Origin of the sequence: Pseudomonas sp. FP2294, from assembly GCF_030687625.1 — a bacterium.
Classification (GTDB): Bacteria; Pseudomonadota; Gammaproteobacteria; order Pseudomonadales; family Pseudomonadaceae; genus Aquipseudomonas; species Aquipseudomonas shahriarae.
This window is the reverse complement of record NZ_CP117441.1, coordinates 1,713,656-1,769,783: the sequence shown is the minus strand read 5'-3', so window position 1 is coordinate 1,769,783 and position 56,128 is coordinate 1,713,656. Positions and strand designations below refer to the sequence as shown.

51 protein-coding genes, 8 tRNA genes and 4 pseudogenes (2 of these 63 cut by a window edge) are annotated in these 56,128 nt (G+C 60.9%); 21 read left to right on the top strand and 42 right to left on the bottom strand.

The window, feature by feature from the left end:
• Together PSH73_RS07985 and PSH73_RS26990 are read left to right on the top strand one after the other, a co-directional pair.
• Positions 1-41: the 3' portion of a hypothetical protein gene (locus PSH73_RS07985; RefSeq protein ID WP_198800033.1), read on the top strand. The gene continues 154 nt to the left of window position 1, outside the view; 41 of the gene's 195 nt are visible here — the last part of the coding sequence; the start codon falls outside the window, past its left edge; the stop codon is at positions 39-41.
• 219 nt (positions 42-260) lie between these two features.
• Positions 261-359: pseudogene (locus PSH73_RS26990) on the top strand (DNA-binding response regulator); the annotation flags it as partial.
• A gap of 87 nt (positions 360-446) precedes the next feature.
• Here PSH73_RS26990 and PSH73_RS07975 read toward each other — a convergent pair.
• From PSH73_RS07975 to PSH73_RS07960, 4 genes are all read right to left on the bottom strand, one after another.
• A tRNA-Asp gene (locus PSH73_RS07975) sits at positions 447-523 on the bottom strand.
• 18 nt (positions 524-541) lie between these two features.
• Positions 542-617: transfer RNA gene (locus PSH73_RS07970), tRNA-Val, on the bottom strand.
• Between the two features lie 301 nt (positions 618-918).
• A tRNA-Asp gene (locus PSH73_RS07965) sits at positions 919-995 on the bottom strand.
• Positions 996-1,014: 19 nt separating this feature from the next.
• A tRNA-Val gene (locus PSH73_RS07960) sits at positions 1,015-1,090 on the bottom strand.
• Between the two features lie 159 nt (positions 1,091-1,249).
• Here PSH73_RS07960 and rdgC point away from each other — a divergent pair.
• The 3 genes from rdgC to sugE all read left to right on the top strand — a co-directional run bounded on the left by rdgC (position 1,250) and on the right by sugE (position 3,694).
• On the top strand, positions 1,250-2,170 hold the full coding sequence (gene rdgC / locus PSH73_RS07955; protein ID WP_057438902.1) for a recombination-associated protein RdgC: 921 nt from the start codon (positions 1,250-1,252) through the stop codon (positions 2,168-2,170).
• A gap of 147 nt (positions 2,171-2,317) precedes the next feature.
• Positions 2,318-3,274 (top strand): bile acid:sodium symporter family protein, encoded by a 957-nt coding sequence (locus tag PSH73_RS07950; RefSeq protein WP_057438901.1) that lies wholly within the window; start codon positions 2,318-2,320, stop codon positions 3,272-3,274.
• 105 nt (positions 3,275-3,379) lie between these two features.
• A complete protein-coding gene (gene sugE, locus PSH73_RS07945; RefSeq protein ID WP_057438900.1) occupies positions 3,380-3,694 on the top strand; it encodes a quaternary ammonium compound efflux SMR transporter SugE in 315 nt (104 codons plus the stop codon).
• A gap of 69 nt (positions 3,695-3,763) precedes the next feature.
• Here the strand turns inward: sugE and PSH73_RS07940 are convergent, their stop codons facing one another.
• From PSH73_RS07940 to PSH73_RS07930, 3 genes are all read right to left on the bottom strand, one after another.
• Entirely contained in the window at positions 3,764-5,638 is a 1,875-nt protein-coding gene (locus PSH73_RS07940; RefSeq protein ID WP_128593445.1) for an MFS transporter, read from the bottom strand.
• Between the two features lie 67 nt (positions 5,639-5,705).
• The gene (locus PSH73_RS07935; protein ID WP_057438898.1) at positions 5,706-6,860 is read right to left on the bottom strand and encodes a TDT family transporter; all 1,155 of its coding nucleotides are present in this window, start codon (positions 6,858-6,860) and stop codon (positions 5,706-5,708) included.
• A 92-nt stretch (positions 6,861-6,952) separates the two neighbouring features.
• The gene (locus tag PSH73_RS07930; RefSeq protein WP_186625502.1) at positions 6,953-8,137 is read right to left on the bottom strand and encodes an MFS transporter; all 1,185 of its coding nucleotides are present in this window, start codon (positions 8,135-8,137) and stop codon (positions 6,953-6,955) included.
• A gap of 90 nt (positions 8,138-8,227) precedes the next feature.
• On the opposite strand from PSH73_RS07930, the gene PSH73_RS07925 reads away from it, so the two are divergent.
• Complete coding sequence (locus PSH73_RS07925; protein ID WP_186625500.1) at positions 8,228-8,773, top strand: TetR/AcrR family transcriptional regulator; 546 nt, start codon at positions 8,228-8,230, stop codon at positions 8,771-8,773.
• 139 nt (positions 8,774-8,912) lie between these two features.
• Here PSH73_RS07925 and PSH73_RS07920 read toward each other — a convergent pair whose 3' ends face one another.
• From PSH73_RS07920 to PSH73_RS07905, 4 genes are all read right to left on the bottom strand, one after another.
• Entirely contained in the window at positions 8,913-9,692 is a 780-nt protein-coding gene (locus PSH73_RS07920) for an ABC transporter permease (RefSeq protein ID WP_057438896.1), read from the bottom strand.
• Entirely contained in the window at positions 9,689-10,621 is a 933-nt protein-coding gene (locus PSH73_RS07915) for an ABC transporter ATP-binding protein (RefSeq protein ID WP_200656458.1), read from the bottom strand. Before PSH73_RS07915 ends, PSH73_RS07920 begins: the two co-directional genes overlap by 4 nt.
• 134 nt (positions 10,622-10,755) lie before the next feature.
• Positions 10,756-11,373: a glutathione S-transferase family protein gene (locus tag PSH73_RS07910; RefSeq protein WP_057959011.1), complete on the bottom strand. Its 618-nt coding sequence runs from the start codon at positions 11,371-11,373 to the stop codon at positions 10,756-10,758.
• A 43-nt stretch (positions 11,374-11,416) separates the two neighbouring features.
• Positions 11,417-12,076, bottom strand: a complete 660-nt coding sequence (locus PSH73_RS07905; RefSeq protein WP_057438894.1) for a transglutaminase family protein — start codon at positions 12,074-12,076, stop codon at positions 11,417-11,419.
• 202 nt (positions 12,077-12,278) lie between these two features.
• On the opposite strand from PSH73_RS07905, the gene PSH73_RS07900 reads away from it, so the two are divergent.
• Positions 12,279-14,726 carry an acyl-CoA dehydrogenase gene (locus tag PSH73_RS07900; RefSeq protein WP_305462196.1) on the top strand — a complete coding sequence of 816 codons (2,448 nt, stop codon included), beginning with the start codon at positions 12,279-12,281 and terminating at the stop codon, positions 14,724-14,726.
• A gap of 76 nt (positions 14,727-14,802) precedes the next feature.
• The gene (locus tag PSH73_RS07895) at positions 14,803-15,210 is read left to right on the top strand and encodes a PA2817 family protein (protein ID WP_057438892.1); all 408 of its coding nucleotides are present in this window, start codon (positions 14,803-14,805) and stop codon (positions 15,208-15,210) included.
• A 160-nt stretch (positions 15,211-15,370) separates the two neighbouring features.
• Here PSH73_RS07895 and PSH73_RS07890 read toward each other — a convergent pair whose 3' ends face one another.
• A complete protein-coding gene (locus PSH73_RS07890) occupies positions 15,371-16,303 on the bottom strand; it encodes a LysR family transcriptional regulator (RefSeq protein WP_186625498.1) in 933 nt (310 codons plus the stop codon).
• A 90-nt stretch (positions 16,304-16,393) separates the two neighbouring features.
• Between PSH73_RS07890 and PSH73_RS07885 the strand changes: the two genes are divergently transcribed.
• On the top strand, positions 16,394-17,020 hold the full coding sequence (locus tag PSH73_RS07885) for a hypothetical protein (RefSeq protein WP_057438890.1): 627 nt from the start codon (positions 16,394-16,396) through the stop codon (positions 17,018-17,020).
• 155 nt (positions 17,021-17,175) lie between these two features.
• A complete protein-coding gene (locus PSH73_RS07880; protein WP_057959007.1) occupies positions 17,176-18,915 on the top strand; it encodes a dipeptidase in 1,740 nt (579 codons plus the stop codon).
• A gap of 102 nt (positions 18,916-19,017) precedes the next feature.
• Here PSH73_RS07880 and PSH73_RS07875 read toward each other — a convergent pair.
• The 4 genes from PSH73_RS07875 to PSH73_RS07860 all read right to left on the bottom strand — a co-directional run bounded on the left by PSH73_RS07875 (position 19,018) and on the right by PSH73_RS07860 (position 19,431).
• Positions 19,018-19,093: transfer RNA gene (locus PSH73_RS07875), tRNA-Gly, on the bottom strand.
• Between the two features lie 3 nt (positions 19,094-19,096).
• Positions 19,097-19,172, bottom strand: a tRNA-Glu gene (locus tag PSH73_RS07870).
• Positions 19,173-19,277: 105 nt separating this feature from the next.
• Positions 19,278-19,353: transfer RNA gene (locus tag PSH73_RS07865), tRNA-Gly, on the bottom strand.
• Positions 19,354-19,355: 2 nt separating this feature from the next.
• A tRNA-Glu gene (locus PSH73_RS07860) sits at positions 19,356-19,431 on the bottom strand.
• Positions 19,432-19,787: 356 nt separating this feature from the next.
• Between PSH73_RS07860 and PSH73_RS07855 the strand changes: the two genes are divergently transcribed.
• Both PSH73_RS07855 and PSH73_RS07850 read left to right on the top strand, forming a co-directional pair.
• Positions 19,788-20,558, top strand: a complete 771-nt coding sequence (locus tag PSH73_RS07855; protein WP_057438889.1) for a hypothetical protein — start codon at positions 19,788-19,790, stop codon at positions 20,556-20,558.
• A gap of 124 nt (positions 20,559-20,682) precedes the next feature.
• Positions 20,683-21,495 (top strand): alpha/beta fold hydrolase, encoded by an 813-nt coding sequence (locus PSH73_RS07850; RefSeq protein WP_120732290.1) that lies wholly within the window; start codon positions 20,683-20,685, stop codon positions 21,493-21,495.
• Positions 21,496-21,643: 148 nt separating this feature from the next.
• On the opposite strand, the gene PSH73_RS26985 is transcribed toward PSH73_RS07850, so the two are convergent.
• From PSH73_RS26985 to PSH73_RS07835, 4 genes and pseudogenes are all read right to left on the bottom strand, one after another.
• Positions 21,644-22,348, bottom strand: a complete 705-nt coding sequence (locus PSH73_RS26985) for a methyl-accepting chemotaxis protein (protein ID WP_370694601.1) — start codon at positions 22,346-22,348, stop codon at positions 21,644-21,646.
• Between the two features lie 42 nt (positions 22,349-22,390).
• Positions 22,391-22,624 (bottom strand): annotated as a pseudogene (locus PSH73_RS26980) (HAMP domain-containing protein); the annotation flags it as partial.
• Positions 22,625-23,698: 1,074 nt separating this feature from the next.
• The gene (locus PSH73_RS07840; protein WP_120732285.1) at positions 23,699-25,123 is read right to left on the bottom strand and encodes a PLP-dependent aminotransferase family protein; all 1,425 of its coding nucleotides are present in this window, start codon (positions 25,121-25,123) and stop codon (positions 23,699-23,701) included.
• A 206-nt stretch (positions 25,124-25,329) separates the two neighbouring features.
• Positions 25,330-26,091 carry an SDR family oxidoreductase gene (locus tag PSH73_RS07835; protein WP_120732284.1) on the bottom strand — a complete coding sequence of 254 codons (762 nt, stop codon included), beginning with the start codon at positions 26,089-26,091 and terminating at the stop codon, positions 25,330-25,332.
• Positions 26,092-26,317: 226 nt separating this feature from the next.
• Between PSH73_RS07835 and PSH73_RS07830 the strand changes: the two genes are divergently transcribed.
• Positions 26,318-27,325 (top strand): NADP-dependent oxidoreductase, encoded by a 1,008-nt coding sequence (locus PSH73_RS07830; RefSeq protein WP_120732282.1) that lies wholly within the window; start codon positions 26,318-26,320, stop codon positions 27,323-27,325.
• A gap of 157 nt (positions 27,326-27,482) precedes the next feature.
• On the opposite strand, the gene pyrF is transcribed toward PSH73_RS07830, so the two are convergent.
• From pyrF to PSH73_RS07780, 10 genes are all read right to left on the bottom strand, one after another.
• The gene (gene pyrF, locus PSH73_RS07825) at positions 27,483-28,181 is read right to left on the bottom strand and encodes an orotidine-5'-phosphate decarboxylase (protein ID WP_057438885.1); all 699 of its coding nucleotides are present in this window, start codon (positions 28,179-28,181) and stop codon (positions 27,483-27,485) included.
• A gap of 240 nt (positions 28,182-28,421) precedes the next feature.
• On the bottom strand, positions 28,422-29,483 hold the full coding sequence (locus PSH73_RS07820; protein WP_057959002.1) for an AI-2E family transporter: 1,062 nt from the start codon (positions 29,481-29,483) through the stop codon (positions 28,422-28,424).
• Between the two features lie 72 nt (positions 29,484-29,555).
• Complete coding sequence (locus PSH73_RS07815) at positions 29,556-30,374, bottom strand: DUF4892 domain-containing protein (protein WP_057959001.1); 819 nt, start codon at positions 30,372-30,374, stop codon at positions 29,556-29,558.
• 102 nt (positions 30,375-30,476) lie between these two features.
• A complete protein-coding gene (locus tag PSH73_RS07810; RefSeq protein WP_057438910.1) occupies positions 30,477-31,331 on the bottom strand; it encodes an alpha/beta hydrolase in 855 nt (284 codons plus the stop codon).
• Complete coding sequence (locus PSH73_RS07805; protein ID WP_057438882.1) at positions 31,328-32,131, bottom strand: alpha/beta fold hydrolase; 804 nt, start codon at positions 32,129-32,131, stop codon at positions 31,328-31,330. The genes PSH73_RS07810 and PSH73_RS07805 overlap by 4 nt, the downstream gene beginning before the upstream one ends.
• A 97-nt stretch (positions 32,132-32,228) precedes the next feature.
• Positions 32,229-32,672 carry a hotdog fold thioesterase gene (locus PSH73_RS07800; RefSeq protein WP_057438881.1) on the bottom strand — a complete coding sequence of 148 codons (444 nt, stop codon included), beginning with the start codon at positions 32,670-32,672 and terminating at the stop codon, positions 32,229-32,231.
• 31 nt (positions 32,673-32,703) lie between these two features.
• Entirely contained in the window at positions 32,704-34,371 is a 1,668-nt protein-coding gene (locus tag PSH73_RS07795; RefSeq protein ID WP_057958999.1) for an AMP-binding protein, read from the bottom strand.
• A gap of 240 nt (positions 34,372-34,611) precedes the next feature.
• Entirely contained in the window at positions 34,612-35,061 is a 450-nt protein-coding gene (sixA, locus tag PSH73_RS07790; protein WP_057958998.1) for a phosphohistidine phosphatase SixA, read from the bottom strand.
• Positions 35,058-35,405 (bottom strand): DUF4389 domain-containing protein, encoded by a 348-nt coding sequence (locus tag PSH73_RS07785; RefSeq protein ID WP_057438879.1) that lies wholly within the window; start codon positions 35,403-35,405, stop codon positions 35,058-35,060. The genes sixA and PSH73_RS07785 overlap by 4 nt, the downstream gene beginning before the upstream one ends.
• A 10-nt stretch (positions 35,406-35,415) precedes the next feature.
• Positions 35,416-36,441: an NAD(P)H-dependent glycerol-3-phosphate dehydrogenase gene (locus PSH73_RS07780; RefSeq protein ID WP_120732278.1), complete on the bottom strand. Its 1,026-nt coding sequence runs from the start codon at positions 36,439-36,441 to the stop codon at positions 35,416-35,418.
• Positions 36,442-36,636: 195 nt separating this feature from the next.
• Between PSH73_RS07780 and PSH73_RS07775 the strand changes: the two genes are divergently transcribed.
• From PSH73_RS07775 to fabB, 5 genes are all read left to right on the top strand, one after another.
• Complete coding sequence (locus PSH73_RS07775; RefSeq protein ID WP_120732276.1) at positions 36,637-38,757, top strand: TonB-dependent siderophore receptor; 2,121 nt, start codon at positions 36,637-36,639, stop codon at positions 38,755-38,757.
• Between the two features lie 22 nt (positions 38,758-38,779).
• Entirely contained in the window at positions 38,780-39,691 is a 912-nt protein-coding gene (locus PSH73_RS07770; protein WP_057958995.1) for an ABC transporter substrate-binding protein, read from the top strand.
• Positions 39,688-41,589, top strand: a complete 1,902-nt coding sequence (locus tag PSH73_RS07765; RefSeq protein ID WP_057958994.1) for an ATP-binding protein — start codon at positions 39,688-39,690, stop codon at positions 41,587-41,589. The genes PSH73_RS07770 and PSH73_RS07765 overlap by 4 nt, the downstream gene beginning before the upstream one ends.
• 248 nt (positions 41,590-41,837) lie before the next feature.
• A complete protein-coding gene (gene fabA, locus PSH73_RS07760) occupies positions 41,838-42,353 on the top strand; it encodes a 3-hydroxyacyl-[acyl-carrier-protein] dehydratase FabA (protein ID WP_057958993.1) in 516 nt (171 codons plus the stop codon).
• A gap of 11 nt (positions 42,354-42,364) precedes the next feature.
• Positions 42,365-43,585: a beta-ketoacyl-ACP synthase I gene (fabB, locus tag PSH73_RS07755; RefSeq protein ID WP_057438874.1), complete on the top strand. Its 1,221-nt coding sequence runs from the start codon at positions 42,365-42,367 to the stop codon at positions 43,583-43,585.
• Between the two features lie 169 nt (positions 43,586-43,754).
• Here fabB and PSH73_RS26975 read toward each other — a convergent pair.
• The 4 genes and pseudogenes from PSH73_RS26975 to PSH73_RS07740 all read right to left on the bottom strand — a co-directional run.
• Positions 43,755-44,351, bottom strand: a pseudogene (locus PSH73_RS26975) (methyl-accepting chemotaxis protein); the annotation flags it as partial.
• Positions 44,352-44,657: 306 nt separating this feature from the next.
• Positions 44,658-45,317, bottom strand: a pseudogene (locus PSH73_RS26970) (MCP four helix bundle domain-containing protein); the annotation flags it as partial.
• Positions 45,318-45,519: 202 nt separating this feature from the next.
• Positions 45,520-45,984: a DUF3859 domain-containing protein gene (locus PSH73_RS07745; protein WP_057438872.1), complete on the bottom strand. Its 465-nt coding sequence runs from the start codon at positions 45,982-45,984 to the stop codon at positions 45,520-45,522.
• Positions 45,985-46,051: 67 nt separating this feature from the next.
• Positions 46,052-47,056 (bottom strand): amidohydrolase family protein, encoded by a 1,005-nt coding sequence (locus PSH73_RS07740; RefSeq protein ID WP_057958991.1) that lies wholly within the window; start codon positions 47,054-47,056, stop codon positions 46,052-46,054.
• Between the two features lie 139 nt (positions 47,057-47,195).
• Here PSH73_RS07740 and PSH73_RS07735 point away from each other — a divergent pair, with 139 nt between their 5' ends.
• Both PSH73_RS07735 and PSH73_RS07730 read left to right on the top strand, forming a co-directional pair.
• The gene (locus tag PSH73_RS07735; protein ID WP_057958990.1) at positions 47,196-47,612 is read left to right on the top strand and encodes an OsmC family protein; all 417 of its coding nucleotides are present in this window, start codon (positions 47,196-47,198) and stop codon (positions 47,610-47,612) included.
• Between the two features lie 64 nt (positions 47,613-47,676).
• Entirely contained in the window at positions 47,677-48,543 is an 867-nt protein-coding gene (locus tag PSH73_RS07730; RefSeq protein ID WP_057958989.1) for a pirin family protein, read from the top strand.
• 89 nt (positions 48,544-48,632) lie between these two features.
• On the opposite strand, the gene PSH73_RS07725 is transcribed toward PSH73_RS07730, so the two are convergent.
• The 4 genes from PSH73_RS07725 to PSH73_RS07710 form a co-directional block, all read right to left on the bottom strand.
• A complete protein-coding gene (locus PSH73_RS07725) occupies positions 48,633-49,361 on the bottom strand; it encodes a dienelactone hydrolase family protein (protein WP_057958988.1) in 729 nt (242 codons plus the stop codon).
• Positions 49,362-49,428: 67 nt separating this feature from the next.
• Positions 49,429-51,333, bottom strand: a complete 1,905-nt coding sequence (gene htpG / locus PSH73_RS07720) for a molecular chaperone HtpG (protein WP_057438909.1) — start codon at positions 51,331-51,333, stop codon at positions 49,429-49,431.
• Positions 51,334-51,422: 89 nt separating this feature from the next.
• Entirely contained in the window at positions 51,423-51,887 is a 465-nt protein-coding gene (locus PSH73_RS07715) for a PaaI family thioesterase (RefSeq protein ID WP_057958987.1), read from the bottom strand.
• Positions 51,884-52,360 carry a PaaI family thioesterase gene (locus PSH73_RS07710; RefSeq protein ID WP_057438867.1) on the bottom strand — a complete coding sequence of 159 codons (477 nt, stop codon included), beginning with the start codon at positions 52,358-52,360 and terminating at the stop codon, positions 51,884-51,886. The genes PSH73_RS07715 and PSH73_RS07710 overlap by 4 nt, the downstream gene beginning before the upstream one ends.
• A gap of 158 nt (positions 52,361-52,518) precedes the next feature.
• Here PSH73_RS07710 and PSH73_RS07705 point away from each other — a divergent pair, with 158 nt between their 5' ends.
• A complete protein-coding gene (locus PSH73_RS07705) occupies positions 52,519-52,770 on the top strand; it encodes a hypothetical protein (RefSeq protein WP_029292691.1) in 252 nt (83 codons plus the stop codon).
• Positions 52,771-52,843: 73 nt separating this feature from the next.
• Here the strand turns inward: PSH73_RS07705 and PSH73_RS07700 are convergent, their stop codons facing one another.
• The 4 genes from PSH73_RS07700 to sucD form a co-directional block, all read right to left on the bottom strand.
• Entirely contained in the window at positions 52,844-53,245 is a 402-nt protein-coding gene (locus PSH73_RS07700) for an MAPEG family protein (RefSeq protein ID WP_057438866.1), read from the bottom strand.
• Positions 53,242-53,982, bottom strand: coding sequence for a DUF599 domain-containing protein (locus PSH73_RS07695; RefSeq protein WP_057958986.1), 741 nt, complete (start codon positions 53,980-53,982; stop codon positions 53,242-53,244). The genes PSH73_RS07700 and PSH73_RS07695 overlap by 4 nt, the downstream gene beginning before the upstream one ends.
• Positions 53,983-54,182: 200 nt before the next feature.
• Entirely contained in the window at positions 54,183-55,496 is a 1,314-nt protein-coding gene (gene brnQ, locus PSH73_RS07690; protein ID WP_057444573.1) for a branched-chain amino acid transport system II carrier protein, read from the bottom strand.
• 402 nt (positions 55,497-55,898) lie between these two features.
• On the bottom strand, positions 55,899-56,128 hold the 3' portion of the coding sequence (gene sucD, locus PSH73_RS07685) for a succinate--CoA ligase subunit alpha (RefSeq protein ID WP_057438865.1). The gene runs 652 nt beyond the window's last position; the window shows 230 of its 882 coding nt (coding positions 653-882); its start codon lies beyond the right edge, outside the window; it ends in the stop codon at positions 55,899-55,901.

Sequence of the window (56,128 nt, the reverse complement as noted above, 5' to 3'; positions counted from 1 at the left end):
CGAACGCGGCGTGCTGGAACTGGCCCAGCGCGATCGCCTGAACGACCCACAGGAACACCGCCTGGTGGAAGCCTGCATGAGCCAACTGGCGATTGCCCTGGAGCGTGTGCATTTCGTCGAAGTGGCGCAAAGCAACCTGGTGCAGATGGAAGGCGAAAAAATGCGCAACACCCTGCTCGGTGTCGCCGGGACCGCCTTGCGCCTGAACCGCCAATGGCACTCGCTGGAAGAAATCGTCGGCAGCGCGCCGGCCAATCTGTCATATTGCGCATCTACGGCAAAAGCTGGAGGTGGATCCGGCGCCGCCGCAGTACTTTATTACCGAATTGCAGGTGGGCTACCGGCTGGTGGGGTTGTAGGACAGCAAATCCCAGGCACAAAAAAGCCCGCTCAATGAGCGGGCTTTGCGTGGTGACCTGGCGTTCAGCGTTCCAGGTAACCGAATATGGCGCAGCGGACGGGACTCGAACCCGCGACCCCCGGCGTGACAGGCCGGTATTCTAACCGACTGAACTACCGCTGCGCGTAGCGTTGGACGTAATGGTGGGTGATGACGGGATCGAACCGCCGACCCTCTGCTTGTAAGGCAGATGCTCTCCCAGCTGAGCTAATCACCCTTTACGTTCGGTGCGGGGCGCATCATATACGAAAAATCCGCAATGTGTTGATTTAAATGCAATTTATTTTAAATATCTTTTCGCCGGCAGCCTACACCCCGGAAAACCGGCGCGTGTAGCGGGTAGATGCGAGTCTATTGGTTACCCCGCCCCAACCCCACAAAAGAACGACGCGGCGCTCTCAGGTGCTTCGCGAGCAAGCCCGTCCCCACAGAAAGGCAAACCCCAGACAGCAAAAAGCCCGCTCGATGAGCGGGCTTTCTGTGGTGACCTGGCGTTCAGTGTTCCAGGTTACCGAATATGGCGCAGCGGACGGGACTCGAACCCGCGACCCCCGGCGTGACAGGCCGGTATTCTAACCGACTGAACTACCGCTGCGCGTAACACATGAAGCGAATGGTGGGTGATGACGGGATCGAACCGCCGACCCTCTGCTTGTAAGGCAGATGCTCTCCCAGCTGAGCTAATCACCCTTCGTTTCGGTGTGGCGCGCATTCTACGGAGCGTCCCCTGGTCTGGCAAGCACTTTCTTAAATCTTTTTTTTCAGCCCTTCCAATGGCTTAGGCAGGGTTGGCCTCAGGCCTTATCAAGAGAATAATGCCCCACTTTGTATAAAGGAGAGACTCACCCCATGTGGTTCAAGAACCTGCTTATCTATCGCCTGACCCAAGATCTGCCTGTTGATGCCGAGGCGTTGGAAACTGCAATGGCCACCAAACTGGCGCGCCCTTGTGCAAGCCAGGAGTTGACCACTTACGGTTTCGTCGCGCCTTTTGGCAAAGGCGAAGACGCGCCCCTGGTGCACGTCAGCGGTGACTTCATGCTGATCGCTGCGCGCAAGGAAGAACGTATCCTGCCGGGTAGCGTGGTGCGTGATGCGGTGAAGGAAAAGGTCGAAGAGATCGAAGCCGAGCAAATGCGCAAGGTCTACAAAAAGGAACGCGACCAGATCAAGGATGAAATCATCCAGGCCTTCCTGCCTCGTGCGTTCATCCGTCGCTCGTCGACCTTCGCTGCCATCGCGCCGAAACAGGGCCTGATCCTGGTGAACTCGGCCAGCCCCAAGCGCGCCGAAGACCTGCTGTCGACCCTGCGTGAAGTGATCGGCACCCTGCCGGTACGCCCACTGACCGTGAAAACCGCGCCGACTGCGGTGATGACCGACTGGGTCACCACCCAGAAGCCAGCCGATGACTTCTTCGTGCTCGACGAATGCGAGCTGCGCGACACCCACGAAGACGGCGGCATCGTGCGCTGCAAGCGCCAGGACCTGACCGGCGAAGAAATCCAGCTGCACCTGACCACCGGCAAAGTCGTGACCCAACTGTCCCTGGCCTGGCAGGACAAGCTGTCGTTCATGCTCGACGACAAAATGACCGTCAAGCGCCTGAAGTTTGAAGACCTGCTGCAAGACCAGGCCGAACAGGACGGCGGCGACGAAGCCCTGGGCCAACTGGATGCCAGCTTTACCCTGATGATGCTGACCTTCGGCGACTTCCTGCCGGCGCTGGTGGAAGCATTGGGTGGTGAAGAGACCCCGCAAGGCATCTAAACGCGCACGTTCAATGTAGGAGCTTGGCCTGCGATGGCGGCGTATCAGTTACAGAGTCACTGACTGACACACCGCTATCGCAGGCAAGCCAGCTCCCGCAATTGATGGGGTTACCACTCCCAGTACTCTAATAATAAGGACATCGCCATGCGCGCACTCGCCGCCTTGAGCCGTTTCGCCGGCACTACCTTCGCCTACTGGGTGCTGATTTTTGCTGTGCTCGCCTTCCTTCAGCCCCACTGGTTTATCGACCTGAAAAGCGCCATCGTGCCGCTGCTGGGCCTGGTGATGTTCGGCATGGGCCTGACCCTCAAACTGGAAGATTTCGCCGAAGTCGCGCGCCATCCGTGGCGCGTGGCCCTGGGCGTGATCGCGCAATTTGTGATCATGCCCAGCGTGGCCTGGCTGCTGTGCCAGACCTTCAACCTGCCAGCGGAAATCGCCGTTGGCGTGATTCTGGTCGGTTGCTGCCCTAGTGGCACCTCTTCCAACGTCATGACGTGGCTGGGCCGTGGCGACCTGGCGCTGTCAGTGGCCATCTCTTCCATCACCACCCTCCTCGCCCCGCTGCTGACGCCGGCCTTGATCTGGCTGCTGGCCTCGGCCTGGTTGCCGGTGTCGTTCATGGACCTGCTCTGGTCGATCCTGCAAATGGTGTTGCTGCCTATCGTGCTGGGTGTCTTGGCGCAGCGTCTGCTGGGTGAGCGCGTGCGTCATGCCGTCGAGGTGCTGCCGCTGGTCTCAGTGGTCAGCATCGTGACCATCGTCGCTGCCGTGGTGGCTGCAAGCCAGGCGAAGATTGCCGAGTCGGGCCTGCTGATCATGGCGGTGGTGATGCTGCACAACAGCTTTGGCTACCTGCTGGGTTACCTCACCGCCCGCGTATTCGGGCTGCCACTGGCCCAACGCAAGTCATTGGCGCTGGAAGTCGGCATGCAGAACTCGGGGCTGGGCGCCGCATTGGCCAGTGCGCACTTCTCGCCACTGGCGGCGGTGCCCAGCGCGTTGTTCAGTGTCTGGCACAATATTTCAGGGGCGTTGTTGTCGACGTATTTCCGCCGGATGAGCGAGAAGGAAGATCGCAAGGCCCTCGCCGAAACTTGATCGGCTGCGGGCTTTTCGGCACTCTACGAACCTTCGCGGGGACGACCCCGCGACTCGTTTGAGCACTTACCAGGGGACGACCCCACTTCTAAAAGGAAGGTCTTTATGTCCTGGGTCATTCTGTTTTTCGCCGGGTTGTTTGAAGTTGGCTGGGCCGTCGGCCTGAAATACACCGACGGTTTCAGCAAGCCAATGCCCACCGCCCTGACGATTGCCGCCATGGCCGTCAGCCTCGGCCTGCTGGGGCTGGCCATGAAGGAGCTGCCGCTGGGTACCGCCTATGCCATCTGGACCGGCGTCGGTGCAGTGGGCACGGTGATTGCCGGGATTATCCTGTTTGGGGAGTCCATGGCGCTGTTCCGACTGGCCAGTGTGGCGTTGATCATTGCCGGGTTGATCGGGCTCAAGATTAGCGCGTAAGCCACTAACGCTATCGCAGGCAAGTCGAATCGTCGACTTGCCTGCGATGAGGCCCTTAAATCCGAAAACCTACCTGACACTCCCCCGCAACGCCCCAACCTGTTCCTGCAAGGCCTGTGGCGTCGCCTGCTCCACCGCCAACGGCGGCCCCGCCACCAACGTCACCCGCGACCAGATCCGGTGAAAGATCCCCTTGTTCGGGTCACGGCTGAAAAAGCTCCCCCACAACCCCTGCAACGCCATGGGAATCACGGGTACCGGGGTTTCCTCGAGAATCCGTGTCACACCACTCTTGAACTCGTTCATCTCACCGTCGGCAGTCAACTTGCCTTCGGGGAAAATGCACACCAACTCGCCATCCTTCAGGTACTGGCTGATGCGCTGGAAAGCCTTTTCGTAGATCTGCAGGTCTTCATGGCGTCCGGCAATCGGAATGGTGCCAGCGGTGCGGAAGATAAAGTTGAGCACCGGTAAGCGGTAGATCTTGTAATACATCACAAAGCGAATCGGCCGACGCACCGCGCCGCCAATCAGCAATGCATCGACAAACGACACATGGTTGCACACCAGCAGCGCCGCACCTTCGTCCGGTATATGTTGCAGGTCGCGATGCTGCACGCGGTACATGGAGTGGCCGAGCAGCCAGATCATGAAGCGCATGGTGAACTCGGGAACAATCCTGAAGATGTAGGTGTTGACCGCAATGTTGAGCAGCGACACCACCAGGAACAGCTCGGGGATCGACAGCTTGGCCACACTCAACAGCACGATGGTGACAATCGCCGAGACCACCATGAACAGCGCATTGAGAATATTGTTGGCGGCAATCACCCGCGCCCGCTCGTTTTCAGCGGTACGCGACTGGATCAAGGCATACAGCGGCACGATATAGAACCCGCCAAACACCCCCAGGCCGAGGATGTCAGCCAGCACCCACCAGGCCTGGCCGTACCCCAACACCGCCAGCCAGTCGTTGGCCTGGACGTTTTGCGGGAAGCCACCGGAATGCCACCAGAGCAACAGGCCAAACACCGTCAGGCCGAATGAACCAAAGGGCACCAGACCGATTTCCACCTTACGCCCGGAGAGTTTTTCGCAGAGCATCGAGCCCAACGCGATACCGACCGAGAACACCGTGAGAATCAGGGTCACCACGGTCTCATCGCCATACAGCCACTCTTTGGCGTAGGCCGGGATTTGCGTGAGGTAGATCGCCCCGACAAACCAGAACCACGAGTTGCCGACAATCGAGCGCGACACGGCGGGCGTCTGCCCCAGGCCCAGGCGCAAGGTGGCCCAGGACTGGCTGAAGATGTTCCAGTCCAGGCGCATCTCGGGGCTGGACGCCGCGGCGCGCGGGATACCCCGGCTGGCCAGGTAGCCCAGCACGGCAATCGCGACAATCGCAGTCGACACCACCGGCGCGTACTGCGCAGAGGACATCATGACCCCGGCCCCGATGGTCCCGGCGAGGATCGCCAGGAATGTGCCCATTTCCACCAGGCCATTGCCGCCCACCAACTCCTCTTCGCGCAAGGCTTGCGGCATGATCGAGTACTTCACCGGGCCAAACAGCGCCGAGTGGGTGCCCATGGCAAACAGCGCCAGCAGCATCAGTTCCAGGTGGTTGGTCATAAAGCCGACGGCCCCCACGACCATGATCACGATCTCGCCGAGCTTGATTGCGCGGATCAACGCATCCTTGTTGAATTTCTCGCCAAACTGCCCGGCCAGGGCCGAGAACAGGAAGAACGGCAGGATAAACAGCAAGGCGCACAGGTTGACCCAGATCGAGCGGTCACCTTCGATGGTCAGCTTGTAGAGAATGGCGAGGATCAACGACTGCTTGAAAATATTGTCGTTGAACGCCCCCAGGGACTGGGTAATGAAGAACGGCAGAAAACGCCGTTTGCGCAGCAAAGTAAATTGCGAGGGGTGACTCATCGTCAGTGTTCCTGCGTGGCCTGAAGGCTTTATTGATTTTTCAGGCCACGACTTTACCTAATCCTGCTTACTTATTCCCCAATCCTGCAATGCACGGTGAAACAAACAGCTCACCTTTATAGGCACCCTGCACCGTGCGCTTGCTGACCACCAGCCACATCAGGGCCAGCGCGGCGACCAGCACGCTGCCGGTCACGCTGAAAAATGCCAGGTGCAAAGTACTGCCCAGTTTCAACGTGGTCAGGGCATACACCCCCAGCGGGAAGGTAAACCCCCACCAGCCCAGGTTGAATGGAATCCCGGCACGCAGGTAACGCAGGGTGATCAGCACCGCGATCAACATCCACCACAGGCCCAGGCCCCACAGGGTGATGCCGGCAACCAGCCCCAGGCCGGCGGCAATCTCGCCGATGCCGGCAAAGCCATTGGCGGCGAAGATCGCCGGCGCGTCCTGGCCCAGCAGCAACATGCCCAGGGCGCCGGTGCCGATCGGGCCCAGGGCCAGCCAGCTCGACGCGGCCATGTTGGCGTGGGGCAGTTTATGCAGGGCCATGCGCAGCATCAGGATCGTCAGAATGCTGAACGCAACCGGCAAAGAAAACGCCCAGAGCACGTAGCTGGTCACCAGCATCACCAGTTGCGAATGGGCGTCGACCAGATGCGGCGCCAACAGGCCACCACTGGCGGCGGCGACTTCGGCAGCCACCACCGGCAACAGCCAGACCGCTGTCATCTGGTCGATGCTGTGTTCCTGGCGGGTAAACATCATGAACGGGATCAACACCCCACACGCCAGGGCCATGGCGACGTCCAGCCACCACAGGGCCTCGGCCAGTTGCACCACGCCCTCGCCCCAGCGCGGCAGGCCAAACAGCAGCAGGCCATTGATAATGGTCGCCAGGCCCATGGGGATGGTGCCGAAGAACATCGAGACCGTGGAGTGTCCGAAGATTCGCCGCGCCTCGTGAAAAAACATCACCCAGCGCGCCGCGTATAAACCGCTGAACAACACAAACAAAACGATCGTCAGCAGCCACAGCCCTTCGGCGATGGCATAGACACCCGGCAATTGCACCGGCAATTGCGCCAGGGCCAACGCCAGCACGCCGGTGCCCATGGTGGCGGCGAACCAGTTGGGGGTGAACTGGCGAATCACTTCCCTGGGGGCGGCCAAATGGCTGAAAGGTTTGTAACTGGGGGTGATGCTATTGGGGCAGGTCATGGCTCAATCCTCTTCCTCGTATGAGGTTGAGCCCATGATAGAAGCCTAAGGAATATCTATATAACGGGTAATATCTCTAACTGTTATCTGTTTCACCTATATGCAGACTTGGCCGGCGCTTGCCTCATCAAGCCAATCAAGGCGCCGAGGGCCAATACGATCAACACCCCGCCGTAGCCATAAGTGGTAGCGATCAGGCCAAAACTGCGGGTCAGGTTGCCCGCCAACAGGGTCGGCAGGCAGAACGCCAGGTAACTGAGGACGTAGAACGCCGACATCAACCCGGCCCGCTCATGGGGCAAGGCCAGGGGGACTACGCTGCGCAACGCGCCGAGAAAACCTGCGCCAAATCCGCTGCCAGCCACCAGCGTGGCGAAGAAAAACAAGCTCAGGTTGGCGCTGTGAACCGCACCGAGGATCAGTGCGACGCCCACGGCCAACAGGCCGGCTCCCAGGCGCAGCACCTTGCCCGCCGGGCGATTGCGCAGGCTGAAAATCATCACCGCACCGCTCAAGGTCAACACCGCGACCAGGCCGCCACCGATCAGGTTGGAGGTGGATCCGGTCGCCGCCCTTACCAGCGACGGCGCCAGCGACAAGTAGAAACCGCTCATGGCCCACACCGCGATATCCACCGGCAGCGACAGCCACAAGGCCCGGCGCGCCTGGGCCGGCACATGCAGGGTCGGCCATAGCGAGGCGAGCGCGCCAGGGATGGGGCTGACGCTTTCCGGCAAGCGCCAGACATACAGGCTCTGCAACAGCATCAGCGCGAGCAAGGCCCAATAGATCAACTGGGTCGGCAGCGGCGCGAACTCCACCAGCACACTGCTGCCCATGGCGCCACAGGCCATGCCCAGCAATGGCGCGACACTGTTGACCAGCGGGCCCTGCCGACGGTCAGTGTCGAGCAACGCAGCGCCGAGCACGGCGGTGGCCATGCCTGTGGCAACCCCCTGCAAAGTGCGGGCGGCGATCAGCCAGGCAACACTGTCGGCGTAGATAAACAGCAGCATCGCCAGCATATTCAGCACCAGCGCGGCGAAGATCACTGGCTTGCGCCCCAGGTAATCCGACAGCGAACCGACGGTCAACAACGCAGCCAGCAGGCTCAAGGCATAGACGCCGAAGATCAGCGTCAAGGTGCCAGCAGAAAAGTGCAGGCCCTCCTGGTAAAGGTGATACAACGGCGTCGGCGCGCTGGAGGCGGCGAGAAACGTCAGCATGGTGCTCGCTAGAAACACCAGGCTGGAACGATGAGAAGTGACGCTGGACATGGGCACGCTCCGCTAAAGCTAATATTTTGCTTTTGTGGAGTGTGCTACTGGGTCGCGCTTAAAGCAAATTCTTTGTGTTAAGGTTTTGGCATGGCGATAAAAGAAGGCCTCCGCCCGGGGGGCCGTAGTGCCCGGGTACAAGAATCGGTTCATTCGGCGGTGCGCCAGCTACTGCAAGAGCAAGAGCGCGCCAGCGTGACAGTACCGCAAATTGCCACACGCGCCGGGGTCACGCCGTCGACCATCTACCGGCGCTGGGGCGACCTCGCAGCCCTGCTCGCCGACGTCGCCCTGGCCCGCATGCGCCCCGACAGCGAGCCCGCCAACACCGGCAGCCTGCGCGGCGACCTGCGAGCCTGGGCCGAGCAGTACCTGGACGAGATGAGTTCGGAACCGGGGCGCACGATGATGCGCGATGTGCAGTGCAGCCAGACGCCGGGGTACTGCGTGACGATTCTGGGTGGGCAACTGCAAGTGATCCTGGACCGTTACCAAGGCAGCGGCCAGGCATTGCCCAGCGTGGATCGACTGATCAATCTGCTGGCGGCGCCGACGGTGTTTCGAATTCTGTTTGACGCGGCGCCGATGCGGGTTGAGGAGTTGCATGAGCTGATTGAGATTGCCCTGCACACCTGACCCGACTGTGTGTATGCGGGCTTATGTGGGAGCGGGCTTGCCCGCGATTGCAAGGTGTCAGTCAATACCTCTTTAACTGACCCGCCGCTATCGCGGGCAAGCCCGCTCCCACATATGCCCACACATCTTTAGACCTGGCTTAGGTACGCATCCCACGCCCGCTCACCAGCAGCCGTGCACAGCCCAGATACAACACCACCGTCGCCACGATCATAAAGGTGATCGCCACGCTGATCTTGATATCCGACACGCCCAGGATCCCGTAGCGGAAGGCATTGACCATATGCAGCACCGGGTTGGCCAGCGACACGGTCTGCCAGAACGGCGGCAGCAGGGTAATCGAGTAGAACACACCGCCCAGGTAGGTCAGCGGGGTCAGCACAAAGGTCGGGATGATCGAGATGTCATCGAAGTTGCGCGCAAACACGGCGTTGATAAAGCCCAGCAGCGAGAAGATTGTCGCCGTGAGCACCACCACCAGGATGGTCACCCCCAGGTGATGCACCTGCAGGTCGGTGAAGAACATCGACAGCACCGTCACAATCGCCCCGACCATCAAGCCACGCAGCACGCCGCCCAGGGTGTAGCCGATCAGGATGGTGTGTGGCGACACCGGCGAAACCATCAATTCCTCAATGGAACGCTGGAACTTGCTGCCAAAGAAACTCGACACCACGTTGCCGTAGGAGTTGGTGATCACCGACATCATGATCAGCCCCGGCACGATGTATTCCATATAGGTGAAGCCACCCATATCGCCAATCTGCCGGCCGATCAGGTTCCCGAAGATCACGAAGTACAGAACCATGGTGATCGCTGGCGGTAGCAGAGTCTGCGGCCAGATGCGCATAAAGCGCTTCACTTCGCGGTAGACGATGGTGTTGAGCGCTACCAGATTGGGTTGGAACTCGGAATTCATACCGCCACCTTCGCCAGATTCTTCTCCACCAGGGACACGAACAACTCCTCCAGGCGATTGGTTTTGTTGCGCAGGCTCTGCACTTCAATGTTCTGCAAGGCCAGTTGGCTGAACAGCGCGGTGATGCCCACGGTTTTATCGACCTGCACTTCCAGGGTATGGCTGTCCACCAGGCGGTTGGGGTAGCCGATCAGCGCAGGGGGCGCGGACAGATTGCTTTTCAGGTCGAGCAGGAACGTCTCCACATGCAACTGGCCCAGCAAGTTACGCATGCTGGTGTTCTCGACAATGGTGCCGTGGTCGATGATGCCAATGTTGCGGCACAGCTGTTCAGCCTCTTCCAGGTAATGGGTGGTGAGGATGATGGTGATGCCTTTCTGGTTCAGCTCGGTGAGGAAGGTCCACATTGAGCGGCGCAATTCGATGTCCACGCCGGCCGTCGGTTCGTCGAGGATCAGCAGGCGCGGCTCATGCACCAGGGCGCGGGCGATCATCAGGCGCCGCTTCATGCCGCCGGACAAGGAACGTGATGGCACGTCGCGCTTGTCCCACAACCCCAGCTGGGTCAGGTACTGCTCGGCGCGCTCCTTGGCGATTTTCGGCGGGATGCCGTAGTAACCGGCCTGGGTCACGACGATATCGAAGGTCTTTTCAAACTGGTTGAAATTGAACTCCTGGGGCACCACACCAATGCAGCGCTTGAGCGCGGCCGGGGATTTATCCAGGTCATGGCCAAAGATATTCACCGTGCCACTGGTCTTGTTGACCAGGGTCGACAGAATACCGATGGTGGTGGATTTGCCGGCACCGTTGGGGCCGAGCAATGCGAAGAAATCACCTTCGGCGACATCCAGATCAATACCACTCAGGGCCTGGAAACCGTTGCCGTAGGTTTTGGTTAGCTGCCGGATGGACAGAGCGGAACTCATATCGGATTACGCACCAAGGAAGGGAATAGAAGAAATAGATAAGGGCGCGCCACACCTAATACAACCGCAGCGCACGGCAAGCATGGTGCTTGCCTGCGCCGCACAAGTACAGTCACCTGTATTAATAGTCAGTATTAAGTCAACGCGGTCATTACCGCTTTTTGATAGGCCGGACGTTGCTGCAAACGCCGGTACCACGCCTCCAGATGGGGCATCGCCGGGCGTTCGATCGGCATCTCGAACCAGGCATAAATAAAGCTGCCCAGGGGAATATCACCCATGCCGATCTCGTTGCCGGACAGGTAGGGCTGCTCAGCCAGGGCCTGGTCCACGGTTTTCAACACCTCGATACAGGCATTGCGCCCGGCATGGATGCTGTCCCAGTCCTGCCGCTCGGCCGGCGTGCGCAAAATGCCCCAGAACACCGTCTTGAACGGTTCGGCAAAGGTCGAGGTGGTCCAGTCCATCCACTTCTCGGCATTGGCCCGCGCCTGCAGATCGGCGGGGTACCAGCTCGAAGCCTGTTTGGCGCAGAGGTAACGCACGATGGTGTTGGATTCCCACAACACAAACTCGCCGTCCTCGATCATCGGCACCCGGCCATTGGGATTCAATGCCCGGTACTGCGGTGTATCGACCACACCAAAGGCCCCGCCCGCATCAATTGCCTCATAGTCCAGGCCGAGTTCCTCGGCGCACCACAGTGCTTTCCTGACGTTTGACGAATTTTTACGACCCCAGATCTTCAGCATGACCGCCTCCCAGTGGATGAATGCCGGAGCAGCATACGCCGGTTCAGCCGCGACTCAAATCGCTCTGCATATCACCTAACAATTGCGGCGAATGCTCGCCAAACAGGTGCGGGTAACACTTTTCCAGGTGGGCAAAGAAGAATTCCTCGGGCACCTCGGCAAATTGCCCATGGTCCACCACATACTCCATGGAGCGCTGGCCCTGGCGGTTGAACGGGTGGAAAACGCTGTCGTTGATTCCGTCGAAATCCAAGGGCGGCACATCGAACAATTCGCACAATTGCTGGTTGAACGCCGGGGTCGCCTTGACCCAGCGCCCATCCAGATACAACTCCGTGTAGCCATGCATGGCGAACACATCACTCTTGAGCAACTCGATCAGGCGCGGGGTCGACAGATGGTTGCGCACATCGGCCAGGCCAATGCGCGACGCTATGCCGCAATGCCGGGCGCACGCCGCCAGCAGGGTGGCCTTGGGCACGCAATAGCTCTGCCCGGCAGCCAGGGCGTAGCTACCACGCAGGGTTTGCGGATCGCGGCTGAAGGTGTAAGGGTTGTAGCGTACCGCTTCGCGCACGGCGTAATACAGACTGACTGCCTGGTCACGGGGATCACGGCTCGAACCGCGATGTTTTTCGGCGAACTCCACCACCGTGGGGTGGTCACTATCGATGAAGCGGCTGGGACTCAAGTACGCATTCATGGGGATTTTCTCCGAGGCGAGCCTGGAGTCTAACCACAGGCCCGACCGAAGGTTAACGACGATTCGGCCAAATGTCGGCGCCTGCTGCCTGTGACTGTCGAGCACTTCCCGCCACACCACGTAACACCCTCAGGCACCGCTTTTCCGGATGCCGGCTAAGCTCTGAGGGTGCTTCTGCCCCTGGTTTCACGGAGGATTGAATATGCTGTTGTTGTGGATACTGGTTCTGGTGCTCGGCATTGCCTACCTGGCACACCGTCGTACCGCGCCCCTGCCCGCCCTGGGCGTGGTCGCCGTCTACCTGTTGGCGATGGGCGCCTTCAGCTATGCACCGGGCTGGTTGCTGCTGGTGTTCTGGGTGCTGCTCGCGATAGTCGCCGCCCCCCTGCTGCTGCCCGACCTGCGTCGCCAGTATTTCACCGCACCGCTGTTCAACTGGTTCCAGAAAGTATTGCCGCCGATGTCCGAGACCGAGCGCGATGCCATCGACGCCGGGACCGTGTGGTGGGACGGCGAACTGTTCAGCGGCCGTCCCGACTGGGACAAGCTGCTGGCCTACCCCAAGGTGCAGTTGACCGAAGAGGAACAGGCTTTTATCGACGGCCCCACCGAGGAGCTGTGCGCGATGGTCACCGATTGGGAAATCGGCCAGGCCATGGACCTGCCGGCAGCGGCCTGGGACCATATCAAGCAACACGGTTTCTTCGCCCTGATCATCCCCAAGGAGTTCGGTGGCAAGGGCTTTTCCGCCTACGCCCACTCCCAGGTGGCAATGAAACTGGCGACCCGCAGCGGCGACCTCGCCTCCACCGTCATGGTCCCCAACTCCCTGGGCCCGGCCGAGCTGCTGTTGCACTACGGTACCGACGAGCAACGCAACCACTACCTGCCGCGCCTGGCCCGTGGCGATGACATCCCGTGCTTTGCCCTGACCGGCCCGCTGGCCGGCTCCGATGCCGGCGCGATGCCCGACACCGGGGTGATCTGCAAGGGCGAATGGCAAGGCAAGGAAACCCTTGGCCTGCGCCTGAACTGGGAAAAACGCTATATCACCCTGGGCCCGGTCGCGACCCTGCTGGGCCTGGCCTTCAAGGCCTATGACCCGGACCATCTGCTGGGCGAGGAAGAAGACCTGGGCATCAGCCTGGCGCTGATCCCCACCGACACCCCCGGCGTGGAAATCGGGCGCCGTCATCTGCCCCTCGGCGCGGCATTCATGAACGGCCCCAACTCCGGCAAGGATGTGTTCATTCCCCTGGACTTCCTGATCGGTGGCCAGGAAATGCTCGGCAAGGGCTGGATGATGCTGATGAACTGCCTGTCGGTCGGCCGTTCGATCTCCCTGCCGGCGGTGGGCACCGGTGCAGCCAAGTTCACCAGCCTGGTGACCGGCCAGTACGCCCAGGTGCGCGAGCAGTTCAACGTACCGCTGTCCGCCTTCGAGGGCATCCAGGAAGCCCTGGCCCGTATCGGCGGGAATGCCTGGTTGATGGACAGTGCGCGGATGCTCACCGCCAATGCGGTCGACCTGGGGGAAAAACCTTCGGTGCTCTCGGCGATCCTCAAGTACCACCTGACCGAGCGCGGCCGCGAGTGCATCAGCCACGCCATGGACGTGCACGGCGGCAAGGGCATCATCATGGGCCCCAACAACTACCTGGGCCGCAGCTGGCAGGGGGCGCCGATCTTCATCACCGTGGAAGGGGCGAATATCCTTTCGCGCAACCTGATGATCTTCGGCCAGGGGGCGATTCGCTGCCATCCATTCGTCCTCAAGGAAATGGCCCTCGCCGGTCGTGAAGATCGCGACCAGGCACTCAAGGAGTTCGATGGGCTGTTGCTGCAACATATCGGTTTTGCGGTGAGCAACGCCGCCAGCACCCTGGTGTTGAACCTGGGCCTGGGCCACTTCGAAAAAGCCCCGGGCAACCGCTTGAGCCAGGGTTACTTCCGCGCCCTCAACCGCCAGGCCGCCGCGTTCGCCCTGCTGGCAGACCTGAGCATGATGCTGCTGGGTGGTGAGCTGAAGCGTCGTGAACGCCTGTCGGCACGGCTGGGGGATGTACTCAGCCATATGTACCTGGCCTCGGCGGCGCTCAAGCGCTACCACGACCTCGACTCCCCGGATCATCTGGAGCCGCTGTTTGCCTGGGCCATGGAAGAAAGCCTTGGCCAATCGGAACGCGCGCTGGATGAGTTACTTAGCAACTTCCCCAACAAAGTGCTGGGCTGCCTGATGCGGGTCATCGTGTTCCCATTCGGGCGTCGCCATAAAGGCCCGTCCGATGCACTGGACGCTGAAGTCGCCGCAGTGATTGGCCGAGCCAAGGGCGACCCGACCCTGGAAGAACTGCTGGCTGGCTGCTATCGCCCGCAATCGGCGGAAGATCCGGTCGGCGCGTTGCAACACGCCTATGACCTACTGGGTGCCAGCCACCCGCTGCAAAAGAAACTCCACAGCGCCCTCAAAAGTGGCCAGGTCAAGCCGCGCGCAGGGGAACATGCCATCGACGCCGCACTGGAAGCTGGCGTGCTGCAACCGGCTGAAGCGCAAACCCTGCGCGACGCGGAAGCGGCGCGGCGCAAGGTGATCGACGTGGATGACTTCAGCAAAGAGGAGCTGGCCCAGGCGCCCGGCAGAGTCCGCTGAGACCAACCGTCATATAAAAACGGGCGCGAGGGCTATATACTCTCGCGCCCGTTTTTGCTTTTGAGGACTTACTCTCGTGTCCAACGTCGTTGCCGATCATCTCGTCTTGCTCGACCACCTGCGCAGCATCCTGGTTGCCGTCGGCGAAGCCGAACAGGTTCCCGAGGAAAGTCACGCGCTGTTCCTGGAACGCTTTGATGAACTGCGGGCCCTGCTGCCCATCGACCCGATCGAAAGCCAATACCTGGGCCAGGACATGATGAGCCAGGTCATCCTGCGCTACCCGCAGATTGCCCATCTGGTACCGCGCGACCTGTTGTGGTTCTTCGGCGGTGACTGCCTGCACTTCATGCCCGACGATGAACTGGACCTGTACCAGGCCCTGGAAGAACGTCGTTTCGAAGCCGAACAGAACGACGAACCGTTCGACTGGAACCAGGAAAAGCAATTGCTGGCCATGTCCAACGACCAGCCCAAGCACTGATCTCAAAAGCACCAAAGATCCAAATGTGGGAGCGGGCTTGTGTGGGAGCGGGCTTGCCCGCGATAGCGGTGTATCAGTCAACCAATGTATCGACTGACACTCAGCCATCGCGGGCAAGCCCGCTCCCACACTAACCTGCTCCACATTCTCGATCGCGCGCCTACCGCCGATGCAATGTAGGCTCCTTAGCCATGCACTCCACCAGATAATCAATAAACACCCGCAATTTCGGCGGCAGGTAGCGTGTGGGCGAATGCAGCAACCAGGCATCCCCATGGTACGAGGCAATGAAATCCCATTGCGCCAGGACCTGCACCAACCGCCCCTCCTCCAAGGCATGCCGCGCGGTGAAGTACGGCAAGCTGCCAATCCCTACATCCTGCAACACCGCATCCAGCCGCACCCCCGTGTGATTGGCCGCATACCGCCCGCGTACCCCCACCGTCACTGTTTTGCCCGCCTGGCGGAATTTCCAGCGCGCATCCCCCGGCGTTTCGCCCAGGTAGATGCAACTGTGCCCCAGCAAATCATGGGGATGCAGCGGCGTACCGTGGGCAGCCAGATACTGCGGCGTGGCACACAACAAATGCTCAATCGGTAATAACTGGCGCCCTACCAACCCCGGTGGCGGGCTATCGGTGATGCGGATGCTCAGGTCGACATTGTCATCAATCAAATCCACCTGCCGATCTTCGAGGATCAACTGCACATCGACCTTGGGATAACGCCGCAAGAACTCTGGCATATGCGGATGCACCACAAACCGCCCGACCGCCTTGGGCACACTGACCCGCACCAGTCCTTCGGCTTCGTGGGTGTACTGGCCGCTGATTTCCATCACCGAGCGCGCCGCGCTGACCATTTCCTGGCAGCGTTTGAAAACCTCTTCGCCACCTTCGCTCAAGCGCAATTTGCGTGTGGTGCGCTGCAGCAGCCGCGTGGCCAGGGCCTGTTCCAGGCGCGAGATGCTGCGACTCACCGCCGATGGCGACGCCCCCAGTTGGCGCGCCGCCTCGGAGAAGCTGCCGGTTTCCACCACCTTGACGAAAATCGCCATTTCGCCCAGCAGCGGCAAAGGAAGATTGATGCTCATGACGCACAAGTCCATTGAGATTTCAGCGGATTATCACCCATTGGCGCACTACTTATACTGCTGTTTAGAACCCTGATGCGGATGTAGACGATGACCCAGCGCCTGTTTTTTACCCATGACCACCTGGTTGCCGATGTTGATGTGCTGGAGTGCACGCCGTTTGAGCAGCAGTTTGCGGTGGTGCTGCACTCCACCATTTTCCACCCCCAGGGTGGCGGCCAGCCTTTTGATACGGGGTGGCTGGGAGACAGCAACGTGTTGAAAGTGGTGCAGGAAGCCGAGCGCATCGTGCACTACGTGGACCAGCCCGTCGCACTCGGGCTCCAGCAAGCGCGGGTCGACGGCGAGCGCCGCGCCCTGCATACACGCCTGCATTCGGCAGGGCATCTGATTGGCAACGCCGGTGAGACCCTGGGCTGGATGCCGATCAAGGCCCACCACTGGCCAGGCGAAGGCAAGATCAGTTTTATCCGTGGGGAATTCGCCCAGAACATGGAGGCCGATGCCCTGCAACAACAGGTCAACCAATGGATCGCCGCAGATTTACCGCGCCAAATGACGCTGCAAAGCGGCTCCCGGGAAGTAGGTTTTGGTGATCTGCCGCCCTACGCCTGCGGCGGCACTCACGTACAGGCCCTCGCCCAAGTCGGCCAGGTCACGATCCTCGGCCTGTCGGAGAAGAAGGGCACGTTGTCGGTGCGCTACAGCCTCGACTGACAGATTGATGGCAGGCGGCGTTTTATTATTGAGATAGGACATCACCGCGCAAGGGGCTCCCCTGGAGCTTGTGGGTGATGCTAGTGTGTGAAAATGTTTCCGACATAAAAATCGGAAACCTCCTACTCACCACCTGCAAAGGAATGCCCCCAGCAATGGACTTCTCCCTCAAGCACCTGGCCGCCGCCACCCTGATGGTCGCCAGCCTGTCCGCCGTTACCGCACCAGCGTTCGCCAATATCACCCCGCAACAGAGCGCGACCATCCTCAAGACGTTCAATGACGCCTCGATCAAGGACTTCCGCACCTTCCTCGGCAGCCTGGCCAAAAGTGAACTGGGCAAAACCGCCGACTTGGGCCCGGCAATCAGTGCTTTTCTCGATAACAAACGCCTGTCCGCCGAACAGCAAAACGAAATTCATCGCCTGCTGGGCCTCTACGCCCGGGTGAAATACGGCGCGGCGGCTACCGAGACCCTGCGCGAGCTGGTGGCCATACCGACCTTCCAGGTAGAAGGCGTAGCCCAGCACGACAACCCTGAATTCATCAAGATCGCCGACAAGATCAAGAGCCTGGCCCAGGCGTTCAACCTGAAGTTCCGCAATATCGACAACCGCGTCTACGAAATTTCCCTGGAAGGTGCCGGCGACGAAGTTGTGGGCATCCACGCCCACGCCGACGTGGTGCCGGTGACCCCGGAAAACTGGGTACTGGCCGATGGCACCCGCCTCGACCCGTTCAAGGTCACGCTGATTGGCGACCGCATGTACGGCCGCGGCACCGAGGATGACAAGAACGGCATCGTGGTGACGCTGTATGCGATGAAAGTGATCAAGGAAGAAAACCTGCCCCTGGCACGCAACTTCAAGCTGCTGGTGGACACCACCGAAGAAACCACCGGCGACGCCATTCCCTACTACTTCGAACACAACCCGACGCCCAACTACAACCTCGCGCTGGACGGCGGCTACCCGGTCGTCATCGCCGAAAAGGGTTATGGCACGGTCATGGCCACCTTTGCCAAGCGCAAAGCCGACGGCAAAGGCGCCGAAATCATTGCCATGACCGGCGGCCTGGCGACCAACCAGATTCCTTCGGCCTCGGTGGCCACGTTGCGTAGCGACAGCCCCGCCGAACTGGCTGCCAGCCTGCAACAGGCCGGGAGTGCATTCGCCAAGGCCAATGGTGGCGATTTCACTGTAGATGCCAAGGTCGTCGACAAAGACGTCAAGCTGACCGTCACCGGGGTATCGGCGCACTCTTCCGAACCCGAATCGGGCATCAACCCGGTGGCGCGGATGCTGGTCTTTATCAACAGCCTGGACGGCAAGGTTGCGTTCAAACACAACGAGATTACTGACGCTGCCCGCTATGCCGCCGATAACTGGGGCCTGGATTACCTGGGCGGCAAATTGGGCGTGGGCTTTGCCGATACGTTCATGGGGCCACTGACCACCTCGCCGACCTTTGTCGGCATGGACGAAAAAGCCTTCAAGCTGGCGGTCAACCTGCGGGTGCCAAAAGGTAAATCCCCAGAAACGCTCAAGAAAGAGATCGCTGACAAGCTGAGCGCCTGGAGCCAAAAGACCCATATTGCGCCAGCCTTCGATTACTCGGTCGCCGCGCCGATGTACCGTAACCCCGAGGGTGAATGGGTCAAGGCGCTGCTGGCCGTGGCCACGGAAAACCTGGGCATGAAGCCTGAGTACGGGACTTCGGCTGGCGCAACCTCGGTGCATGACCTGCCCAATGGCGTGCAATTCGGCCTGGCCCGCCCCGAGGTCAAATACACCGGGCACACCGACAACGAGTTCAAGACCACCGAGCAGTTCCTGCTGGACCTGCAGATCGTGACGGAAATGATGGGCCGTATCGGGCAGTTGCCGAAACTCTGACCCAGCACCTGGACCCGCTTGTGCGGCGGGTCCATTTGCGCAGGCTTGAATTGCAGACAAACAAAAACGCCGCTCATCACTGAGCGGCGTTTTTGTTGAATATGGAGCGGGAAACGAGACTCGAACTCGCGACCCCGACCTTGGCAAGGTCGTGCTCTACCAACTGAGCTATTCCCGCAAATGGCGTCCCCTAGGGGACTCGAACCCCTGTTACCGCCGTGAAAGGGCGGTGTCCTAGGCCACTAGACGAAGGGGACACGCTAACTGAAACACATGGTGTGTATTCCAGTGCCCAGAGGCCTTGTCCGAAGACTTGGTCCTGGTTTCACTCAGTGCCGCCCGAAAGCCACACTGTTTAAAAATGGAGCGGGAAACGAGACTCGAACTCGCGACCCCGACCTTGGCAAGGTCGTGCTCTACCAACTGAGCTATTCCCGCAATGGCGTCCCCTAGGGGACTCGAACCCCTGTTACCGCCGTGAAAGGGCGGTGTCCTAGGCCACTAGACGAAGGGGACACACGTACAACATTCACTCCCTACCGCGTTTCGCTGTGTGCTTTACGCTGTAAGTGGCGCGCATTCTATGGATGGATTGAAAGGTCGTCAACCCCCAAGGATAAATTTATTTAAATCAATGACTTCGCCCCGCTTTACCGCCACTGTCGGAGTTTCTCGCCGTCCAGGCTTTGGCGCCTATATTCTGGCGCCCGACAAGACGTTATAGTCCTGACCCGCGAATGGTGGCAATGTGCATCTATTCAGAGTTACTACATATACAGATGAAAGCACTGACTCATCTCGTCGAAGAGTCCTATCCGCCGCAAGCGCCAATCACTACACTTCAACGCACATCCTACAAAGAGGTCACACCGGTGACACCACTCATGATCACCCTGCTGGTAATAGCCGGGATCGTAATACTGATCGCCATTGGCTACATGAACCACGTGGTGGAAAACAACAAACTGGAAAAAGCCCGGGCCCAGATTGAGCTCAATGATCGGCTGCGCCGCTGTGGCGAGATCACCGAGACGTTCCCCGGCCAACTGATGACGCCGCAGCTCAAGCTGCTGCTGACCCGCCTGGAACTGAACGTCAACCAACGCATGCTCCACCTCAACAAATCCAGCAGCACCATCAAGGCCCGTATTGCCGAGTTGGAAGCACTGGTGGGCCAGGGCGAGTCGATCCCGGTGAACAACCCTCCAGGGCCGATCCAGACCGAAGCCAAGGCCAAGGATGTACGCTTCCTGCTCGAAGCCCTGCACGGCCAGGTCACCCGCGCCGCCCAGGACGGCTTTTTGCCCACCAACGAGGCCAAGCACTGGATCCGCGAAATCCGTCACCTGCTGGTGCTGCTGCACATCGAGTTCTTCAACAATCTTGGCCAACACGCGCTGCAACAGGCGCAGCCCGGCCAGGCGCGCCTGGCGTTCGAGCGCGGCGTGCAATACCTGCGCAAGCAGCCTGAACCGGCCACCTACAGCCAGCACCTGCAACTGCTGGAAAAACAATTGGCGCGTGCCAACTCCATGGTGCTGACCAACAGCCAGCAAACCGCCGAAGAGACCAATGAGCTGACCGCAGGCTTGAAAGCCGATGACGCTGATGCCGAGTGGAAAAAGAAAGTCATCTACGACTGATCCTCTCCTGCCTTGATTCGCCGGGTGCATGCTTTGCACCCGGAGCCATCATCCTGCCTCTACCCCTCGCTGCAATAACTCGCGTACAAAAGTGCACTTCATTCCGTAAACGAAAGAGGCCTTCATGCCAAGTGTCATCATTGATGGTCAGCCCCTGCACTACGTGGACCAGGGCGCGGGCCCTGCTGTCCTGCTCGGCCAGAGCTACCTGTGGGACCAGCACATGTGGGCACCGCAGATCGCCGCCCTGTCGCAACAGTACCGAGTGATCGTGCCAGAGCTGTGGGGTCACGGTGAGTCTGGCCCGCTACCGGCACAGACCCGCACCCTGGACGACCTGGCACGCCAGGCCCTGGCCTTGCTGGACCATCTGGAGATTGCCCAGGTCAACCTGGTGGGTTTGTCCGTCGGCGGCATGTGGGGTGCGCCGCTGGCGTTGCTGGCGCCCGAGCGGGTCAACAGCCTGGTATTGATGGATACCTATCTGGGCGCAGAGCCTGAGGCCACCCGCGAACAGTATTTCGCACTGCTCGGCGCAATCGAGGCCGCGGGTGCTATTCCAGATGCCCTGCTGGATATCATCGTGCCGATCTTCTTCCGCCCCGGCATCGACCACGACTCTGCGCTGTATCAGGACTTCCGCCAGTCCCTGCGCGACTTCCCCAAGGATCGCCTGCTGCAAAGCATCGTGCCCCTGGGTCGCCTGATTTTCGGTCGTGGGGATGCGCTGGAAGGCTTATCCCGCCTGAATGCTGATACGACTCTGGTGATGTGTGGCAACGAGGACCAGCCGCGCCCACCCGCAGAAGCGCAGGAAATGGCCGATCTGATCGGCTGCGATCTGGTATTGATCCCGGACGCAGGGCATATCTCCAGCCGGGAAAATCCTGATTTCGTCAATGAGGCACTGCTGACCTTTTTGGCCAATCACGCCTGATCACACCTTGAGTATCTCCAATGTAGATGAGATGCCGAGGCGCGCAGCTACACTCCCCCTGTGGGAGCGGGCTCGCCCGCGATGGCGCCCGTGAGTACACCTCAGGGTGTCAGCTCCCCCAGGGAACTCGTTCCGGCCCTGAATATGATCACAGCCGGAAATGCCCCACCATCCCCTTGAGTTCCGCCCCCAGTTGCGCCAACTCGATACTCGATGCCGCATTACCCTGCATGCTCAGCGCCGATTGATCGGCGCTGGCGCGGATACTGGTGACGCTGCGGTTGATTTCTTCGGCCACCGAGCTCTGCTGCTCGGCCGCGGCCGCGATCTGCTGGTTCATCTGCTGGATCAGCGACACCGCCGCGGCAATGCTGCCCAACGCACTTTCGGTTTCCAGGGCATCGCTGACAGCCAGCTTCACCAGCTCGCCGCTGTGCTGGATATCCCGCACTGAAGACTGCGCCGCGCTGCGCAAGGTGCTGACCAGACGTTCGATTTCCTCCGTCGATTGCTGGGTGCGCCTGGCCAGGGCGCGCACCTCATCGGCGACCACCGCAAAGCCGCGCCCTTGCTCGCCGGCGCGTGCCGCCTCGATGGCGGCGTTGAGCGCCAGCAGGTTGGTCTGCTCGGCAACACTTTTGATCACCTCCAACACGCTACCGATATTCTGGATTTCGGCGCTCAGGCTTTCGATGCTGGTGCTGGCAGAGGTCGCCGAACTGGCCAGCAGCTCGATGCGCTGCAGGCTCTGGCGTACCACCTGCTGGCCAGTGTCGACCTTGTCGTCGGCGGTCTGCGCCGCTTGCGCGGCCTGCTCGGCATTGCGTGCCACATCGTGCACCGTGGCGGCCATCTGGTTCATGGCAGTGGCGACTTGCTCGGTTTCTTCTTTCTGGCTACTGACTTCGAGATTGGTCTGCTCGGCCCCCCTGGACAATGACTGGGCCGAGCTGGCCAATTGTTCAATCCCCGCCTGCAGCCCGCTGACCATATTGCTCAGGCCCCCGCCCATCTGCTGCATCGCCTGCATCAACTGGCCCATCTCGTCCTGTCGGCTCACCTCCATGCGCCCGCTGAGATCCCCGGCCGCAATCTGCCGGGCCACGGCAATCACGCTGCGCAGCGGCATCACGATCAGCCGGGTAATCAGCCACGCGGCAATCACCCCGACCAATAAGGCCAGGGCCGATGACACAATGATCAGCAAGCTGCTCTTGGCCAACTGCGCCTGCATCGACTGGTCCTGCGCGGCATAGGCCTGATTGACCTGCGCCACCACTTGCGCGGCCCGCTCATGCAACTGTTGGTAGACGATTTTTTCCTGGGCCAGCAGGCCGGTGTATTCGGTGAGTTTTTCGCTGAAGGCTCCGATATGCCCGACCACTTCATTGAGCACGGTCTGATAGCCAGGATCCTTGACCAGGGCCTGCAGTTGCCCGGCCTGGGCCAGGGCCTGATCGGCCTGCTCGATGTGGCCTTGCCCGGCACTGTCCGCGTCGCCCTTGCGGCTCTGATCCAGGCGCACATGGGCTTCGTTCATGGCCTGCAACATGAGGCGCGAAACCTGCCCCACCTGCCCGGCCTGCTCGATAAACTCGGCGCCCTCTTTGCCTTGGCTTTCCTTGAGGTTATAGGCCCCATCGTCGGCCAGGCCGGCCTGCAAAACATCAAGGTTGTTGGCGACACTGGACACCGACCAACTGGCCATTTCCAGCGCCAGGTCCTTGGCCTGGGTCAGCTCGACAAATTCGTCAAATGCCTTGCGATAGGCGCCCAGCGCCTGCTCGACCTCGCTCATGTTGAGCGCCTGGGCTTCGGCCACCAGGCTATCCACCCGTTGGTGCAGGACCTCGACCGAGTCGGCATCGCTGCGCAATGCATACTCCTGCTCAATCAAACGCACATTCAGCAGCCCCTCATTGAGCGAAGACATGCCCTTGAGCCCCACAAAACGCTGACCAACGGTTTGCAGGGACCACACGCCAATCGCCGCCACCAGGGCCGTCAACAGCAATACCAGGGCAAACCCCAGCCCCAGCTTCCTGGCCAGCCCAAGGTTGGCAAATCGTCGTTGCACGGCCGAAATCATTGCGCAAAGTCCTCTTGGGGTGGCGAACGCCAGCAAGCCCGGTATCCATGCAACGAGATTCGCAATCCCGGGCCCTGCAACACAAGACGTTGGCGCCACAATAATGGCAAAAAGCTACATCCCCGTCGTTTTCAGAATGGTGGAGGTCGATCCTGTGGGGCCCATGGCTTTGAACAATGCCAGGGCCCGATGATCGCAAGCATAGGCCACATTGATCCGCAGCCATTCAGCGTGCTCGCCGGTCGGGCTGAACAACTCGCCGGAAGACAGCAAGACCCCAAGCTGTCGGGCCCTTGCGTGCACCCTTGAGCCATCCCCTGAACCCGGGCGCGCCCACACAAACATGCCACCTGCGGGCACCGCAAAGACCTCCCACTCTTCATCCTCCAGCACCTGCAAGGTCTTCGCCATCTCCGCGCTCAGCCGTCGGCGCAGGCGCTGTACCCATTTGCGGTAGGTACCGTTGGTCAGGAGACTGGCCACCATCGCTTCGGCAAAGCGTGAGGTGCCCATACCGGTCAAGGTCTTGAGCTTGAGCAATTGGCTGATGAGGGCCGTGCTGGCGGTGAGATAGCCAACCCGCAGGGCGCTGCTCAGGGTCTTGGAAAAGCTCGAGACATAGATCACCCGATCATCATGGGCCAACGCCGCCAGACGGGTACAGGAAGCATGTTGCAGGTCGCCGTAGACATCCTCCTCGACAATCAGGAAGTCCCGAGTGTGGGCCAGGTGCAACAGACGCTCGGCGACCACCCGCGACAGGCTGGTGCCCGTCGGGTTGTGGTAGAGGCTGTTGATGAACAGGCACTTGGGGCGGTGGCGGGCCAGCAGCGTTTCCAGGGCCTGGATATCCGGGCCGCTGCGGGTTCTGGGCACCTCCAGCAACATGACACCGTGGAAAGCCAACTGACGATACAGGTTGCCGTAGCCAGGGCTCTCGACCACCACCGTGTCGCCGGCCTTGAGCAAGGTGCGGATCAGCAGGTCCTGGGCATGGCTCGCGCCGTGGGTGGTGAGGATCTGCTCGGCAGTGCTGGCCACCTGGATCTGTGTCAGGCGCTTGTGCAATTGCTCACGTAGCGCTGGCAACCCCAGGGGCGTGCTGTAATTGAAAACCCCAGCGGTATCGGTACGGCTGATTTCGCGAATCGCATAGCTGATGTCATCACTTTCACGCCAGGAGTCCGGCAGCCAGCCGCACCCCAGCTTCAATTCTCCCAACTGGTTATCGGTAAAGGTCCCCCACCTGCGCTCTGCCCCCTCATACCACTGGCACTCCGCCAATGGGCTACTGGCCACCGGTTGCTCGGCGATAACAAACCCCGAACCGGCCCTTGAGGCCAAGACCCCTTCGGCCACCATGCGCTCCAGCGCCTCGATCACACTGGATTGACTGAGCAGGTTGTCCTGGGCCAGTTGCCGGATGGAAGGCAGGCGCGTTCCGGGGCTGACCCCGCTCTCCCGAATCCATGCGGCAATGGCGCTGACAATTTGCTGAACCACCGGTACAAGGGCTTGTCGATTGATCCCTAAATCCATGAGCCACCCCCCTTCAACTGTTTGGCATTTAACTCAAAACAGTTAAGCACAGAAGGCCAGGATCACCCTGTTCATAAATTTATTAAATCATTGATTTTATTGGATTATTTACCTATTGAAACACAATAACCCAGGGCATTTTGCCACCTGCGGAAACGCCCCACAGCACTGGAAATCACTTTCTCAGTGGTGCACGACGACCCGCCCTAAATAGCCGTCGCACCGCCATCCACGGCCAATGCCTGGCCAGTGGTGAACGCCGCGCCATCGCTGCACAGATACAGCACCGCGCTGGCGATTTCCCCGACCGTGCCAATGCGCCCGACCGGGTGCATGGCGGCGGCAAACTCGGCCTTGCGCGGGTCGGCTTCATAGGCACGACGGAACATGTCGGTGTCGATCACCGCCGGGCACACGGCGTTGACGCGGATTTTCTTTTTCGCGTACTCGATGGCTGCCGACTTAGTCAGGCCAATCACCGCATGCTTGGACGCCGCATAAATACTCATCTTCGGCGCAGCCCCCAACCCCGCCACCGACGCGGTATTGACGATCGCCCCACCGCCCTGGGCCAGCAGCAACGGCAACTGATACTTCATGCACAACCACACGCCCTTGACGTTGACCCCCATGATGGCGTCGAACTCATCCAGGGTGCCATCGGCCAACTTGCCCTGTTCAATCTCGATGCCGGCATTGTTGAACGCATAGTCCAGGCGACCATAGCTGTTCAGCACTTGCTGCATCAGTTGCTGCACATCCGCCTCCAGGGTGACGTTGCAGCGCACGAACAACGCCTCGCCGCCCGCCTCGCGGATCAACGCGACGGTGCCCTCACCGCCCGCCACATCCAGGTCGGCGACCACGACCTTCAAGCCTTCGTTGGCGAATGCCAGCGCCGTGGCGCGGCCGATACCGTTGGCAGCGCCGGTGACCAGGGCGACCTGGCCGGAAAACGTCATGCTCATTGCTTATATCCTTGGATGAATGCCCGTGGGCCCAGCATAGCCAGGGCCTGGCGCCACGCGTCAGCACTATCAGAGGGCCGGTTGAGCGCCCATGCACGGCAGTGATAAGCCTGCCGGGCCCACTATCAAGCCAGCCTATCGCCGGGCATTCGCAGGTATCGGCCGACCTTGCTCCTGGCGCCTGGAAGGTCTATCACTTGAGGTTCATTTATCCAGAGTCCTTGCCATGACTGCCCAGACCAACCGCCAATTCCTGCTTGCCAAACGCCCGGTCGGTGCGGCCACGCGGGACACCTTCACCTACCAGGAAGTGCCGGTGGGCAACCTGGCGGACGGCCAGGTGCTGGTGCGCAACGAATACCTGTCCCTCGACCCGGCCATGCGTGGCTGGATGAATGAAGGCAAGTCCTACATCCCGCCGGTTGCCATCGGCGAAGTCATGCGCGCCTTGGGCGTAGGCCAGGTCATCGCCTCGAACACGCCGAAATTCGCGGTCGGGGACTACGTGAATGGCGCCCTGGGTGTACAGGATTACTTCCTCGGCGAGCCGCGCGGTTTCTATAAGGTCGATCCGAAACTGGCGCCGCTGCCGCGCTATCTGTCGGCGCTGGGCATGACCGGCATGACCGCCTACTTTGCCCTGCTCGACACCGGCGCGCCCAAGGCCGGCGATACCGTAGTGATTTCCGGCGCCGCCGGGGCGGTGGGCAGCATTGCCGGGCAGATCGCCAAGATCAAAGGCTGCCGCGTGGTAGGGATTGCTGGCGGCGCCGACAAGTGCAAGTTTTTGCTGGATGAACTGGGGTTCGACGCGGCCATCGACTACAAACACGAAGACGTGCCGGCGGCCCTCAAGCGCGAATGCCCAAAAGGCGTGGACGTGTATTTCGATAACGTCGGCGGCGATATCCTCGACGCCGTGCTCAGCCGCCTCGCGTTGAAGGCGCGGGTGGTGATCTGCGGGGCCATCAGCCAGTACAACAACAAGGAAGCCGTGAAGGGGCCGGCCAACTACTTGTCACTGCTGGTCAATCGGGCGCGCATGGAAGGGTTTGTGGTGATGGACCATGCGGCGAACTTTGCCGCCGCCGGGCAGGAAATGGCCGGTTGGATGGCGCAAGGCAAGCTCAAGAGCAAGGAAGATATTGTCGCGGGACTGGAGACGTTCCCTGAAACGCTGATGAAGCTGTTCAACGGCGAGAACTTTGGCAAGTTGGTGCTGAAGGTCAACTGACACCCCACAGCGCCCTTGTGGGATCGAGTGCCAAGCGGCACACCGTAAGCAACTGTGGGAGCTGGCTTGCCTGCGATAGCATCACCTCGGACTGACTGAAAAACCGAAGTGCCTGCATCGCTGGCAAGCCAGCTCCCAGATTTTTAGCGCAAAGGCATCAGGCGATTTCGGCAACCACCGCCGCCAGGGCCTTGGCCGGATCGGCCGCCTGGCTGATCGGACGACCGATCACCAAGTAATCAGAACCCGCATCCAGCGCCTGGCGCGGCGTAAGAATCCGCCGCTGATCGTCCTGGGCGCTGCCCGCCGGACGAATCCCCGGGGTCACCAGTTGCAGCGTAGGATGGGCAGTCTTCAACGCCTGGGCCTCCAGCGCCGAACACACCAGGCCATCGAGGCCGGCTTTCTGCGCCAGGGCCGCCAGACGCAGTACTTGCTCCTGGGGCTCGATATCCAGGCCAATACCGGCCAGGTCCTCACGCTCCATGCTGGTCAGCACGGTCACACCGATCAGCAACGGCTTGGGACCGCTGCGCTGATCCAGCACCTCACGGCACGCGGCCATCATGCGCAGGCCGCCGGAACAGTGGACGTTGACCATCCACACGCCCATCTCGGCCGCGGCCTTGACCGCCATCGCGGTGGTGTTAGGGATATCGTGGAATTTCAGGTCGAGGAACACCTCAAAACCCTTGTCACGCAGGGTGCCGACGATTTCTGCGGCACAACTGGTGAACAGCTCCTTGCCGACCTTGACCCGGCAGAGCTTGGGGTCCAACTGGTCAGCCAGCTTCAGTGCGGCGTCACGGGTGGGGTAATCCAGGGCGACGATGATAGGAGTCTGGCAGACGGACATTGGAATGGGCTCTCAGGCAAGTCGAAATCGGCGCGGATTGTAGCGCAAGCAGCGGCTTTGCGGGATCCGATGATCGGTAAATCCTCGGCAAGCGCCTATTTTTCTGGGAGAACCGACTAATATTTCAAAGTAGATACATTCACGACACGCCTGCAACATGCCCCGACAGTAGCCTCGCCCGCAGGTGACGGCAAAAACGTGACTACCCGGGACCTAGCCATTGCCGGCTCCTGCAAAGGATCAGCTCACCTTGTCCTCGCGACGAACCTGCGCCTGAGTCGCGCTCCAATCCGTCAACAGGCTATACGCCACCGCCAACAAGGTCGGCCCGATAAACAAGCCGATAAAGCCAAACGCGATCAAGCCACCAAATACCCCCAGCAACACGATCACCAGTGGCAGGTTACCGCCGCGGCTGATCAGGTAGGGCTTGAGCACGTTGTCTACGCCACTGATGATGAATGTGCCCCAGACGCCGAGGAACACCGCGTAGGTGTAATCGCCCTTCCATACCAACCAGGCCGTGGCCGGGATCCAGACCAGGGGCGGGCCCATGGGGATCAGGCTGAGCAGGAAGGTGACGATGCCCAGCACCAGTGCCCCGGGCACGCCGGCAATCAGGAAGCCGATCAGTGCCAGCAATGCCTGGGCGGCGGCGGTGCCGATCACGCCGTTGACCACCCGTTGCACCGTACCGGCCACCAGGTCGATGTAGTAGCCGGCGCGATCACCGATCAAACGCTCCAGCAGCCGGTGAACGAACATCGCCAGGCGTGGCCCGTCGCGGTAGAAAAAGAATACAAACACCAGGCTGAGGGTCAGTTCGAGGATGCCGCCGCCGATCTGCGCGCTGCGGGCCAGCAGCCAGTTGCCGACCTGCCCCAGGTAGGGCTTGATCGTGACCATCAAAGCCGCGCCCTGCTGGTCGATACTGTCCCACATGGCCACCAGCCGCTCTCCCACAAACGGGATCGAGCCCAGCCAGCTAGGTGCTTCGGGCAGGCCGTCGACCTGGAGGTCCTTGATCAGCGCCACAGCATCGCGCACATGGTCGGCCAGGTTGAAGCCCAACCACACCAGTGGCACTGCCACCAGCAACATCCAGCCCAAGGTCAGGATCCCCGCTGCCAGGGACTCGCGGCCGCCCAGGGCGCGGGTCAACAGGCGCATCAGCGGCCAGCTGGCAAACGCCAGCACCGCGCCCCAGAACAGCGCCGACCAGAACGGCGCCATCACCCAGAAACTGGCACCAAACAGCACCAGGAGCAGGATCTGCACCAGCAGGCGATCATTGTTGAGCATGTGCTTTCTCGAAAAGAAGTCTGTTGAGGGAGAGCTTAGGCGAACGGCGCGGGTCCGTTCGCCCTGGAACGATCAGCGGATCACTTGCAGATGCAGGCCCTGGGTCTCGCCAGTAGCGGTTTCCAGGCGCGCCGCACGCACGCCCTTGTCGATCAGGCCCTGGCGCCAGGCTTCAGCGTTGGGTCCGCTCAAACTGACCCGCAAGGTGGTGTCGAGGTTCAATCCACGGGAAATCAGGGTCAACCATGTTGCGTCGGGCTCAGCCCCCAGCAAAGGGAAATCCAGGTCGCCGGTGCTTTTCAGTTCGCGCAGCAGTGTGGCAGAGGTCGGCAGCAATTGCCCCAATGGCGCGCTGGCGTCCATTTGCTCAACATGCAGGTAAGCCCGGCGATTGCCGCGGGTGATGCCGTACAGCGCCACCAGAGAGTTGTCCTGAGGGGCGGCCAGGCGCAGCAAGAGGAATTCCTGCTGGCCATCGGCGCCGACCAGCTTGGCATTGCCCAACACTTCATTGGCCCAGAGGCTGCTTTCGCCACAATCACGGGCCTGGCACCAGAACAACAACTGCGCGCCCTGTTCTTGCAACGCCTCGCGCGTGGCTTTGAAGGCCGTGCTGGAACTGTGCTCGGCAGGCAGTTCATAGGTGATGGCGGTTACTTGGCCACGGGCCGTGGCCTGACCGTCGTAGCGCAACTTGCCACTGATCTTGCGGATCGCGCCCATGGGGTAGATGCGTTCTTTTTCTTCGGTGGGACGGTAGTCGACAATCTGCGCATCCACCTGACGGGCCACGCTGGGCAGATCCTGGCTTCCCGGTAGATCAGCAGCGAAGACCAACGGGCTGATGCAGCACAGCCCAAGCACACGGATAATTCCCTTGGCACTACTCATCGGATCGGTGCGCCTTGGCCGGTGGATGCCTTCGCGGTATTCGGATTGTTCATGGTTGACTCCCTTTCAATCCGCCCAGCCTCGACAGTTGCCCCCGCCAAGTCAAGGCGCGGTGAAGAACCGATTGAAACAGTCTGCAACAAGAACCGCTCCCGACTCGTCATTCAGGTGCAAATGATGGCCACCTGCAAGGGTGGTGACAGTGAACGGCACCTGCGCAAGCAGCTCGGGATGTTTGGCCAGCATGCCTTCTTGCGCGACCACCAACTGTGCAGGGCACGCCACTCGACGCACGAAGGCCATGGCCTGTTCTTCCGTCAGGCGTATTGGCGAGGCCAGGGTCAGGCGGCTGTCACTGCGCCAGGTGTAGCCGCCCGGCACTGGCATCAAGCCGCGCTGGGCCAGGAGTTCCGCGGCTTCACGGCTGACGGCCACCACGCCTTTCATTCGCGCTTCCACCGCCCGGTCGAGGGTGCCGTACACCGGTTTGCGTTTGTCCTGCAGGTTGATTTGCGCCTGCAGGGCCATGCCCAGGCGCTCGGCGGGGTCCTCGCCGGTGGCGGTCGGAGGGATCACGCCGTCGATCAATGCCAAGTGCGTCACGCGCTCCGGCATGGCCCCGGCCAGCACCGTGGAAACGACTGCCCCCAGGGAGTGACCAAGTAATGCAAAACGTTTCCAGCCCAGCTGTTCGGCCACTTGCAGCACATCAAACACGTAATCCCACAAGGCGTACCCCGCCCCAGCCGGGCGGTGGGCCGAGTGGCCGTGACCGGCCATGTCCAGGGCGACAATGCGCAAACCCTGCAGCTTGGGCGCCAGGCGCGCAAAGCTGTTGGCGTTGTCCAGCCAGCCATGCAGGGCGATCACCGGCAGGCCGTCTTCCGGGCCGAACAGATGGGCCGCCAGCTCAATGTGCGGCAGGCTCAGGCGCACTTCTTCGACAGGCGTGGTCATGCGCAACTGCGCTCGCGGGCTTCCCAACGGGTAAACAGGTTCTTGATCAGGGTCGCCGTGTCCTGCGGCCGCTCCAGGGGAAACATGTGGCCGCCGGGCATGGTCAGCATCTCGCCCATGGGTAGGCGTGCGACGCCGCTGGCGTGATGGCGCATCACCACCCGGCTCTGCCGGCCGCGTACTACGGCCAGTGGCACTTTCAATTGGCGGGTCTGGCCGGGGCTGGTGTGTGGCACGCCCCGATAAATGCTGATTTCCGTGGCCGGGTCGAACCGCAGGCGCAGGCGATCGCCGACCTGGTGCAGACCATGTTGCAGGTAGGCCTCCAGGCAGTCCGGGTCAAACCCGCGAAACAGTGTCTTGCCGGAAAAATACTGACGCGCGGCGTCCAGGTCGCTGAACTCTTCGCGCCGGCCCAGGGTGCGGCCAGCCGGGGTCAGGCGGTCGATCAGGCCAAAACGCTTGGCCGCGCGGATCACCCAGCGGTCGGCCAGGGTCAGCACCGGCGAGTCGAGCATCACCACCCCGCGATACAACTGCGGGCAACGCAGGGCCGCGTGCAAATGCAGCACCCCGCCCAATGAGTGGCCGACGCCCCACACCGGCTCCGGTTGCTGCTCCAGGTGGTGGATCAGTTCGTCCACCAGGTTCTGCCAATTGTCATCCACCGGAAACCGCGGGTCGTGGCCGTGCTGCGACAGGTGCGCCACCGCGTACTCCGGGGCCAGGGCATCGAACAATTTGCCGTAGGTCGCCGAAGGAAAGCCATTGGCATGAGTGAAAAACACATGTTGCGACATAACCAACCCATCATCCAAAACAGAATTCGATTGTCCTCACGCCTGGCCGCTACAGCAATGACTGTAACTGCCAGGAATGATGACACTCACGCCACACCTATCGCGCCGGCGGGTTCTCGCCCAGGGGCACCACGGCCATGGTCAGACGCGACACACAACTGGCCTTGCCCTCGTCACTGGTCAGGCGGATGTCCCAGACATGGGTGGTGCGCCCGATGTGGATCGCCCGGGCCACCGCCGTCACCCGCCCGGAACGCAGGCCGCGCAGGTGGTTGGCGTTGATTTCCAGGCCCACGCAATAGAACTTGCTGGCGTCGATACACAGGTAGCTGGCCATGGAGCCAACCGTTTCGGCCAACACCACCGAGGCCCCACCGTGCAGCAGGCCATAGGGTTGATGGGTGCGGTGGTCGATCACCATGCTGGCGGTCAGGGACTGGTCGTCGAAGGTCTCGAAACGGATATCCAGCACTTCACCAATGGTGTTTTTCTGGATGGCATTGAGTTGTTCGATATTGGGGAGGGTGCGCCACAGGCTCATTGCAGTGTCCTTGTTGATTTTATTTGGGTGCTCAATCCTGCCACAGCACTGCCTCGGAACGTGCGCTCCAGGCCTGGAACTGTGGGCCGTAGGTTGACTCGATCACGTTGCGCTTGATCTTCAGGGTCGGTGTCAGAAAGCCGTTTTCCACGGCCCAACTGTCTTTCACCACCACCAGTTGACGCAAGCGCTCATGTTTATCCAGCACCTGGTTGACCTCTTCCAGCAGGCGCTCCAGGCTGCCATGCAAAGATTGCCGGGCCTCGCCGGCGGCCTCCTGCTGGCCCACTGCAGACAGCACGCACAAACCCATCGGCGCGCTCAGGCCATCACCCACCACACACACCTGCTCAATGCGCCCGTGCTCCGCCAGGCGGTTTTCGATGGGGGCCGGGGCGACGTACTTGCCCTTGCTGGTCTTGAAGATCTCCTTGAGCCGCCCGGTCAGGCGCAGGCGGCCTTCGGCATCCTGCTCGCCCTTGTCGCCGGTACGCAGGAAGCCGTCTTCGGTGAGGGTCTCGGCAGTCTTCTGCGGGTCCTTGAAGTAACCGAGCATGGTCGCGCCGCTGCGCACCTGGACTTCACCGGCCGGGTCAATGCGCACCTCCACGTCCGGGCACGGCAGGCCGATCCAGCCAATCTTCTGCTGGCCGGGGCGACAGACATGGGAATAACCACAGCTTTCGGTCATGCCATACACCTCCAGCACATCCAGGCCCAGGCGCAGGTACCAGCGCAGCAACGCCTCGGGCACCGGCGCCGCGCCGGACAGGGCCACCCGCACCGCGTCCAGGCCAAGCCCGGCGAGCACCTTGCGCCCGACGCGCTTGCCGATAAATGGCAGACGCAATAGCAGCTCCAGGCGTTTTTCCGGGATTTTGCCGTACACCCCCATCTGGAACTTGGTCCAGATGCGCGGCACGCCGAACAAGGCCGTGGGCCGGGCGCGTTGCAGGTCGGTGAGGAAGGTGTCGAGGCTTTCGGCAAAAAACACCGTTTGCCCGGTGTAGATCGCAGCCATCTCGACAAACATGCGCTCGGCCACATGGCACAGCGGCAGGTAGGACAGCAGCCGGTCGCCCTCCCCCAGGCCGAACAGCTCGGTGCCTCGGGTTGCCGCAAACGCCAGGGCGCCGAAGGTGTGCATCACGCCTTTGGGCAGGCCGGTAGTGCCGGAGGTGTAGATGATGGTGGCCAGGTCCGTGGCAGCCGGCGCCGGGTCATCCTGGATCGGTGAGCAGGCCTGCAGGTCGGCCCAAGTGAAGTCGAACGGGCCCTCGGGGCACAGCGGCAGGCTGATGGTCGCAAGCCCGGCCTTGATGCCTGGGGCCATGGCCGGCCAGTCGTCGAGCTTGCCGATAAACACCAACGCCGCCTCGGAGTGCTCCAGCACGTGGGCCACGGAGTCGGCGGTGAGGTTGGGGTACAGCGGCACCGAGACATGCCCGGCCATCCAGATCGCCAGGTCGGCGATAATCCAGTGCGCGCAGTTTTTCGAGATCAGGGCAATGTGCGAGCCCTGGGGCAACTCCCGTGCCCGCAGCCAATGGGCGGCGCAACGGGCCTGGTGGCCGACCTCGCCCCAGGTGAGGGTCTGCACCTCGCCGCCACCCGTGGGCTGGACCAGGAAGCGCTGGCGCGGATGGCGCGCCTCACGTTCAAAGAAGACCTGCAGCGGCAAACGAAAAGCGACAGACATGGGACGCGCTCCTGTGTGTTCCGATGGTAGCCAACCAAGCACTTGCTTGGTGGACTATTCCATGCACACAGGAGCACTGCAAGTCGCTTGCAGGCAGAATGCAATCAAACTGTGGGAAAGGGCTTGTGTGGGGGTGGGCTTACTCGCGAATGCGGAGTGTCAGCCAATACATTCATTGACTGATGCACCGCATTCGCGAGCAAGCCCGCTCCCACAGTTGATTGTGTTGTGCCTTAAAAATCAGGGGTTTTTCACGTTGTTGAGGCTCATCAGCCCCGCCAGCGGGAAGTCCCCTTCCAGCTCCGCCAGGCTGGCGGTGTGCATCGGTTGCGGCTGGCGCTGGTGCCCGTGCTGCAAAAAGCTGATCAGATTGCCCACCAAAGGCTGATGGCTGACCAGCAGCACATTGTCATCGGTGTCGAGTTTTTCCAGGACTTGCAGGGGGTTGCCGTCCGGCGTCAGCCACGACACGGTGCGGATTTCTGGCACAAACCCCAACGCCTCGCGCACCAACTGGGCAGTCTGTTGCGCCCGCACATAAGGGCTGGCGATGATCGCGCTGATGGGCTGGCCGATCAGGTGCGCGGCGCTGTGCAGCACTTCTTCGCGGCCACGCTCGGTCAGGTTGCGCTGGGCATCGCTGGGTGCATGGGACTCGGCTTCACCGTGACGCAACACCCACAGCTTCATAGCTTGGGCTCCTCATCGCGCACCGGGTGCGGGGCTGGCGGCACGCTGTGGGCGGCTTCGCCTTCCGGGGCACGCGGGGTTGGCCAATCGGCAAAGGGCCAGGGTTTCTGCTCGCTGTGGAAGCTGCCAAAACGGCCAATCTGCGCGAGGAACTGGCTGAGGCTGTCGCCAAAGTTCATCAGGCCCAGGTTCGGTGCGCCGTAGATCAGGCGGTAGATCAATTGCACCACCACCAACGCCCCGAGGATGAACTGCGCTACTTGCCAGACCAGGGCAAACACCAGCATCCACAGGATGCGCAGGGCAATGGATTCATACTTGGGTGCTGCTTTCGGATCGTTCATCGCGGGTTCCTCAGTTGAAACCACTGGTGGAAATAAAGTCGACATCAGTCTTGGGCTCGGCACGCATCAGCAACTCGATGACCTGGTTCAAGGTGCGCCCTTCGAACAGGATCGCGTGCAGGCCGGCGACCAACGGCATATAGACCCCGGTTTCCTGGGCCTTGGCCTTCAGTACTTTGAGAGTATTGACCCCTTCGGCCACTTCACCCAGGCGGGTGACGGCATCTTCCAGGCTCAGGCCCTGGCCCAGGGCGAAACCGACCTGATAGTTGCGGCTTTTCGGTGACGAACAGGTGACGATCAAGTCGCCCACCCCGGCCAGGCCAAGGAAGGTCATGGGGTTGGCGCCCTGGTTGACTGCAAAGCGGGTCATTTCCGCCAGGGCGCGGGTAATCAGCATGCTCTTGGTGTTTTCCCCCATGCCCAGGGCCACCGCCATGCCGGCGATGATGGCGTAGACGTTTTTCAACGCGCCGCCCAGTTCTACGCCAAAGCGGTCAGCACTGGCATAGACACGGAAGGTACGGCCGTGCAGCACGGCCTGCACCTGTTCGCACAGGGCCTCGTCTTCACTGGCGACCACCGTCGCGGTCAAGGCATGTTCAGCCACTTCCCGCGCCAGGTTCGGCCCGGAGAGCACACCAATGCGCGCCTGGGGCGCGATTTCTTCGAGGATTTCGCTCATCAGCTTGAAGGTCTGGGCCTCGATACCTTTGGTCAAGCTGACCAGCATCTTGCCCGCCAGCCGCTCGGCGTGGGGCGCCAGCACCGAGCGCAGGGCACTGGAGGGCAGCGCAACGAAGCACAGGTCGCAGTCATTCAGGGTGGCCTGCAGGTCCGTGACCGGCGTGACCGCAGCGTGAATCTTGATGCCCTTGAGGTAACGGGGGTTTTCGCGGTTGACCCGGATGGCCTCGGCCTGTTCGGGATCGCGCATCCACTGGCGCACCTGATGGCCGTTTTCGGCCAGCAGATTAGCCACGGCGGTACCAAAACTTCCGCCTCCCAGGACCGCAATTGGGCGCTGTTCAGTCATATGCAATCCGTTAATCCATAAGCAGTGGCGATGGCGGCATTATACGGGCCGGCCAGACGGCGACCAGCCCTTCTGTGTTTTCCGCATTTGTCGGAAAATGGCCGAATAGACCACAGTAATTGCGATGGTGCCGACTGGCAAAAGCGCCCGCCTCAGTTAACATGGGCGGCTATCCGCAATTATCAAGGCCGTGCCGTGTATTTGGGCCCTCCTCCTCGTTCATCTCTGTTTCTGGCGCTGTTGGTCAGCACGCCGTTGCTGGCCGACGATCTGTTCCTCGACAACCAGCCACTGCCCCAGGTCCTGACGGCGACCCGACTCAAGCAGTCGGCCGCCGCCGTACCTGGCAGCATGACGGTGATCGACAGCGAACTGATCAAGGCCAGCGGCGCGCGGGATATCGCCGAGTTGCTGCGCCTGGTGCCGGGGATGATGGTGGGCTACACCTCGGGCAACCAGGCTGCCGTCAACTATCACGGCACCAACGCCAGCGAAGCGCGGCGCATGCAGGTGCTGATCGACGGCCGCTCGGTGTACCGCGCCGGCCTGGCCACGGTGGACTGGAGCGATATTCCGGTGGCCATGGAGGATATCGAGCGGATCGAGGTGTTCCGTGGGCCCAATACCGTCAGCTACGGCGCCAATGCGCTGATGGCGGTGGTCAATATCCTCACCCGCTCGCCGGCCAACAGCCAGGGCACCCGGATGAAAATGATCCGGGGCGAGCGCGGGATCAACGATTGGTATGCCAGCCAGGGCCTGGGCTGGGACACCGGCAACCTGCGGCTGTCGCTGTCCGGGCAGCAGGATGACGGCTTTGACAGCGACCGCGTGGGTGCCGACTACCGCGACAGCCGGCGCCTGAGCCGCTTCAGCCTGAAGGTCAGCCAGACCCTCGACCAGCAGCAAAGCATCGACTGGCAGATCAACGCCAAGGAAGGGACCAACCAGCGGCCATACACCTACAAGCCGGTATTTGCCGGGATTACCGATGGCGGTACCGATTCCGACGTCAGCGCCAAGGACTACGCCGCCTCCCTGCGCTGGAACTTCGATTTCAATCCCGACCACAGCCTGTATATCCAGGGTTCGGCGCAGCAATGGGATCGCCGGCAGATCTGGAAGGCCTGTGATGCCAAGGTCTCGTTCAGCCCGCAGTTGACGCAACTGTGGCAAATGAACCCCAACTACGCTGAAAAGTTGGCGCGGCACATAAAGGATTTTGAAAACGGCAGCCCACCACCCGGCTCCCCTGCCGAGCAGGCATTGGCCGAAGAAGTCCTGAAACAATGGAATGAAGGCGGCAAGGAAAGTGTCTGCGGCAATATCGACCAAAGCACCAAGGAAAGCCGCTACGACCTGGAAGTGCAGGACACCCTGAGCCTGTCCGACAGCCTGCGTCTGGTCAGCGGCATGAATTACCGCTACGACCGCGCCGACTCCGACACCTACTTCAATGGCCGGCTGGACGACACCACCTGGCGCCTGTTCGGCCACCTCGAATGGCGCGCCAGCGAACACTGGCTGTTGCAGGGCGGGGCGATGTATGAAAACACCCAACTGAGCGATAGCTCGCTGACGCCCAGGGTCGCGATCAACTATCTGATCAACCCGCGCCACGGGCTGCGGGCGGTGTACTCCGAAGCCATCCGTTCGCCGGACATGTTCGAGAACAACGTCAATTGGAGCTATAAGGTCACGAACCTCAGCTCCCCCACCTACGGGCAGAACGCCGGCCAGTATTTCGTCAAGACCCGGGGCCCGGGCGACCTCGACAGGGAACTGATGCGCTCCCGGGAACTGGGCTATAACGGCTTTTTTGCGGATATCGGGCTGAACCTTGACGTCAAACTGTTCTATGACGAAATCACCGGCATGATCAGCGAGCCCCTGCGCAATAACCAGTACATCGCCAGTAACAGTAACAGCTCGCGGTTTACCGGCACCGAAACCCAGCTGGACTGGCACCTGAGCGCCGCCGACCGCCTGCGCCTGACCTATGCTTACGTGGATGCCCACGCCAGCAACGCGCTGGACCGGCAACAGACCGCGCGCAACAGCGGCTCGGCCGGCTGGATGCGCGAGTGGGGGCAAGGCTGGTCCAGCGCGTTGTTCTATTATGGCAACGATGCACTCAACCAATATCGCTTTGAACGGGTCGATATGCGGGTCGCCAAACGCATCGCCCTGGGCAAGGCCAACTTGGAGCTGGCCGGCATGCTGCAACAACGCCTTGACCGCCAGCCCACTACCCATGTCGACAATAACTACGACCAGCGCCATGTCCTCTACTTCAGCGCGGAGCTAGAGTTCTGACATGAACCCTGCCCAGTCAAGGATGACCGCCCTCTTCCGCGCCAAGTTCTGGCGCCGCTGCCTGCTGCTCGTCAGCCTGGCATTGGCCGTGCCCGCGTGGAGCGCCGAAATCCTGCTGACCGCCGCCGAGGATGGACCCGGCGTGCAGGCATTCACCCAGGCCCTGCGCGAACAGCGCCCCGCCGATAGCGTCACCTTCAAGGCCCTGCAAGACATGCCCGCCCCCGGCCAATTACCGACCAGCACCCGCCTGATCCTGCTGGACCTGCCGAGCCTCGACTGGCGCCTGCAGGACCCCCAGGGCCCGGCCACCCTGGTGCTGCGCATCAGTCGCCTGCAAGCCCGCGAGCGCCTGGGCAGCCATGTGCCCGGCAAGATCAGCCTGCTGTGGAGCGATCCGCCCCTGGACCGGCAGCTGCGCCTGATCGCCAATATCCTGCCCCAGGCCCGGCGCATTGGCGTGCTGTACGGTAGCGACAGCGAATTCCTGCTGCCGGAACTGCGCCAGCATGCCGCAGCCCTGGACCTGGAAATCGTCGCCCAGCACTGGGACAACATTAATGACAGCCGCCCGCTGCTCAGCCTGTTTAAAAACAGCGATGTGTTGCTGGGGCTGGATGATCCCCAACTGTACAACCCGAAAACCGTGAAAAACCTGCTGTTGAGCAGCTACGCCAGGCAACTGCCACTGATCGGCCCCAATGCCGGCTTCGTGCGGGCGGGCAGTCTGGCCAGTACCTACAGCGATCAGGCCGACTGGCTGAATGTGCTTGACCGCCTGCTTGATCACGCGCCGGCCGGCTGGCCGCGCTCGCTGTACCCGGAACACTTTAAAGTCGTGGGCAACCCGCAAGTGGCGCGCTCGCTGGGGATCGAAGTGGTGGACGAGACCACCGTCGCAACCCGATTGGCCGAAGGGGAAAAACACCCATGACCTTGGTTCGCCGCTGGGATATCAACACCCGCACCCAGATCATCACCCTGGGCCCGGCCCTGTTACTGACGCTGCTACTGATCAGCTTCTTTACCTTCGTACGGATCCAGGACTTGCGCCAGGAACTGGACCACACCGGCCAACTGATCGCCAACCAGTTGGCCCCGGCCACCGAGTACGGGGTGATCTCCGGCAACAATGACGTGCTCGACAGCCTGCTGCGGGCGACGCTGGCCACGCCCCATGTGCGTTTCCTGGAAATCCAGGACAGCGCGGAAAACATCCTGGTGTATGTCGAGCAGCCGTCGGAAAAGCACGACCGTTCGCTGTCGGTGAAAGTTTTCCAGGCGCCGATTCGCCTGCAGCATATCCAGTTGGGCAACGATTTTTTCCAGGACAGCACCGCGCAGCCCAAGGCGCCACAGGCCGACTATCTGGGGCGGGTGATTGTCGGCATGTCCAATGACGCCTTCAGCCAGCGCCAACAGGAAATCCTTTTCAAGGCTGGGATCCTCGCGCTATTCGCCCTACTGTTCACCTTCCTCCTGGCGCGACGCCTGGCCGCCAGCCTGTCGCAACCGATCAGCGCCATGGGCCATGCGGTCAACGCGATCCAGCAGGGTGATTACAAGACCCCGCTACCGATTGTCGACGACTCCGAGCTGGGCGACCTGTCACGGCATATCAACAACCTTGCCGAAGGCCTGCACCATGCCAGTCGCGAACAGCAGCAGGCCATGGCCCAGTTGATCCAGACGCGGGAGGAAGCCGAGCGCGCCAACAGCGCCAAATCCGACTTCCTGGCGATGATGAGCCATGAACTGCGCACGCCGATGAATGGCGTACTGGGCATGCTGCAACTGCTCGAAACCACCGCCATGACCGACGAGCAGACCGAGTACGCCGCGCTGGCCTCGGAGTCCACCGAGCACCTGCTCAAAGTCATCAACGATATCCTCGATTTCTCGCGTATCGAACGCTCGGCCCTGGAGCTTGAGCATATTCCGTTCAACCTGGTGGACCTGATCAACAGCTGCGCCCAGGCCTTCCAGCACAGCGCCATACAGCGCGGGCTGGTCCTGGAGTTGTCGATCCCGCCGGGCATGGAAGCGCTGCGCGTGCAGGGCGACCCGACGCGGATCCGGCAGATCCTGGTGAACCTGATCGGTAATGCGCTGAAATTCACCGAGCAAGGCACGGTCAGCGTCGAGCCGAACTGGCAGACCCTGGACCACGAACTGCTGTGGTTCACCTGCACCGTGCGCGACACCGGGATTGGTATTTCGGCCGAGCGACTGGAACTGATGTTCGACGCCTTTCAACAGGCGGACAGCTCTATCTCCAGGCGTTACGGCGGCACCGGCCTGGGCCTGCCGATTGCCCGGACCCTGGCCGAGCGCATGGGTGGCACCTTGCGCGCCCAGAGCGACGAAGGCCTGGGATCGGTGTTTACCCTGGAAATCCCCCTGGCGATCTGCCAGCAGAGCCTGCCGCAGATTGCTCCGGACGCGCAGCACAAAGCCGGCGCCGGTGAAGGCCGCCATGTGTTGCTGGTGGAGGACAACCCGGTCAACCGCACCGTGGTCCAAGCCATGCTGCGTAGCCTGGGGTTTGAGGTGAGCGTCGCCACCGACGGCGCCGAAGCGATCCGCAGTGCCGAGAGCCTGATCTTCACCGCGATCCTGATGGATTGCCGGCTGCCGGTGATCGACGGCTATGACGCCACCCGCCAGATCCGCCAATTGCCCGGCTGCGCCGACCTGCCGATCATTGCCCTGACGGCCAATGCGCTACAGGGCGATCGCGAAGCCTGCCTGGCCGCCGGAATGAACGATTACCTGGCCAAGCCGTTCAAACGCACGGATTTGCAGCAAATCCTACAGCGCTGGGTGCATTAGATGGGCAGCATCAGCCAACTGCGACTGGCGTGAAAGACGAAAGTGCGGCAGTCTTAGGCACCCGAGCGGGCCTATAAATGAGTCCGGTTTAAAATTTCAGTGCACAAGTGTACATTCATGTCCTTGATGCTGTGACTTTCACTACAACGCAATAGTCTACCTGTAGGCTGCCGACGTGAGGCAAGCACGCTTCAGTCGGTCGGGAAGATTTACCCGGCCCTGCCGCATGGGATTATTGAGGAGCTCGCATGACCAAACAAAACGCCTTTACCCGGGAAGACCTGCTGCGCTGCAGTCGCGGTGAGCTGTTCGGCCCAGGTAACGCGCAACTGCCCGCCCCCAACATGCTGATGGTGGATCGCATCACCCTTATCAGCGAAGAGGGTGGCAAGTACGGCAAAGGTGAATTGGTCGCCGAGCTGGATATCACCCCGGACCTGTGGTTCTTCGCCTGCCATTTCGAAGGCGATCCGGTGATGCCGGGCTGCCTGGGCCTTGATGCCATGTGGCAGCTGGTCGGCTTTTTCCTCGGCTGGCAAGGCCTGCCAGGTCGCGGTCGTGCCCTGGGTTCGGGCGAAGTGAAGTTCTTTGGCCAGGTCCTGCCGACCGCCAAGAAAGTCACCTATAACATTCAAATCAAGCGCGTCCTCAAGGGCAAGCTGAACCTGGCCATCGCCGATGGTTCGGTGAGCGTCGACGGTCGCGAGATCTATACCGCCGAAGGCCTTCGCGTCGGCGTGTTCACTTCCACTGACAACTTTTAAGGGTTATCCGCATGCGCCGCGTCGTTATCACTGGTCTGGGCATCGTTTCGTGCCTGGGCAATGACAAAGAGACCGTCTCCGCTAACCTGCGTGCAAGTCGCCCTGGCATCCGCTTCAACCCGGAATATGCCGAAATGGGTCTGCGTAGCCAGGTTTCCGGCTCCATCGACCTTCCCCTCGAAGAACTGATTGATCGCAAGATCTATCGCTTCGTTGGCCATGCCGCAGCTTATGCCTACCTGGCCATGAAAGACGCGATTGCCGACTCCGGCCTGAGCGACGACCAGGTGTCCAACGTCCGCACCGGCCTGATCGCCGGCTCCGGCGGCGCGTCGACCTTGAACCAGATGGAAGCGCTGGACATCCTGCGCGAGAAAGGCGTCAAGCGCGTTGGCCCGTACCGCGTCACGCGGACCATGGGCAGCACCGTTTCCGCGTGCCTGGCCACGCCCTTCCAGATCAAGGGCGTGAACTACTCGATCTCCTCCGCCTGCGCCACCAGTGCTCACTGCATTGGCACTGCGGTCGAGCAGATCCAGTTGGGCAAGCAGGACATCGTGTTCGCTGGTGGCGGTGAAGAAGAGCACTGGAGCCAATCGTTCCTGTTCGACGCCATGGGCGCATTGTCCACCCAGTACAACGAAACCCCGGAAAAAGCCTCCCGTGCCTACGACGCCAAGCGTGACGGTTTCGTCATCGCCGGCGGTGGCGGCATGGTGGTGGTCGAGGAGCTGGAACACGCTCTGGCCCGTGGCGCGAAAATCTACGCGGAAATCGTCGGCTACGGCGCGACTTCCGACGGCTACGACATGGTCGCGCCAAGCGGCGAAGGTGCCATCCGCTGCATGCAGATGGCCATGGCCACCGTTGATACCCCAATCGACTACCTGAACACCCATGGCACCTCCACTCCGGTGGGCGATGCCAAGGAAATGGAAGGCGTGCGTGCGGTATTCGGCGACAAGGCTCCGGCCATCAGCTCCACCAAGAGCCTGTCGGGTCACTCCCTGGGCGCCGCAGGCGTTCACGAAGCGATCTACTGCCTGCTGATGATGGAAGGCAACTTCATGGCCGGCTCCGCCAACATCGACGAGCTGGACCCAGCCGTTGCCGATATGCCGATCCTGACCAAGACCCGTGAAGATGCCACCATCAACACGGTCATGAGCAACAGCTTCGGCTTCGGTGGCACCAATGCCACCCTGGTGCTCAAGCGCTGGCAGGGTAAGTAATACCCCGCAGGTTGTGCTTATGAAAACGCCCCGACTGGTTCGGGGCGTTTTTTATGGGGTGGGGTTAACTTTAGACCGCGTCGGCTTCATCGCAGGCAGGCCAGCTCCCACATTGATCGCATTCCAACTCGGTCGAGTGTGGGCTTGCCTGCGATGGCGGTCTTCAGCCCTACACCGAAAACCTCGCCACCATGGTGTTCAGATCCACCGCCAAGCGCGATAACTCCTGGCTCGCCGAACTGGTTTGATTCGCCCCTGCCGACGTCTGCATCGACAGGTCGCGGATATTCATCAGGTTGCGATCCACCTCCCGCGCCACCGCTGCCTGCTGCTCCGAGGCGCTGGCAATCACCAGGTTGCGCTCGTTGATCAGGGTAAACGCCGAGGCAATCTCCTCCAACGCCGTGCCCGCTGACTTGGCAATCTCCAGGGTCGCACGCGCCCGGCCATTACTTTGTTGCATGGAACTGACCGCCTGATCGGTGCCCTGCTGAATCCCGCCGATCATCTGTTCGATTTCCTGGGTCGATTGCTGGGTGCGATGGGCCAAGGCCCGCACTTCATCGGCGACCACCGCAAAACCACGCCCGGCCTCGCCGGCCCGCGCCGCCTCGATCGCCGCATTCAACGCCAGCAGATTGGTCTGCTCGGCAATGGAGCGGATCACATCCAATACCTTGCTGATGCCGTACACCTTCTGCGCCAAATCCTCGACCTGGGTGGCATTGGCGGTCACATCGTCGGCCAGTGACTCGATCGACAGCACCGTCTGGTGTACCTGTTCGCGCCCGTGCTGGGCAATGCGATCGGATTCGCGCGAGGCCTGTGAGGTAGCTACCGCGTTACTGGCCACCTCCTCCACCGCCGCCGTCATCTGGTTGACCGCCGTGGCGGCCTGTTCGATTTCCTGGCTTTGCTGGTGCAGGCCACGGGTGGCGTCTTCGGTGACCGAACTGAGCTCCTCGGAAGCGGAAGCCAGTTGGCTGGAGGACTGGGAAATACGCTGGATGGTCTCGCGCAGGTTTTCCTGCATGCCCTTGAGCGCCTGCTGCAGGCGCGCTGGCTCGTCCTTGCCGCTGACGGTGATCTCGCCGGTCAAGTCGCCGCTGGCCACCCCTTGGGCGACCCTCAGCGACTGCGCCAGTGGCGACACGATGCTGCGGGTCAACAACACGGCCAGGCCGATGGTAATCAGCGCAGTCAGGGCAATCATGCCGATCACCCCTATCCGGGATTGACTGAACACTTGCTGGGCCAGTGCCGCCGCCTGATTGGCGCTGACCTTGTTGAGAGTGACCAATTCGCCCAGGGTACCGGCCATGGTATCGGCCAGATGATTCATCTCGCCATTGACCACCTCGATCGCATCTTCCAACTGGTTCTGCCGGGACAACGCCATGACCTGCTCCTGGCGTTGCAGGTACTGTTGCTGCTCAACCTTGAAGCGGTCGAACAGTACCTGGTCTTCGGGCAGCACAATCAACGCTTCATACAGCAACTGCGCGGTGTGCAACTGCTTTTTGATTTCGAGGATTTTTTGCTCATTCTGCGCCACCGCCTGAGGGTCGCGATTGACCAGCAGGCGCAGGGTCAAAGCGCGTATGCGCAGCAGATCCTGACTCATTTCACCGGCCGCCATCACACTGGGCAGCCAGTTGGTTTCCACCTGGTCGGACTGCTCGCGCATATTGGCCATTTGCAGCAAGGCGAACCCGCCCAGCACAAATACCATCAACGCCACCAATCCAAAACCCAGGCCTGCACGCGGAGCGATATTGAGACTTCTGATACTCATTGCGCTGATTCCTTTCAAGAGCGCTGCATCCACCTGCAGCGAGTTGCTCTTGAAAGGTATCGGCGTCTTCGGCTTTTTGCGTAAGACGAAAACGCGATATCAAAACGCCTTTATCTACTGAGTCTATTAGTGTAGCGATTCAGCGCACGGTAAAGCTCTTCTGGGTCAGCAGGCGATCACCCTGGAACACCATGAACCGCCACTCGCCCGGCACCACTTCGTGGCTTTCGGTGAACTCGTAGGCCATCACGTCCTGAGGCGCACCGGGCACCAGTTTCTGGGTCACTTCGAACTTGTCATGCCGCTGGCCATCGGCCGTGCGGATGCCTGGAGTGAAGTAGAGCAAAGTCAGCGGCGTGTCTTCGGCCACCTTGCCGAGCAACTGGTAACGCAGGCCAAACTTGGTCCCCAGCTTGGCCGGCACTACGGTGGTGGCCTGGATCTGCTCGTTGCTACGGCGCAACACGCGCTCGCCCGATTGCAGCTCGGCTTTCGGGCCTTCGAATACGCCGAATTCCACCGGGCCTTCGATACGGACTTCGGCACTGGCCAGGCCGCTGATCATCATCAATGCCGCCAGGGCGCTTAAACGGGTGAGGTGCATAGTGGGCTCCTTGAGTGAGATGGCGGGAGCTTATGACACCGGTATGACGGGACGATGACAAACCCGATCAACGCGCCTTGGGCAAAATCGCCAGGAAATTGTCCCGTGCGACTTTTCGCGCAACGTCTTCAGGCAAGGCATCGAGGAAGGGATTAAAGCTGCGCATCTCCTTACCCAACTTGTTGAACCGCCCTACTACATCAGACCCCAGCATAAAGCGCTCCGGGAAGCGCTCTACCAGCGCCAGCCATTGCGGACGGGGCTTTCCCGCCTCGTCCAGTAAATACGGGGTGAGCACACTCCAGGACAGGTCGATGTACAGGTTGGGATAGGCCTCCAGCATGCGGCTCAAGGTCGGCAACAGGAAGTCCAACTGCGTCTGGTGCCGGTGGATCTCCATGCTGGTGCCGGCATGGGCCCAGATAAACCGGGTATGCGGATGATTACGCAGTGGCTCTTCGATCTCCGCCAGGTACAAGGGGTTGCGCTCGCGCTTGGAGGTGATGTTGGAGTGCACCAGCACCGGCAGGTCATTTTCGGCGGCCAGGTGATAGATCCGCGTCATGGCCTCGTTATTGGCCCGAGGTGTGTCACCGGAGGTCAGCGCAGTCAGGTCATCATGGCGGGTGAAGACTTCGCCAATGCCCTGCCACAGGCCCGGATACAGGTCGAGCATGCGCTGGATATGGGCCTCGGAGTTCTTGTCGTTGGGGTTGAAGCCGCTGAGGAACGGGTGGAAATGCTGGCGCTGTTCGGGGGCCAGCTCGCTGACGGCTGCCGCGACGATTACATCGGTGGCGCTATACCAGTAGGCACCCGCGTCATCTCCGGCGTAATAGCGTGGGCGCTTGGGTTCGTCTTCGTGCCACTTCTTCGCAACCGGGACGCCGGAAATCATCACATGCTCGATGCGATTATCGGCCATGGCCTTGAGCAGCTTGTCCATGCCGGCCGTCTCCTGGAAGAAGTCGACGTAATGCAGGTGCGCGTCGCTGTAGGCATAGTCGCGGGCGTGTACGGTAAGGCTGCTGGCGGCGAGCAACAGGGCAAGACTCAGGCGGGTCCAGGGCACGATACAACCTCAATAAGGGATTAGTCAGGTAGACCAGCGGCGGCCTGCCGGGGTTCAGCCGATAAAAACACGGAACACTCAGGTGCCAGCATGCTCTATAACTGCATGATCTTCATCCTGCCACCCTGTGAGGTTTACCATGCCTGTTATCGTTAATACGCTGAACACCGAGAACTTTCGCCATAGCGTCAACATCAATAACCATGAGCTGTTTACCGACCTGCCCAAGAGCCTGGGTGGCGACGACTCGGCGCCCTCGCCCCACGATTACTTCGACGCCGCGCTGGCCTCATGCAAGGCCCTGACCGTCAAACTGTATGCGCAGAAAAAGGACATCCCCCTGACCGGCGTGACCGCGGAAGTCACCCACGACAGCACCGAGGAGCAAAAGGGCAAGTACAAGCTCAACGTCAAGCTGACCCTCAAGGGTGTGCTCACCGATGAGCAACGCACTGAGCTGCATCGCGTGGCCGACAAATGCCCGGTGCATAAACTGATGACCACCGCCGAGATCAGCATCGAGACCAAACTCGCCGAAGGTGCGTTCAGCCAGTAACACCGATTCCCTGCCTGGCGGGTTATGCTCAAGCCCTACAAACCCGCTCAGACAGGGATGCTCCATGACCACCGTGACTGTGATCCGCCCGCGCGCCGAAGATGTCGAAGGCCAGCCCATCCTGCGCCCGCTGCCCTCGCGGGAATGCCGTAGCGTCGGGCCCTTCGTGTTTTTCGACCATATGCTCCAGACCCGCTATGCCCCTGGCAGCGGCATGAATATCCGCCAGCATCCGCATATTGGCTTGTCCACCCTCACCTACCTGTTTGAAGGCGAACTCCTGCACAAGGACAGCCTTGGCTCCAATCAAGTGGTACAGGCCGGTGACGTCAGCTGGATGACCGCCGGCAGCGCCATTGCCCACGTCGAACGCACACCCGACGCGCTCAAGGCCAAGGGGTTCGATCTGCATGGCCTGCAAGTGTGGCTGGCCTCGCCCAAGGCACACGAGCAAGGGCCGGGGCATTACAGCCATCACCCTGCCGCCAGTTTGCCGGTCAGTGACAACCTCGGGGTGGTGATCCGCATGATCGCCGGCAGTGGCTTTTGCCTGGAATCACCGGTGCCAGTGCTGTCACCGACGCTGTATGCCGAGGTCCATATGCAAACCGCCACCACCCTGCTGATTCCGGATGAGCATGTGGAGCGGGCGGTGTATGTGCTGGAAGGTGATGCGCAGCTCGAGGGCGAACCCGTGGAACCCCATAGCCTGGTGGTGCTGCCGGCGGGCCAGAGCATGGCGCTGTTTGCCGAGACCGACTGCCATCTGGTGGTCTTCGGCGGTGCGCCACTGGATGGGCCACGGCGGATCAACTGGAATTTTGTCGCCAGTGACCCGGCATTGATCGAACAGGCTCGCCAGCGCTGGGCGGCCGGGGATTGGCCGACAGTGCCGGGCGAGGCAGGGAGAATTGAGCTGCCTCTGAGATAGCTATCGCGGGCAAGCCCGCCCTCACACTTGGAATGCCCTCCAACATGTGCGGGCTTGCCCGCGATGGGGCCAACTCAGGCGCTAAATATTCAGCCCTTGAACACTTCATCCAACAAATTATGCATCGCCTGGAACGCTCGCCCAGCGGTCTTGGCGTCGTACATCATCTTGCCCGGCACATTCGCCTGCGGGTCAGTGAACGAATGCACCGCGCCACCGTAGCTCAGCAATTGCCAATCCACCCCGGCCGCGTTCATCTCGTCTTCAAAGGCAGGCAACTGCTCTTTGGGCACCAACGGGTCAGAAGCGCCATGCAGCACCAGCACCGAACCCTTGATGTTCTTCGCGTCTGCCGGGTTGGGCGTGTCGAGGGTGCCATGGAACGACACCGCCGCCTTCAGCGGCGCGCCGGTACGCGCCAGCTCCAGAGAGCAGCAACCGCCAAAGCAGAAGCCAAAGGTCGCCAGCTTCGAGGTATCGACAGCCGCTTCGGCCTGGCCTTGCAGTTGTTCAAGGGCCGCCTGCATGCGCTTGTTGAGCAGCCCACGGTCATTCTTCAACGGCATCATTGCCGCGCCGGCTTCATCACCGTTCGACGGGCGCACCTGTTGCCCGTATAGATCGGCGATCAACACCACATAGCCCTTGCCGGCCACGGCCTTGGCGATCTCTTCGGCGCCTGCGCTGACCCCCATCCAGTTCGGCGCCATCAACAGGCCCGGCAGCGGGCCCTGGTGGCTGGCATCGAAGGCCAGGCGGCTTTCATAAGACTGGCCATCAATCTGATAGACCACGGAACGCACGGTGACTTGGCTCATCATTTTCTCCGGTTGATATCCATGAAAACGAAAAACCCCGCCGAAGCGGGGTTTTCTTGCAGCGTTGTTAAACCGACAGTTCAACCAACAGCTTGTTCAGTCGGCGCACGTAGGCGGCCGGGTCTTTCAAGCTGTCCCCTGCGGCCAGGGCCGCCTGGTCGAAGAGGATGTGCGACAGGTCGCCAAAGCGCTCTTCACTCTGCTCGCCGTCGAGTTTCTCGATCAGCGGGTGAGCCGGGTTGAATTCGAAGATCGGCTTGGAATCCGGCACCTTCTGCCCGCTGGCTTCAAGGATCTGGCGCATTTGCATGCCCAGGTCCTGCTCGCCAATGGCCAGGATCGCCGGGGAGTCGGTCAGACGGTGGGAAACCCGCACTTCGCTGACAGCATCGCCCAGGGCGGTCTTGATGCGTTCAACCAGGCCTTCTTTGGACTTGGCCACTTCTTCAGCGGCTTTTTTGTCCTCTTCCGAATCCAGGTTACCCAGGTCCAGGTCACCACGGGCCACGTCGACAAAGCTCTTGCCGTCGAAGTCGCTGAGGTAGCTCATCAGCCACTCGTCGATACGGTCGGTGAGCAGCAGCACTTCGATGCCTTTCTTGCGGAAGACTTCCAGGTGCGGGCTGTTCTTGACCTGGGCGTAGGTTTCGCCGGTCAGGTAATAAATCTTGTCCTGACCTTCCTTGGCGCGAGCCAGGTACTCGGCCAGAGACACCACCTGCTCGCCGTCTTCGCCTTGAGTCGAGGCAAAACGCAGCAGGCCGGCGATTTTTTCCTTGTTGGCGAAATCTTCAGCCGGGCCTTCTTTCATGACCTGGCCGAAGTTTTTCCAGAAGCCCTTGTACTGCTCAGGCTCGTTCTTCGCCAGTTTTTCCAGCATGTCGAGTACACGCTTGGTCAGCGCCGACTTCATGGAATCGATGATCGGGTCTTTCTGCAGGATTTCCCGCGACACGTTCAGCGACAGGTCGTTGGAGTCGACCACGCCCTTGATAAAGCGCAGGTACAGCGGCAGGAAGGATTCCGCCTGATCCATCACGAACACGCGCTGCACGTAGAGCTTCAGGCCTTTGGGCGCTTCACGCTGGTACAGGTCGAACGGAGCACGGGCCGGGACGTAGAGCAGCGAGCTGTATTCCAGCTTGCCTTCGACCTTGTTGTGGCTCCAGCTCAGTGGGTTCTCGTAGTCGTGGGCGATGTGCTTGTAGAACTCCTGGTATTCCTCGTCCTTGACCTCGGTACGCGGACGGGTCCACAGGGCGCTGGCGCGGTTGACCACTTCCCATTCCTGGGCTGGAGCCTCCTCGCCTTCGGCCGCCGCTTGTTCTTTCGGCAGTTCGATCGGCAGCGCGATATGGTCGGAGTACTTCTTGATGATATTGCGCAGGCGCCAGCCATCGGCGAATTCGTCTTCACCGGACTTGAGGTGCAGCACGATGCGGGTACCGCGGTCGGCCTTGTCGACGGTGGCGATTTCGAATTCGCCCTCGCCCTTGGAGGCCCAGTGCACGCCTTCGCTGGCGTCGAGGCCGGCGCGGCGGCTGAACACTTCAACTTTGTCGGCGACGATAAAGGCCGAGTAGAAGCCCACGCCGAACTGGCCGATCAGGTGCGAATCTTTCTTCTGGTCGCCCGACAGGTTCTTCATGAAATCGGCGGTGCCGGATTTGGCGATAGTGCCCAAATGGGTAATCGCATCTTCACGGCTCATGCCGATGCCGTTGTCTTCGAGGGTGACGGTCTTGGCGTCCTTGTCGAAGCTCACACGGATTTTCAGTTCCGCGCCACCTTCCAGCAACTCAGGCTTGGACAGGGCTTCGAAACGTAATTTGTCGACAGCGTCAGAGGCGTTCGAGATCAATTCGCGAAGGAAGATTTCCTTGTTGGAATACAGCGAATGGATCATGAGGTGCAGCAGCTGCTTCACCTCGGTCTGGAAGCCCAGGGTTTCCTTTTGAGTTTCCACACTCATGGTCATCAAACTCCAATTGGATGGCAGTGGCCGCACCCGAAAGGGTTAGCGGCGGGTTGTCATCAAAGTTGGGGGCTAAGACCAGGATTTCAAGGGCGGGCCTGCTCCTGAATCTTGAAATGCGCGCGAGCGGTCGCGATAGGTTCGGCCGGGGTGCTTTGCCAGGCAGTGATTGCCACATTGGCCACCCGCCGTCCCTGGCGCCAAACCTGGCAGGTGGCAAAGGTGTCGCGAAACTGCCCGGCCCGCAGGTAATCCAGGGAAAAATCGACGATCTTGGGCAAGCCTTTTTCAACCCCTGGGGTGCCCGTGGCCACCCATAAATGAAAGGCCGCCGACAGCTCCATAAAGCCTGCGATCACACCGCCATGGATGGCCGGCAATATCGGGTTACCAATATTGTCCTTGTTGGCCGGCATGCGAAACAGCAACTCATCCCCCAGGCGCGTGCATTCAACACCGATCAGCCTGGCGTAGGGGATCAGTTCGAGCAGCGCCTTATAGTCGCCCCGGTGATGGGCCTGTTGCATGCGGGTCTTGAATTGATGGGTCATGCCTGTTCTCCCTTGATGCTGCTGCCCAGTCCTTTGGTGCCTTTCAGGCGTTTGCCCATGCGCATGAACGTGCCCACCACATGGGCAATCGGCTGCTGGGGGTCATCCTGATAAGCGAAGCCACGGGTGAAAATCACATCGGTGGTCACCCGATAGCATTGGGCAAAGCCGAACACCGCCTTATGCGGCTCGGCCGGGTGCATGTAATCAATGCGCAAATCCAGGGTCGGGCAGACCTCAAACTCCGGGAGCACACACAGAGTGGCCATGCCACAGGCCGTGTCCATCAGGGAGGTCAGGGCGCCGCCATGGATAATCCCGGTTTGCGGGTCACCTACAATCTGCGCGCTATAGGGCAAGAGCAAAGTCATGCCCTGGGGGCTCGCATCATGTACTTGGATGCCCAGGACCTGACAGTGACGCAGGGCCGAAACAAAACGTGCGGCACGCTCTAAAAGGGGGCTATCGGTCATTGGATAAAGACTCTTATTAGTAGTGATCCGGCGAAACAAATACCCCGGAAGAAAGTTCCTGAGCGAAACAGCCTATATATCTGTGGGATTAAAGGAACTAATGCGTGCACCCCATGCTCGAAAGGCCAGTAGATATCTTCAATAAGGAGAAACACCCCATGCGCAAGACTTTCGCTGTTTCCTTGATGTTGGCTGCCGCCCTTGGCCTCGCTGCCTGCGATAAAAAATCCGAGGACAAAGCTCAGGATGCCAACCAGCATGCTGAACAAGCTCAAGAAAAAATGAGCGAAGCTCAGGATAAAGTGAACGACGCTGCAAAAGAAAACGCCGAAGCCGCCAAAGCCCAAGCTGAATCTGACGCCGCCGCCGCTAAAGAAGCTGCTCCAGCTACACCTGCAACCGGTTCCTGATACCGCGGTTTAAATACCACGTTGCAAAAGAAAGCCCGCTTAATAGCGGGCTTTACTTTGTGCGGAGCTTTTATCAAATCAGCAAAGTGCGAAATGTCGGACTAAGCATCAACAACAGTGAACACAGTAACCCCACCACCCACACCAGGCTGCGCTGCCATGCCAAGTCGGCCCAGTAGCACGCAAGATAGACTACCCGCGCAATCACAAAGATGATCGCCAGCCAATCAATCAGGTAGCCCTGGGTCTGAGTGGTATGGGCCATCAATACACCCACTGCAAACAAGATAAACGCTTCAAAACTGTTTTGATGAGCGGCCACTGCCCGTGCGCCGAAGCCGGTCAATTGCGCTTGCTGGCTGCGGGGAAGGTGGTTGTCATACCCGCCCTGCTCTTTCATGGCCTTGCCCACGGGCATGCGCGCCACAAAAATCAGCAGTGCACTGATAAATACACACCAGAACGGAATACTCACGATGTTGCCTCCTTGGTCGCTTCAGGCATCGGTGCCTCTGTAGGGGTATAGACCATGACCTCCAGAACGTCGGAATGAAATTCCCGGCGATACAACACCAGCACCACCCCGCTGCTCATCAGCATGAACAGCCAGGGGCTGACAAACCAGGCAAGCATGGTCATGCCGAAGTAATAGGAACGCAGGCCGAAGTTGAACTGGTTGGCGGCCATCGAAATCACCCGCGCAGCCCGTGAGGCAAACGCCTTGCGCTCCTGCTCGGAGACGTGGCGTTCACCGACCATCGGCGCCGAGCCAATCAGGATCGCCGCGAAGTTGTACTGGCGCATGCACCAACTAAAAGTAAAGAACGCATAGACAAACACCAGGGCCAGGCACAGCAGCTTGATCTCCGACATACCCTGGGACGCCTGCTGCACCATGGGAATGTCCGCCAGCAGCGAGACCGCGCGCTCCGAAGCCCCCAGCACGGTAAGGATACCGGCGAGGATGATCAGGGTGCTGGAGGCGAAAAACGAGGCGTTGCGTTCCAGGTTGCCAATCACGCTGGCATCGGCGATGCGGTTGTCGCGCAGGAGCATGCGGCGCATCCAGTCTTCGCGATACAGGTGCAGCACACTGGCCAGGCAGGCCGTGTCCCGGGCTTTCCAGCTGGCGTAGCGGGTGTAGCCGCCCCAGCAGATGACGAACCACAGTGCAGCAAGCAAGTGAATCAGGTTGGCTTCGACAAATGACATGCGGGTCCTCTAAACAATAGGGCTGGCTAACTCGGTCAGTATGGGAGCAAGCCAGCCCCCACACTGACCGTGCTCCTGATCTGGAAAATTCATCACCCTTTCGACGTTAGCCCACAAAAAAAGACACTGCCCACCGCCCATAAAAAATGCCCCGGATCGTTTGATACGGGGCATTTCGATGTCAGCGTGTGACGAGCGCTTTAGGCGATGGCTTCGCTGCGCTTGCCGAGCATACGGTCAACCCCGAATGCAGCCACCAGGGTAATCACACAAGGCACCAGCCAGGCCAGGCCTTGCTCGCTCAATGGCAGGTTAGCCATTTGCGCAGGCATCCAACCCGCCAGCCCCGCCCCCTTAAGGGCGTCGATGGTGCCAAAGATAAACGACACCAACATCACCGGACCCAGGATGCGGCCATGCTCATGCCAGAAGTCTTTGCAGAAGCTCAGCGCCACCAGCACGATGCACGGCGGGTAGATGGCGGTCAGTACCGGGATCGAGAACGCGATCAGCTTGGTCAGGCCCAGGTTAGACACCAGCAGCGAAAACGCAGCAAGGATCACCACCAGAGTCTTGTAGGACAGTGGCAATACCCGGCTGAAGTACTCGGCGCAGGCACAGGTCAGGCCCACGGCGGTGACCAGGCACGCCAGGGAGATCAGTACCGCGAGGAAACCGCTGCCCAGGGAGCCAAAGGTGTGTTGAACATAGGCGTGCAACACGGCTGCGCCGTTGGCTGCACCGGCGGCCACTTCGTGGCTGCCCGAACCGAGGCGGAACAGGCTGATGTACACCAGCGCCAGGCCCAGGCCGGCAATCAGCCCGGCAATGATCGCGTAGCGGGTGATCAACTGCGGCGACTCGACACCACGGGAGCGGATAGCGTTGACGATCACGATGCCAAACACCAGCGCGCCCAGGGTATCCATGGTCAGGTAACCATTGATAAAGCCCTGGGAGAACGGTGCGGCGACGTACTCAGGCGTAGCAACGCCGATATCACCCGCAGGCAGAGCAAAGGCCGCGATACCCAGGACCGCCAGCGCAATGATTTTCAGCGGCGCGAGAAAACGGCCGACGGTATCCAACAGGCGCCCTGGGTACAGGGAGATGAAGAACACCAGCAGGAAGTACACCGAGCTGTAGAGGAACAGTGCCAGCGGGCTTTCGCCGGTCAATGGCGCCAGGCCGACTTCAAACGACACCGTCGCGGTACGCGGGGTGGCGAACAATGGCCCGACTGCCAGGTAGCACGCGGCAGCCAGGATGCCACCGGCGACCTTGCCGATAGGGCTGCTCAACGCGTCCATGCCACCGCCGACCTTGGCCAGGGCGATGACCGTAACCACCGGCAAACCGACTGCGGTGATCAGGAAACCCAGCGCCGCCATCCAGACATGCGGCCCGGACTGCAAACCAACGATAGGCGGGAAGATGATGTTGCCGGCGCCCACGAACAGGGCAAAAGTCATAAAGCCCAACGCCAGGATATCCTGGCCTTTCAACACTTTCATTTGAGGAAATACCACACTACTGAATCGGAATTTAGAGGGGGATTCCCTATGGATGAGGGAAATACTGCCGGCCCTTATGGGGACCGACCGGTCTAGCACGCGGCTTCCTTTTGGGATGCAGGCGCATAAAGAGGCGGCAAGAGTACCGAATTTGTCTGACAAACGCACTGTTGCGGGGCGAGCTGTCCGATAAGCGACACTTTGATGTCGCGTTTTCATACTTAATTTGGCAATGCTGTCCACTGTGGGAGCTGGCTTGCCTGCGATGCAAGCGGCGCGGTGATACAGGCAAGCCAAGGTGATGCAATCGCAGGCACGCCAGCTCCCACAGTGGATGGCAGAATGCACAAAGGCCACCCGAAGGTGGCCTTTGTGTGGTGAAGCGTCAGTTAAGCGCGAGGCTTACTTGATCGCCCAGCCAGTCAGCTCGGACAAAGCCTTGCCGATGTCTGCCAGCGAACGCACGGTTTTCACGCCTGCGTCTTCCAGGGCAGCAAACTTCTCGTCTGCAGTACCCTTGCCGCCAGAGATGATTGCGCCAGCATGGCCCATGCGCTTGCCCGCAGGGGCAGTCACACCAGCGATGTAGGAAACAACTGGCTTGGTCACGTGTGCCTTGATGTAGGCAGCCG

Excerpts from the sequence above, each read along its gene's own strand:
- rdgC (WP_057438902.1), top strand. The coding sequence starts at position 1,250 with ATGTGGTTCAAGAACCTGCTTATCTATCGCCTGACCCAAGATCTGCCT.
- PSH73_RS07950 (WP_057438901.1), top strand. The coding sequence starts at position 2,318 with ATGCGCGCACTCGCCGCCTTGAGCCGTTTCGCCGGCACTACCTTCGCC.
- sugE (WP_057438900.1), top strand. The coding sequence starts at position 3,380 with ATGTCCTGGGTCATTCTGTTTTTCGCCGGGTTGTTTGAAGTTGGCTGG.
- PSH73_RS07940 (WP_128593445.1), bottom strand. The coding sequence starts at position 5,638 with ATGAGTCACCCCTCGCAATTTACTTTGCTGCGCAAACGGCGTTTTCTG.
- PSH73_RS07935 (WP_057438898.1), bottom strand. The coding sequence starts at position 6,860 with ATGACCTGCCCCAATAGCATCACCCCCAGTTACAAACCTTTCAGCCAT.
- PSH73_RS07930 (WP_186625502.1), bottom strand. The coding sequence starts at position 8,137 with ATGTCCAGCGTCACTTCTCATCGTTCCAGCCTGGTGTTTCTAGCGAGC.
- PSH73_RS07925 (WP_186625500.1), top strand. The coding sequence starts at position 8,228 with ATGGCGATAAAAGAAGGCCTCCGCCCGGGGGGCCGTAGTGCCCGGGTA.
- PSH73_RS07920 (WP_057438896.1), bottom strand. The coding sequence starts at position 9,692 with ATGAATTCCGAGTTCCAACCCAATCTGGTAGCGCTCAACACCATCGTC.
- PSH73_RS07915 (WP_200656458.1), bottom strand. The coding sequence starts at position 10,621 with ATGAGTTCCGCTCTGTCCATCCGGCAGCTAACCAAAACCTACGGCAAC.
- PSH73_RS07910 (WP_057959011.1), bottom strand. The coding sequence starts at position 11,373 with ATGCTGAAGATCTGGGGTCGTAAAAATTCGTCAAACGTCAGGAAAGCA.
- PSH73_RS07905 (WP_057438894.1), bottom strand. The coding sequence starts at position 12,076 with ATGAATGCGTACTTGAGTCCCAGCCGCTTCATCGATAGTGACCACCCC.
- PSH73_RS07900 (WP_305462196.1), top strand. The coding sequence starts at position 12,279 with ATGCTGTTGTTGTGGATACTGGTTCTGGTGCTCGGCATTGCCTACCTG.
- PSH73_RS07890 (WP_186625498.1), bottom strand. The coding sequence starts at position 16,303 with ATGAGCATCAATCTTCCTTTGCCGCTGCTGGGCGAAATGGCGATTTTC.
- PSH73_RS07885 (WP_057438890.1), top strand. The coding sequence starts at position 16,394 with ATGACCCAGCGCCTGTTTTTTACCCATGACCACCTGGTTGCCGATGTT.
- PSH73_RS07880 (WP_057959007.1), top strand. The coding sequence starts at position 17,176 with ATGGACTTCTCCCTCAAGCACCTGGCCGCCGCCACCCTGATGGTCGCC.
- PSH73_RS07850 (WP_120732290.1), top strand. The coding sequence starts at position 20,683 with ATGCCAAGTGTCATCATTGATGGTCAGCCCCTGCACTACGTGGACCAG.
- PSH73_RS26985 (WP_370694601.1), bottom strand. The coding sequence starts at position 22,348 with ATGGCCGCCACGGTGCACGATGTGGCACGCAATGCCGAGCAGGCCGCG.
- PSH73_RS07840 (WP_120732285.1), bottom strand. The coding sequence starts at position 25,123 with ATGGATTTAGGGATCAATCGACAAGCCCTTGTACCGGTGGTTCAGCAA.
- PSH73_RS07835 (WP_120732284.1), bottom strand. The coding sequence starts at position 26,091 with ATGAGCATGACGTTTTCCGGCCAGGTCGCCCTGGTCACCGGCGCTGCC.
- PSH73_RS07830 (WP_120732282.1), top strand. The coding sequence starts at position 26,318 with ATGACTGCCCAGACCAACCGCCAATTCCTGCTTGCCAAACGCCCGGTC.
- pyrF (WP_057438885.1), bottom strand. The coding sequence starts at position 28,181 with ATGTCCGTCTGCCAGACTCCTATCATCGTCGCCCTGGATTACCCCACC.
- PSH73_RS07820 (WP_057959002.1), bottom strand. The coding sequence starts at position 29,483 with ATGCTCAACAATGATCGCCTGCTGGTGCAGATCCTGCTCCTGGTGCTG.
- PSH73_RS07815 (WP_057959001.1), bottom strand. The coding sequence starts at position 30,374 with ATGAGTAGTGCCAAGGGAATTATCCGTGTGCTTGGGCTGTGCTGCATC.
- PSH73_RS07810 (WP_057438910.1), bottom strand. The coding sequence starts at position 31,331 with ATGACCACGCCTGTCGAAGAAGTGCGCCTGAGCCTGCCGCACATTGAG.
- PSH73_RS07805 (WP_057438882.1), bottom strand. The coding sequence starts at position 32,131 with ATGTCGCAACATGTGTTTTTCACTCATGCCAATGGCTTTCCTTCGGCG.
- PSH73_RS07800 (WP_057438881.1), bottom strand. The coding sequence starts at position 32,672 with ATGAGCCTGTGGCGCACCCTCCCCAATATCGAACAACTCAATGCCATC.
- PSH73_RS07795 (WP_057958999.1), bottom strand. The coding sequence starts at position 34,371 with ATGTCTGTCGCTTTTCGTTTGCCGCTGCAGGTCTTCTTTGAACGTGAG.
- sixA (WP_057958998.1), bottom strand. The coding sequence starts at position 35,061 with ATGAAGCTGTGGGTGTTGCGTCACGGTGAAGCCGAGTCCCATGCACCC.
- PSH73_RS07785 (WP_057438879.1), bottom strand. The coding sequence starts at position 35,405 with ATGAACGATCCGAAAGCAGCACCCAAGTATGAATCCATTGCCCTGCGC.
- PSH73_RS07780 (WP_120732278.1), bottom strand. The coding sequence starts at position 36,441 with ATGACTGAACAGCGCCCAATTGCGGTCCTGGGAGGCGGAAGTTTTGGT.
- PSH73_RS07770 (WP_057958995.1), top strand. The coding sequence starts at position 38,780 with ATGACCGCCCTCTTCCGCGCCAAGTTCTGGCGCCGCTGCCTGCTGCTC.
- PSH73_RS07765 (WP_057958994.1), top strand. The coding sequence starts at position 39,688 with ATGACCTTGGTTCGCCGCTGGGATATCAACACCCGCACCCAGATCATC.
- fabA (WP_057958993.1), top strand. The coding sequence starts at position 41,838 with ATGACCAAACAAAACGCCTTTACCCGGGAAGACCTGCTGCGCTGCAGT.
- fabB (WP_057438874.1), top strand. The coding sequence starts at position 42,365 with ATGCGCCGCGTCGTTATCACTGGTCTGGGCATCGTTTCGTGCCTGGGC.
- PSH73_RS07745 (WP_057438872.1), bottom strand. The coding sequence starts at position 45,984 with ATGCACCTCACCCGTTTAAGCGCCCTGGCGGCATTGATGATGATCAGC.
- PSH73_RS07735 (WP_057958990.1), top strand. The coding sequence starts at position 47,196 with ATGCCTGTTATCGTTAATACGCTGAACACCGAGAACTTTCGCCATAGC.
- PSH73_RS07730 (WP_057958989.1), top strand. The coding sequence starts at position 47,677 with ATGACCACCGTGACTGTGATCCGCCCGCGCGCCGAAGATGTCGAAGGC.
- PSH73_RS07725 (WP_057958988.1), bottom strand. The coding sequence starts at position 49,361 with ATGAGCCAAGTCACCGTGCGTTCCGTGGTCTATCAGATTGATGGCCAG.
- htpG (WP_057438909.1), bottom strand. The coding sequence starts at position 51,333 with ATGAGTGTGGAAACTCAAAAGGAAACCCTGGGCTTCCAGACCGAGGTG.
- PSH73_RS07715 (WP_057958987.1), bottom strand. The coding sequence starts at position 51,887 with ATGACCCATCAATTCAAGACCCGCATGCAACAGGCCCATCACCGGGGC.
- PSH73_RS07710 (WP_057438867.1), bottom strand. The coding sequence starts at position 52,360 with ATGACCGATAGCCCCCTTTTAGAGCGTGCCGCACGTTTTGTTTCGGCC.
- PSH73_RS07705 (WP_029292691.1), top strand. The coding sequence starts at position 52,519 with ATGCGCAAGACTTTCGCTGTTTCCTTGATGTTGGCTGCCGCCCTTGGC.
- PSH73_RS07695 (WP_057958986.1), bottom strand. The coding sequence starts at position 53,982 with ATGTCATTTGTCGAAGCCAACCTGATTCACTTGCTTGCTGCACTGTGG.
- brnQ (WP_057444573.1), bottom strand. The coding sequence starts at position 55,496 with ATGAAAGTGTTGAAAGGCCAGGATATCCTGGCGTTGGGCTTTATGACT.